This is a genomic window from Tepidimonas aquatica, from assembly GCF_007556585.1.
GTDB lineage: Bacteria > Pseudomonadota > Gammaproteobacteria > Burkholderiales > Burkholderiaceae_C > Tepidimonas > Tepidimonas aquatica.
In genome coordinates this window covers 1-53,488 of sequence record NZ_VJNA01000016.1, presented here as the reverse complement: position 1 = coordinate 53,488, position 53,488 = coordinate 1, and the positions used below count along the sequence as shown (strand labels likewise).

Below are 53,488 nucleotides of genomic sequence, written 5' to 3'. Positions count from 1 at the left end.
GACTTTGGGGCCTTTTACCGTGCGGTGGAGTGGATGGGGCTGCAGCGCCACCTCAAGGTCGCGGGCATCTTCGCGCGGCTGACGCTGCGCGACGGCAAGCCGCAGTACCTGGCGGACGCGCCGCGCTTCATCGGCTACATCCGTCACACCGCGGCGCGCTACCGCGAGCTGGCGCCGCTGCTCAAGCTCATCGACGCTGTCGAGGGCATCGAGACCACCACGGCCTACTCGTTCGGGCGCGCGCTCTGACGCGGTGGCCATGGACGCGCCCCGCATTCACCACCCACAGCCGCTGCAGGCCGGCCAAACCGTGGTGCTGCCGCCTGCGGCCAGCCGCCACGTGCAGGTGCTGCGCCTGCAGCCGGGCGACGCGTTGACGCTGTTTGGCGACCCGCTGCACGGCGGTCAGTGGCGCGCCACCATCACCGCCATCGGGCGGCGCGACGTCACCGTGCAGGTGCAGGCGCACGAAGCGGTGCAGCGCGAGCCCGCGCGTGCCGTGCACCTGGCCGTGGGCATGCCCGCCAACGAGCGCATGGATTGGCTGGTCGAAAAGGCCACCGAACTGGGCGTGGCCAGCGTCCAGCCGTTGCTGACCCAGCGCAGCGTGTTGCGCTTGAGCGGCGAGCGCGCCGACAAAAAGATCGCGCACTGGCAAGCGGTGGCGGTGGCCGCCTGCGAACAATGCGGTGGCAACCGGGTACCCCTGGTGCAGCCGGTGCGCGCCTTGGCCGACTGGCTGGCCGACCCGGTGCGCACCGGTCTCGGTAGGGGGTTGTGGCTGTCGCTGCAACCGGACGTTCCCACCCTGGCCCGGTGGGCGGCGATGTACCCCGGGCCGTGCCACGTCGTGCTCGGGCCGGAGGGCGGGCTTGCCCCGGACGAAGAAGCGACGCTGGCCCACGCCGGTCTGCAGCCGGTGAGCCTGGGCGCGCGGGTGTTGCGCACCGAGACGGCGGCGCTGGCGGCGTTGACCGTGCTTACGCTTGCCCCGTGAGCACGACGGGAGTTCGCACCGACACGTCGGTGTGCACGGCCTCCAGGGGCAAACGTCGCCCGGCGGCGTGGTCTTCAATGCAGCGCAGCACCAGCGCGCTGCGGTGGCGCGCGCGGCTGGCACGCACCTCGTCCAACGTCATCCACACGGTGCGCACGATGCCTTCGTCCAGCGCGCGCCCGGGCACCGCGTCGTCCACCGTGCCGACGAAGGCCAGGCGCACGTAGGTGATGTCCTCGCCCGTGGCGGGGCGGCACAGACGCGACAGGTACACGCCCAACAACGCCGTGGGCGTGAACGGATGGGCGGTTTCTTCCAGCACCTCGCGCACGCACGCCTGCACGGGGTCCTCGCCCTGCTCCAGATGCCCGGCGGGGTTGTTCAGGCGCAACCCCTCTGGCGTGTGCTCTTCGATCAGCAGGTAGCGCCCCTCGCGCTCGATGATCGCGGCCACGGTGACGTTGGCTTGGAAGCGTTGGTTCGGCATGAGGCGCATTATCGCGGTGGTGCCGTTGCGCGCCGGCGTCGCCTAACGGCACAATATCAAGAATCACTTATCGTGGCATCACCACGGGCGCAGCCGTTTGCGGGTAATCCCGAGGGTCATGTGTCGGGCGGGCGATGGCGTGTCGCGCGCTTTGCCGCTAACCTGTAGGGCTGCGCGACAACCACACCCAACCCCAAGCGAGGAGAACACCCATGCGCATAGGCGTGCCCGCCGAAACGGCGGCGCTGGAAACCCGGGTGGCCGTGACCCCCGAAACCGCCAAAAAGCTGGTGGCGCAAGGCCACTACGTGCTGGTGCAAACGGGCGCCGGCGTGGCCTCCAGTGCGCCCGACGAGGCCTACCGCGCCGTCGGGGCCGAGATCGTCGATGCGGCCACGGCGCTCGGCGCCGAGTTGGTGCTCAAGGTGCGTGCGCCGGCCGTGGACGAGCTGGCGCAGATGAAGGCTGGCGCGACGCTGATCGGCATGCTCAACCCTTTTGATGTCGAGGGGCTGCAGCGTCTGGCCGCGGCCGGGTTGACCGCGTTCGCGCTGGAGGCGGCGCCGCGCACCACGCGCGCGCAGAGCATGGACGTGCTGTCGAGCCAAGCCAACATCGCCGGCTACAAGGCGGTGATGCTGGCGGCCAACCATTACCAGCGCCTCTTTCCGATGCTGATGACGGCCGCGGGCACTATCAAAGCCGCGCGCGTCGTGGTGCTGGGTGTGGGCGTGGCGGGCTTGCAGGCCATTGCCACGGCCAAGCGGCTGGGCGCGGTCATCGAGGCCTCCGACGTGCGCCCTGCCGTCAAGGAACAGGTGGAGAGCCTGGGGGCCAAATTCATCGATGTGCCCTACGAAACCGACGAGGAGCGGGAATGCGCCCAAGGCGTGGGCGGCTACGCCCGCCCCATGCCCGAGAGCTGGCTGCAGCGCCAGCGCGCCGAGGTGGCCAAACGCGTGGCCCAGGCCGACGTCGTCATCACCACCGCGCTGATTCCCGGCCGCCCCGCGCCAACGCTGGTCACCGAGGAGATGGTGCGCAGCATGAAGCCCGGCTCGGTCATCGTGGACCTGGCCGCCGGGCGCGGGCCGCTGGGGCCGCATGGCCAGCCCGGTGGCAACTGCCCGCTGACCGTGCCCGACCAGGTGGTCAGCGCGCACGGGGTGACCATCATTGGCCACACCAACCTGCCCGCGATGGTGGCCGCCGACGCCTCGGCGCTGTACGCGCGCAACGTGCTGGACTTTCTCAAGCTCATCGTCACCAAGGAAGGGCAGCTGCAGCTCAACCTGGACGATGACATCGTGGCCGCCTGCTTGGTGACGCACGCGGGCGAGCTGCGCCGCCGCACCTGATGGCCCTGCCTGGAGAACGCCAATGGAAGCTGTATCCCCGATCCTGTACAACGTGATCATCTTTGTGTTGGCCATCTACGTGGGCTACCACGTCGTGTGGAACGTCACGCCGGCGCTGCACACGCCGCTGATGGCGGTGACCAACGCCATCTCGGCCATCGTCATCGTGGGCGCGATGTTGGCCGCGGCGCTGACCGAAACCGGCCTGGGCAAGGCCATGGGCGTGTTGGCGGTGGCGTTGGCCGCCGTCAACGTCTTTGGCGGCTTTTTGGTTACGCGCCGCATGCTCGAAATGTTCAAGAAGAAAGAGCGCAAACCCGCCGCGGCCGAGCAAGGAGAGCGCGCATGAGCATGAACCTGGTGGTCCTGTTGTACCTGGTGGCCAGCGTCTGTTTCATCCAGGCGCTCAAGGGCTTGAGCCACCCGACGACCTCGATCCGCGGCAACCTCTTTGGCATGGTCGGTATGGCCATCGCCATCCTCACCACGGCGGCGCTGATCGTGGAGCTGTCGGGCGGTGGTGCCCAAGGCATGGTGTGGGTGCTGCTGGGTTTGCTGGCTGGCGGCAGCGCCGGCGCCGTCATGGCCAAGCGCGTCGAAATGACCAAGATGCCCGAGCTCGTGGCCTTCATGCACAGCATGGTGGGCCTGGCGGCGGTGTTCATCGCCATCGCCGCCGCCACCGAGCCGTACGCCTTCGGCATCGTGCAGCGTGGTGCCGATGGCAGCGTGCCGCCCATCCCGCTGGGCAACAAGGTCGAGCTGTTTTTGGGCGCGGCCATCGGCGCCATCACCTTCAGCGGCTCGGTGATCGCGTTTGGCAAGCTGTCCGGCAAGTACAAGTTCCGGCTGTTTCAGGGCGCGCCGGTGGTGTTTGCCGGCCAGCACCTGCTCAACCTGGTGCTGGGGCTGGCCACCGTGGCGCTGGGCATTGCCTACGCCGTCACCGAAAGCGCGTCGGCGTTTTACCTGATGCTGGCGCTCAGCTTCGTGCTGGGGGTGCTGATCATCATTCCGATCGGCGGCGCCGACATGCCGGTGGTGGTGTCGATGCTCAACAGCTACTCAGGCTGGGCGGCGGCGGGCATCGGCTTTAGCCTCAACAACCCGATGCTGATCATCGCCGGCTCGCTGGTGGGCTCGTCGGGCGCGATCCTCAGCTACATCATGTGCAAGGCGATGAACCGCTCGTTCATCAACGTCATTCTCGGCGGCTTTGGGGCCGACCCGGCCGCGGCGCAGGGCACGCAGCAGCAGCGCACGGTGCGCACCGGCAGCCCGGACGACGTCGCCTTCATCCTGTCCAACGCCGAAAGCGTCATCATCGTGCCCGGCTACGGGCTGGCGGTGGCGCGCGCGCAGCACGCCGTCAAAGAGCTGGCGCAAAAGCTCACCGACAAAGGCATCGGCGTCAAGTACGCCATCCACCCGGTGGCCGGACGCATGCCGGGGCACATGAACGTGCTGCTGGCCGAGGCCGAGGTGCCGTACGACCAGGTGTTCGAGATGGAAGATATCAACCCCGAGTTCGGGCAAACCGACGTCGCCATCATCCTGGGCGCCAACGACGTCGTCAACCCGGCCGCGCTGCAAAAGGGTAGCCCCATCTACGGCATGCCGATCCTGGAGGCCTACAAGGCGCGCACCGTCATCGTCAACAAGCGCTCGATGGCCACCGGCTACGCCGGGCTGGACAACGAGCTGTTCTACATGGACAAGACGATGATGGTGTTTGGCGACGCCAAGAAAGTGGTCGAGGACATCGTCAAGGCCATCGAGTGACCTTGTCCCTGTTTCGTGGCGTTCTTAACCCCCGGCTCAGACGGCATTTTGCGCTGCGCCTCGTACCAGCGTTGCTCGAACTGCATCGGGCTGAGATAGCCCAGCGACGAATGCAGCCGGCGGTGATTGTAAAAAGCCACCCAGTCCAGTACCGCCAGCCGGGCCTGCTCACGGGTAGCAAACTTGTGCCCGTGAGGGTATTCCGGTTCATCGTGACCGATTTCGGCCCTGACCGGAATGACCGGTCACGATGGGCTGGAATACCCACCATGGCAACGGCACCTTCGGCTCGTGGCTGCTGCGGCTGACCAAAACCGATGTGCTGCTGCTCGACGCCTGGGGCATGACCGCGCAGGCGCCAAGGCCACCCTCATCACCAGTCAGCAGCCGATCGAGCACTGGCACGCCTGGCTCGGCGACGCCACCATTGCCGACGCCATCCTGGACCGCTTGATGCAACACCACCACCGCTCCACCCTCAGCGGCGAGTCGCTGCGTCAGAGCAAGAGAACCCCGAGAAAGGAGAAGAACGCCCCCTCATCGTGACCGCCCCTCCTGCAAATACATCAGGGGCGACAACCTAGAACCCCTTCCGAATGAATGGTACGGCTCGAGGGGGCAGGTCACCGGGACCGGGGGGCCTTGGAGCGTGATGGGTTCCCAGAACTCGCCTTGACCTCCTCCAGGCTACTTGAGCGAGAGCAGGGCCTGCCCAGAGGCAGGCTCAGGGTGAACAGGGCGCCGCCCTCCGGGGCGTTGGCAGCCTCCAGTCGGCCACCGTGTTTTTCCACTAAGCCGTAGCTGATGGTCAGCCCCAGGCCTGTGCCCTTGCCGACGGGCTTGGTGGTGAAGAAGGGTTCGAAGATGTGGGGTAGGTTTTCTGGCGGGATGCCCGGGCCGTTGTCCCGGAAGCGGATGACCACGCTGTCGCCGGCCCGCTCCGCTCTAATCTCCAGACGCGGCTTGGCCATCTCCGCGGTGGCGTCGCAGGCGTTCTGCACCAAGTTCATCACCACCTGCTGGATCTGGCCCGACGAACCCATTACGTTAATGTGCTTGGGCAGGTCCAGGTCCACCTGAAAGCGCTCAGGCGAGGCTTTGCGCACCCAGTTCACGGAACGCTCGATGACCTCTGTCAGGTTGAAGGGCCGGGCCGGGTCCCGGTCCAACACTGAGAAGCGCTTCAGGTTGTCGACGATGTCCCGGGTGCGCTCCGCGCCCTCAATGGTGCCGTCCATGAGGGATGGTAGGTCCTCCAGGATGTGGTCGATGCGCAGTTGGTTCCGCAGTCGGGCCAGTTCGTCCTTGTTGTGTTTGCCGTGCAGCAGGCGGATGTATTGACCCAGGCGCTCGACATAGCGCCGCAGTGCATGCACGTTACCCAGTACGAAACTGATGGGGTTGTTGAGCTCGTGGGCCACGCCCGCCACCAGCCGGCCCAGGGACGCCATCTTCTCCGAGTGCAGCAGTTGCTGCTGGGTGCGTTTCAGGTCCTCGTGGGCTTCGTGCAGGGCCTGGTAAGCCCGGCGCAGTTCTCCCAGGGGGCGGCCAGTTAACACCATGCCCAGCGGGGCACCCTGGTGGTTATGGCGCGGCATGCAGTTGAAGGACACGGCCACGGGCACGTTGTCCGCGCCCAGGAGCTCCAGTTCACAATCCGCCAGGCCCTGCAGGCCTCGGGTGGCGAAGGAAAGGCGCGCTGCCGAACGTGTGGCCGTGTCCGGGAATAGGTCGAACAGGAAAGTGCCTACCAGTTCCGCCTCGGATTTGCCGGTGAAGTCGATGAGGGCCTGGTTTACCACCTCGATGCGGCCTTCCCGGTCGCACACCAGCAGCAGGTCCGACATGGAGGACAGCACCGACAGCACGAAGCGCTGGGACTCCTCCAGGGCGGCGTTCTTTTCCTCCAGGGCCACTTCGTACTTCAGCAGGTCGCTGTAGACCTCGTCCATCTTATGGATGACCTCGATCCAGACCTCCTCGTCATAGGTGGGGGAGGGCAGGGTGTCCGGGTCCAGGGAAGGTTTGGCGACGCCCATGGTTTTAATCTAACAGGCCGTTGAAAAACTGCTGCGGTAGGCCATCTGCGGCGTTGCGCGGTGCTCGCTCCCTCGCCTATCTGTTTGATATGTCTCGGTCGCTGTGCTCCGTGCGCCTTGCATCTGGCCATCCTCGCGACGTTTTTCAACGGCCTGCTAATGGACTGTGCACACCATGCAGGGATCGAAGGACCGGACAACATGCTGCACTAGCAGGGGTGGATCCTCCGTCTCAGGGGCGGGGAGTCCGGCCAGGGCCTGCTCCAGGGCCCCGGGCGTGCCCTGATGGTCCCGGGGGGAGAAGTTCCAGGTGGTGGGGGCGATGATCTGGTAATTCGCGATGCGACCGTGCTTCACCACGAGCCAGTGACCCAGGGCGCCACGGGCCGCCTCCACTAGGCCCTTTGCCGTACCTTCGTCCGGCAGGCGGGCGTGGTGGCACCAGGGGGCCTTGGGTTCCAGTTGCCTGGCCCAGGCTTCCATGCGGGGCAGCACCAGGGCCAGTTCCAGCAACCGGGCCAGCACCCGGGCGGTGACGCTGCCTCCGTGGGTCCTTACCAGCTCGCGAATGACTGGATGACCCGCCACCATCTGCCGGGCCAGGGCGCCGGTTTCGGCCACGCAGCCGGAGTAGCGGGGCGCCTTGCACCAGGTATAGGCCCCGGGTTTGTCCGGCAAGGGCAGGGTCTGGCCCTGGGCTGGTGTGCGGGCGTCCCCCGCTAGCCAGGCATGGCTAAGGTCCTCCACGATGGCACCGGGTTCGAGGGGGTGGGCCTGGCCACCCTGCCACAGCCCGGAGGCGAACAGGTGGCCATCGTCCTCCTCGTAGGCACCGTAGCTGAGGAATACGTCCGTTGCCCGGCCGGCCTTTTCCAGGCCCAGGTCCTCGGCCACTTCCAGGAAGATGGCCAAGTCGCCATGCCTGTTCTTTCGCCACTCGGTTAGATCGGGAAGGCTGGCGAGGCCAGCTACGCTTTCCAGGCTGTCGTCGAACACGTGTAGCTCTAGGAAGCGGCGAAAGGCTCGTAGCAGGGTCGTGAGCTGCAGGCATTCCGCCTGTTCCAGGGGTTTGGCAGTGCCGCCGGGCTGCAGGCTCAGCGTATGGGGCCATTTGCCCGCCATGATGCCCATGAGGTGCATGAATGCCGCCCGGGCGGGCAGGACGTCCGCCGTGGCCGTGCCGCTGGTCGCCTTGAAGCGCTGTGCTACCCGCTCGAACCAGGGCCGGGTGGCATAGGCGTCCCGAGCGAAGTCCGGCATGAAGAATAGATAGAAGTGGCTCAGGTGGTCCGCCAGGTTCTCGCAGGCACTCACCAGGTTGAGGGCTAAGCGGCCGTTGTCCGACAAGGTCAGGCCGGAGAGTTCCCGCAGGGCTGCTGCCGCCGCCGTGCTCTGGGCCACGGAACATATACCGCAGATGCGGGGCACGATGACCAGGGCATCCGCCGGTGCCTTGCCTGCCAGCATGGGCTCAAAGCCCCGGTAGAGGGTGGAGTTTACGTAGGCGGCACTTATCCGACCGTCTTCCACCTCCAGGCGTACCTCCAGATCGCCTTCGACACGGTTGAAGGGACCGATCAGGCGGGTGGTCATGAAGGTCTCCGGTTGGGAATGGACGTGTCACTGGAATCCGCCCTAATCCGCCTTTTGCAAAGGAGGGTTAGGAGGATTTGAGTTTGCATGAAATCCGTCCAGGCATCTCCGCTTCCATCACTTCAGTCTAGTCTTTTTCACCGCCGGGGTCACAACCACATGTTCGGAGGTGGCGTTCTCCCGCACCCGCTTGGGGCTGGCGGACTTGGACAGGGTGGCCAGGGCTACGAACCAGGCCTTGGGCATGTCGCTGGGCAGGCCAATAGGAATGCCCGCCACCTTGGGGGTCTCGGTGAAAGGATGGCCTGGTTCCTCGAAACGTGGTTCTGTACAGGAGATGCACGGATAGCCGCCCCGCAGACAGGAGCCGCTGCCGTTCCACAGACGGGTGTTGCAGTCGGCGTGGGCCTGAGTGCCCTTGCAACCCATGTTTTCCATCATGCAGCCCAAGTCCCCGGCCTTCTCGGCGCTCGCCTTGAACTCGTAATACTCGTTGCGGGGGCAGCCGTGGTGTACCAGATGGTCGGCGAAGAAGCGGGGTCGGTGCAGGGCATCCAGATCGCTTTCCGTCAGCCGACCCAGGGAGATGGCCAGCAGGGTGTCCAGCACCCAGCCGGGGTGGGTGGGGCAGCCCGCCACATTCACCACCGGCAGGCCGGCGCCGGCACGGAAGCTAGAGGGCAACAGTCCCCCGGGGTGTTCGCCATGGAATTGCAGGCCGGTGGCGCCCACGCTGGGGCCGGTGATGCCGGCGCTGGTGATACCCCCGTAGGCGGCGCAGGTACCCACCGCCAGCACATGGGCGGCTCGGGTGGCCAGGGCCTCGACCCAGGCCATCATGGGCTTGCCCGTACCCGACAGCATGTGGAAACGGCCGGTGCCCGAGGGGCCCGTCATCACCGAGCCTTCCAGACAGAGGATGTCCAGGCGTTTCCGGCCTTCGGCGCAGGCGCGAATGATGTCCAGGGCTTCGCCGCCGCTGGCCTCGGACAGGCTGGGGTGCCAAAGCAGGTGGATGCCCGCGTCCGTCAGGCGGTCCATGAGGGCCGGTTGTTCAGCGTTGAGCAGGGACATGGTGCAGCCACCACAGCCGCCGGACTGGAGCCAGAGGAGGTTGAGTTCAGGCATCGGGGTCTCCATCCATTTCCCTGGGGCGCCCGCGCCGGCCCAGGGGCCGGGTCACCCCCAAGCGGTCCAGCTTGTTGCGCAGGCCCAGGCGGGTGAGGCCCAGTTCCGCCGCAGCCCGGGACAGGTTGCCCCTGTGGCGGGCCATGGCCTGGCGCAGGGCCTCGGCCTCCACCGCCTTCACCCGGCTGCGCAGGTCGTCCGACTGACCCTTGGGGGTCGGGCCGCTAAGGCCGTATGCCAAGGTCTCCATGCCCAGAAGGGGTCCGTCCGACATCACCAGCATGCGGCGGATCTCGTTTTGCAACTCCCGCACGTTGCCGGGCCAGGGGCGGGCTACCAGGTGATCCAACAACTCCGGGGTGAAACCCGTGGCCTTGCAGCCCAGTTCTTTCGCCGCTTGGGTGAGGATGGCCTGGGCCAGCAGGGGGATGTCCATGGGCCGTTCCCGCAAGGGTGGGACCCACATGGGTATCGTGGCCAGGCGGTAATACAGGTCTTCCCGAAAGCGCCCGGCCCGCACTTCTTCCGTCAGATCCCGATTGGTGGCGGCGATGACGCGAACGTCCACGGACTGGACCCGGTTACTGCCCAAGGGGCGGAATTCGCCTTCCTGCAGCACCCGCAGCAGCTTTACCTGGAAGGCCGGGGAGGTTTCGCCGATCTCGTCCAGGAACAGGGTGCCACCGTGGGCCAGCTGGAACAAGCCCACCCGGTTGTCGATGGCCCCGGTGTAGGCCCCCTTGCGATGGCCGAAGAGTTCGGATTCCAGCAGGGTGTCCGGCAGGGCGCCGCAGTTCTGCACCACGAAGGCCTGGTCGGCGCGGCCGCTGGCGTAGTGGATGGCCCGTGCCAGCAATTCCTTGCCGGTACCGGATTCGCCCATCAGCAGGACGGATACGTCGTGACGTGCCACCTTGGCGATCTGCTCGCACAGGGACTGCATGGGGCTGTCCGGGGCCCGCACGATGCGTTCCAGGCTGAAGGCCTCCTTCACCCGGGCCCGGTTGGCCTCCACGTGCCTGCGTAGCACCGGCTCGGCGGCCCTCAGTTCCGCCGCCAGCAGGCAGTTCTCCTGCTGCAGGCGATGCAACTCAGCGGCCCGCTTCAGGGTCAGCAGCAGCTGTTCCGGATGCCAAGGCTTGAGCAAGTACTGGTAGATACCCACCTCGTTGATGGCGGCGATGATATCCTCGCTGTCCGTGTAGCCGGAGATGATGATACGTACCGTGTCAGGCCACTCCTGGCGCACTTGGCGCAGGAACTCCACGCCGCTGACTTCTGGCATGCGCTGGTCCGTGAGCAGGATGTCGATGGCTTCCCGCTCCATGACGGCCCGGGCTTCGGCGGCGTTGGAGGCGGTGAAAACCCGGAAGTCTTCCTCCAGGGTCCGGCGCAGGGCTTCCTGGGAACGAACCTCGTCGTCGACGACCAGGACGGTGGCCAGGAGGGACGCGCTCATGGGTCAGGCCTCTCAACATCAACGGATGGCGTGTTCGCGGGAGGACTCCCTTCCGTCATCCCTTTTCCAAAGGGAGGGGCCCTTCGACCGAGGCCCGTGGCACCCTTCCCTTTGCAAAAGGGGGTTGCGGGATTTGAGAGGCGCGCCATCACCATTCGCCGTCTCCCGGTACCACCCACCCCAATTCCCGGTGCTTCGCCAGGTGCCGGGGGGTCCAAGAGTGGGGGGTCTTGTTCACGAAGTGATAGCGGGCCACGTGGTAGCTGGGGTCGAAGCCGTAGAAGTTGCGCTTCATGTGGGCCAGTTCCTCAGCCCGGTATTGAGCCAGGGGCTTGGTGGCTTCCTCCGTCGCCCGCTTGGCGCGTTTCTCTGCAAGATACGCTAGGAGCCCAGGCGTATCGGCCAGGGCCGCGGCGCGGCGCCGGACTTCCGCTTGGAAGCTCGCTACCGTGTCGCCGAAGCAGGCTTCGATAAAGCCTATATCCTCCGCCTCCAGGGCGCCTAGGGGCAGGCGCCGAGCCATGATGCGCCGAGCGGCCTCTTCCCCCACCCGCTTGGGCAGGAGGTAGGTCCAGTATTCCGAGCCGTAGAGGTTGCCCATGTTCTTGTAGTGGGGGTTGAGGATGACGCCTTTACGTGCCCAGACGCAGTCCGCAGCTAGGGCCAGAAAAGCACCTCCCGCCCCGGCGTTGCCCTGGAGGGCAGCCACCGTGTAGTGTGTGGTGGTCTCGATCACCGCCTGGCACAGGTCGTCCATGGCCTCAATGTTGTACCAGGATTCATCCGCCGGGCTGTACGCCGCTTCGATGCGGTTCAAGTCCAGGCCGTTGCTGAAGAAGTCCGGCCCCCCCATGAGCACGATAACCCGGGTGGGCCGCTGCCGCGCGACTTCGTAGGCAGCCAGCAGACGCCGACATGCGCCGGTGCCCATAGCGCCGTTGTAGAAGTCGAAGTGGAGATAGCCCACGCCGTTGACTTCCTCGTAGCGTATGTCGGGGTCGGCGTCGGCATCCAATTCCACCAACGCTTCCACCTCCTTAAACGCCGATGTCACCGGCAACTTGATGCCTCCCGCCCGCTTCACATGGCCGATGCGCACCGCGCCATCCACGGTGGCCCGCACCACGCCCTCACCGTTGCGGCCCAACACCTCCCCCGGCGTGCCTCGGGCGGGGAAGGGACGGGCGTTGAATAGGTGACAGGGGTGGCCGAATAGCTCGTCCTTTACCCCAGGAAAACCATCGGACGCGTTGAGCTTGGCCATCACCCGATCCGTGGTGTCCCGGGTCCAGTCGATGGCCCGGTCGGTCTGCTGCATGAGGGCATGCATGGGACGCGGGGGCAGGGCTTGAGGCCGCCACTTGCCGGCCCGGTAATCCGGCAGCCGCTCCAGGGCTGTATTGACCACCCGTACCGCCGCCTCGGTCACCTCGTTGCGGTAGAGGCTGGTTTTCTTCGCCGCACGCATGGGAAAGGTTTCGCTGGCCCAAACAGGGCCCGCGTCCATCTCCGCTTCTGCCTGGAGTAGGGTCACGCCCCATGTCTGCACGCTCTTCAGGATAGCCCAGTCGAGGGCCGAGGGGCCCCTATCCCCCACGATACCCGGATGCAGCACAAGGCACAGGTGGTTTCGCCAGATGGCCTCCGGGATGGCCCGGCGCAGGTAGGGTGCCAGGATCAGGTGGGGTCGGAACAGCCCCACCGCCTCGATGGTGACGCTGCGGTTGATGTCGAACTCGACGGAGACCTCATGGCCCAGACGGGTGAGTTCCACGAACAGGCGCTGGGTCAGGCTGTTGAAGGCGTGGGTGAGGAAGAGAATCCGCATGGTCAGGTTGTACCTTCGTCGCGTATGGAGACGTCGCTGAATCCCTCCTGTCATCCCTTTTCCAAAGGGAGGAGCCATTCGTTCGGCGCTGTCGTTACTCCCCCTTTTGCAATAGGAGGGCTGGGTGGGTTTCAGTGGCTATGGCTTGTTGTACGGCCCCGAGTATCATCTTCACCACTGCGGTCTCCACAAAGCCTGCCGGTCATCGAATCTCATGACGTGGATGCTCTGGGCGTTCAGCCAGGTATCCCGCTGCCTAACAGGCCGTTGAAAAACTGCTGCGGTAGGCCATCTGCGGCGCTGCGCGGTGCTCGCACCCTCGCCTATCTGTTTGATAGGCTTCGGTCGCTGTGCTCCGTGCGCCTTGCATCTGGCCATCCTCGCGACGTTTTTCAACGGCCTGCTAGGGGGGATTAGAGTTCTTTCACACACTCAGCAAATCCTCGGCAACTGCTCACCACTTAGCCAGTCCACCATCCGCCGTCCGCCGAATCGGGTCTTCATCTGCACGAAACAGTTGGGGTCTTCCACCACCTTGCCAATGAGGGCAGCGGCCTGACCCTGAGGGTGAGCGCGCATCGCGGCCAGAAGCCTGTCCGCGTCCTCGGCGGCGCAAATGGCGACGAGCTTGCCTTCGTTGGCGATGTTGAGGGGATCCAGGCCCAGCAGTTCGCAGGCGGCGTCCACCTCCGGCTTGATGGGAATGGCCGCCTCGTCAAGGTGGATGCCCACACCCGATTGGTGGGCGATTTCGTTGAGGGTGGCGGCCAGACCGCCCCGAGTGGGGTCGCGCATGACCCGGATGGCAGCCCCCGAGGCCAGCATGGCGGCGGTCAGGCCGTTCAGGGCCGCCGTGTCCGAGAGGATGGGCGCATCGAAGGAGAGGTTCTCCCGCTTGCTTAGGATGGCCACGCCATGATCCCCTAGGGTGCCGGACAACAGTACCGCATCCCCGGGCCGGGCCAGGTCACCGGACAGGTGCACACCCTCGGGAAGGAAGCCCACCCCGGTGGTGGTGATGAATACCCCGTCTCCCTTGCCTTGTTCCACCACCTTGGTGTCGCCGGCTACGAGCTTCACGCCCGCTGCTTTCGCCGCCCTGGCCATGGATTCCACGATGCGAGCCAGGCTCTCGAGGGGAAAACCTTCCTCGAGGATGAAGCCGGCGGTGAGGTACAGGGGCGTGGCCCCCATGACCGCCACGTCGTTCACCGTGCCATGGACCGAAAGGCAGCCGATGTCGCCGCCGGGGAAGAAGAGGGGCGAAACCACATGGCTGTCGGTGGACACCACCATGCGGCCGGTGCAGGGGGGCAGGCAGGTACCGTCGTTGCCCTGGGCCAGATATTCATTGCCTAGGTGGTTGGCGAATAGATCGGTGATGAGTTGCACCATGGCCCGGCCGCCGCCGCCGTGGCTCATGTCCACGCGGCCGTGCTTGATGTCCAGGGGGCGGACATAACCCTTTTTCACTTGGCCGATCATGGGGTCAGTCCTGAAGTGGCCATTGCCGGTCGGTGGAGTTCCTCCTGCCCTCCCTTTGGAAAAGGAAGGGCCGCTCCGGTAGAGGGCGGCACGTTTTCCACCCCCCGTTGCGAGGGGGCTGGGGGGATTTCAGTGACGAATCCATCATGCACACCGTCATGCCGTCGTCTCCATATCCTTGTATCGCCCATAGGTGTAGTGAGCCGAGCAGGCGCCCTCCGAGGACACCATGCAGCTACCCATGGGATTCTCGGGCGTGCACACGGTGCCGAAGATTTTGCAGTCCGTGGGCTTCTTCACCCCCCGGAGTATGGCGCCACACTCGCAGGCCTTGTTGTCGGGCACCGGCTGGTACTCCAGGTGGAAGCGCCGTTCGGCGTCGAAGTCAGCAAAGCCTTCCCGGATCTTCAGGGCGGAGTAGGGCACCTCCCCCAGGCCCCGCCATTCGAAGCTGCGGCGCAACTCGAACACCTCGGACACTAGGTTCTGGGCCTTGGTGTTGCCTTCCGGGGTCACCGCCCGGGTGAATTCGTTCTCCACCTCGGCGCGGCCCTCGTTCACCTGGCGCACCAGCATGAGGATAGCCTGCATGACGTCCAGGGGCTCGAAGCCCGCAATGACTACGGGTTTGCGGTATTCCTCGGCAAAAAACGCGTAAGGTCGGCTGCCAATCACCGTGGAGACGTGGGCTGGGCCGATGAAGCCGTCGATGGGTACGGTTCCCAGCTCCCGCGCCTGCTGCGATTCCAGGATGTTCATGATGGCCGACGGCGTGAGCACGTGACAGCACAGCACGCTGAAGTTCTTCAGACCCTCCGCCTGGGCTTGCTTGATAGCCACCGCCGTGGGCGGGGTGGTGGTCTCGAAGCCAATGGCAAAGAACACCACCTCCTTGTCCGGATGGTCTCGGGCGATCTTCAGGGCATCGGTTACCGCGTAGACCATGCGTATGTCACCCCCCTGTGCTTTCGCCTTCATCAGGGAGAGACCGCCAGAGGCTGGGATGCGCAGGGTGTCTGCGTAGGTGCAGAGGATGACGTCGTGCTCCAGGGCCAGCTTGATGGCCAGGTCGATGCGGCCGATGGGCAGCACGCACACAGGGCAGCCGGGACCGTGAATCATGCGCACGTTGGGGGGTAGCAGGTCCGGCACCCCATATCGGGAGATGGCATGGGTGTGGCCACCGCAGAACTCCATGAAGTTATAACGGCGGTCGTCGCGGACCTCGGCGGCGATGGCAGCTGCCAAGCCTTTGGCGACTTTCCCATCACGAAACTCGTCGACGTATTTCATGGTAGTATTACTGTTTCTTCGCGGGCAGGGCCCAGATGATCAATGCATGGATTCCCGTCCGTGCGGGAATGGCGGAGTGGTTATTGATATCGCCTCCGGTGTCAGCCCCGCCTCAGCCATCAAGGCCAGGGTTTTCTCCGCCTCTTCCGGGTCCAAGCGTGTGAGAGCATAGCCCACGTGGACGATGACGTAGTCGCCTACCTGTACGTCCTCCACCAGGGCCAGGGAGACGTCCTTGCGCACGCCGCCCAGGTCCACGATGGCCTGGTCTTTTTCTGCGATTTCCACCACGCGGGCGGGGATGGCGAGACACATGAAGAATTTCCTTTCGCTGCCGGTTAAGGATCGCTCCGCGTCCCCTTCAGCTGACGATTGTTGAGTGAACTAATTGCAACCCAGGCCTGGCCCAGGCTCAACCCTCCGTCGTTCGGGGGTATCTGTCGGGCCTCCAGAACCCGCAGGCCTTGGCTTGTCAGATGGTTGGCCAAGTGGCGGGACAGGATGTGGTTGAGGAAGCAGCCTCCCCCCAGGGTCACGGTGTCCAGACTCTGTTGTTCCGCGGCCTGTAGCGTCCAGTCCGCCAGGGCGCGGGCCAGGGTGGCGTGGAACAGGGCAGCACCGCGTCGCGCATCGGTTTCGTCGGCCAGGCGGGCCAGTAGGGGCAGCAGATCTAGCTTGCCATCGGCATGGAGCACGTAGGCGTCGGTCAACGGAGACACGTCTCCAGCTTCCTCAGCCAGGCCTTCCAGCAGCATGGCCGCCTGGCCTTCGAAGGTCATTACGTTACGCACTCCCAACAATCCGGCCGCCGCGTCGAACCAGCGGCCCAGGCTGGTGGTGGGGGGGCAGTGGAGGTTGTGCTCAAGCATCACGCGGAGCTGCCGGGCCACGGGCTGGGCGGTGAAACGGCGGGGAATGTCGTCGGCACGGCCCAGCAGGAACAGGGCCGCGGCCGCCATGCGCCACGGTTCCTTGGCCGCCTTGTCGCCGCCGGGCATGGGCAGGGGGGTGAGGTGGCCCAGGCGGGTGAATGCAGCGCCGTCCACGCGTAACAACTCACCGCCCCAGGACGTGTGGTCGGAACCCAGGCCCACGCCGTCCAGGGCCAGGCCCAACAAAGGCCGTTCCACGCCGTGCTCCGCCGCCACGGCGGCGATGTGGGCGTGGTGGTGCTGCACGGCGATGGTGGGCAAACCCCAGGCATCCGCCAGTTCCAAGGCATAGTGGCTGCTGAAGAAGTCCGGGTGCAGGTCGTGGGCCACGGCCTCCGGTCTCACCTGCAGGATGTGGAGGAGGTGTTCCGTGACTTCCTGGAGCATGTTGCAGGTGGCGGGGTTGTCCAGGCCGCCGATATGCTGGGAGACGAAGGCATCGTTCCCCCGGGTCACGCAAAGAGTGTTCTTGAGGTGGCTTCCGAGGGCCAGCACCGACGGACCGCAGCGGGAAAGTCGAATGGCCCGAGGTGTGTAGCCCCGGGCGCGGCGTATGAACTGGGGCCCGTTGTTGGCGCTCATACGCACCACGCTGTCATCGCAACGTACGACGATGTCCCGATCGTGGAGCAGCACGGCATCAGCGATGTTGCCCAGGCGGTCGATGGCCTCGTCGTTGTGGCTCACCAGGGGTTCGCCCCCCGGGTTGGCACTGGTCATCACCAACATCAGGCCCTGGGGATGGTGTATCCATTCCGTACCAGCGGGCCGACCCGCCGCCTCGTGGAAGATCAGCCACTGCAAGGGCGCGTAGGGCAGCATCACCCCCAACCAGGCCAGGCCCGGGGCGATGCCGGGCAAGGCGGCGTCGGCTCCGCATTTCTTGCGCAGCAGAACGATGGGCCGCTCACGGCAAGTGAGCAGGGCCTGTTCGGCCTCGCTCATCTCCACCCACTCGGCCAGGGAAGCCGGATTGGCCGCCATGACGGCGAAGGGCTTCTCATCCCGCTGCTTGCGTGCCCGCAGTCGCTGTACGGCCTCGGCATTGCGAGCATCGCAGGCTAGGTGAAAGCCCCCTAGGCCCTTGATGGCGACGATTTGGCCTGCCTGTAAAAGTTGAATGGTTGCGGTGATGGGGTCGTCACACGGAATGGCGTTTCCCCGGACATCCACCAGAGCCAAACGAGGGCCGCACACCGGACAGGCCGTGGGTTCTGCGTGAAAGCGCCGGTCGGCGGGGTTACGGTATTCCTTCTCGCAGTCCGGACACAGCGGAAAGGGTGCCATGCTGGTCTGGGCCCGGTCGTAGGGCAGGCACCGGGTGAGGGTGTAGCGGGGGCCGCAGTTGGTGCAGTTGATGAAGGCGTAGCGCCAGCGTCGGTCGGCAGGGTCGAACATCTCTGTCAGACAGTCGAGGCACACCGCCGTGTCGTGGCCGATCATGGTGCTGGCCCGGCCGGCGCCGCTTTCGGTGATGACAAACCCTGTGTGTTCCCCGCTGTGGGGCGCGTCGTCCCAACTCAGTTCCCGCACCCGCGCCAGGGGCGGGATTTCCACGGGCAGGCGGCGGGTAAAGGCCTCAATGCGGTGGCGCTCGCCCTCCACCAGGATCTCCACCCCGGCAGCGTCGTTGCGAACCCATCCGGACAGGTTTAGTTCCATGGCCAGGCGCCAGACGTAGGGACGGAAACCTACGCCCTGGACGATGCCGGTGACGCGCAGGCGGCGTCGGAGAAACAAGCTGGAAGATTGCCTAGTGACCTCGGCGTTATGGTTCATCTGGAAGTGGTTAACCCTGACCCGCCAACCGCATTTCCAACTCAGCAATTCGCTGCTTTAGCCATTCCACGTTTTGCAAGCGCGCCGTCTTGGCCTTATTCAATCCGGCCATGAGCCAGTTCAGCCACTCCTCCATGCCCTGGCCGCTGGTAGCAGATACCTGCATGACCTGGAGCCTGGGATTCACACGGCGGGCGTAGTCCACACACGTGGCCACGTCGAAGGTGAGGTAGGGCAACAGGTCCACCTTGTTCAGCAACATCAAATCGGCGGCGCGGAACATGTCCGGGTATTTCAGCGGCTTGTCCACGCCTTCCGTCACCGACAGGATGACCACCTTGTGGGCCTCCCCCAGGTCGAAGGCGGCGGGGCACACCAGGTTACCCACGTTCTCGATCATGAGCAGGCTGTCGTCGGGCAGGTTCAAGCGTTCCAGGGCGCGGCCCACCATGTGGGCGTCCAGGTGACAGCCCTTGCCGGTGTTGACCTGGATGGCGGGGGCTCCCGTGGCGCGGATGCGGTCGGCGTCATGGCTGGTCTGCTGATCGCCTTCCACCACGGCCACCTTTGCTTTATCGGCAAGCATCTTGATGCTTTGCACCAGCAGGGTCGTTTTGCCGGAGCCGGGGCTGGATACCAGGTTGACGGCGAAGATGCCATGCTCGGCGAAATACTTGCGGTTGTCGGCCGCGTAGGCGTTGTTCTTGGCCAGGATGTCCTGCTCGATGCGGACCATGCGCTCCTGGGTCAGGCCCGGGGCGTGGGCATGGGCGGGGCCCCGACCGTAGTGGAGGTCGCCATGATGTGCGTGGTAATGGGTTTTGCCGCTGGCATGCAGGTGCTCATGGACGTGTCCATGGTCGGTGTGGTCGTGGCTATGGGTGTGCGTGTGTCCGTGGCTATGCACGGTGCCGTCAGCGTGTACATGTTCATGGGTGTGATCGTGTGGATGATCATGGCTGTGGCCATGATCATGGTGGGGGTAATGACCCTCGATCCGGGTTTCGCCTTCGCCGCAGCCGCATACCGTGCACATGTTCGTCTCTCCGAAAACTATTCAACCAGCATGTCCTTGACCCGCATTTCCGTTCCCCCCGTGGCTTGGACCTGGTAGCTGCCGCACTTGGGACAGGGGTCATACAGGGCCTGGATTTCGACGGATTCGCCGCAGCCCAGGCACCAGCCCTGGCCGGGGAGGCGTTCCAGTTCCACCCGGGCGCCATCGGCCACGCTGCCCTTGAACACCACATCCATGCAGAAGCACAGGGCTTCCACTTCCACGCCGGAGAGGGCGCCGATCTCCAGGCGCACTTCCGTCACTCGCTTGAAACCCTGCTGGGCGGCGGTGTCTTCCACAATCTGAAGGACACTCTCCGCTAGGGACATTTCATGCATGGCGGGAAGTGGGTAGTGCAAAGTTGATAGTCGGGGCCATTCCGGAACCGAAACGCTTCATCGTCCACTCATCCTCTAATAATGGACACTCCTTGAGAACCATGCCCACTTCCTGCTCCACATGAACCTCCACATCAAAGCCCACGCAGGGATCCAGGGAATGGGCCACCAGCTTGGCCAGTTCTTTTTCGGCCCTCAAGCCGATCAGTGCCTGAGCCAGGGGGCCGGCGGGGTGGAAGTTCCACTCCGTAGGGGCCAGGATGCGGTAGTCCGCCACCTTGCCGTCCCTTAGGGTGGCCACATGGAACAAGAGACCCCGGGAGGTTTCCACGCCGGCGAGGCCTACCTGTTCCGCATCTTTTGATATGGACCATGCATGGATGACTGGCAGGCTACCCTTGCGGAACCGTTCAGGCAGGGTTGCCAGTTCCACTAGTCGGGCCAGCAGGCGGGCACCCATGCCCCGTCCCCGTCGGGCTATCCATCCGGCCACCAGGGGATGGCCATGGGTACGGGCGATGGCCCCGGTTTCCGCCGGTGCGCCTCGCCAGTCCGGCAGGGTGCAGAAGGCCTGCTCGTCCAGTGCACGATGGGCCAGGTCCGTGGCTGTTTCCAGGCTCCACGCCGACAGTTCCGGTAGAAATCCGGTATGGCTGATGCCGGTGTCAGGGCCGTCGCCCAGGCTGGCGAAAAGGCGAGCGGGGAGGGTGCCGCCTTGTCGTATCCAGGCATCCAAGCCGGCCAAATCGCGGGTCAACCAGTCAGATGGGGCTTCCCCCAGCAGGCGTTCGCGCACAAGGGCGGCCAGGGTATCGGCAAACGTTTCTTCATTCGCCTGACGCAAGGCCATCAGGCTGGTCATGTCTGGTGCCTGCCCGGCTTCCTGGGGCCAGTCCAGCAACAGGCGCCAGGCGTGTTCCCGGGCCAGTTCCATGAGCACGGAGGGGGTGCCGGCCGTCTCATCCGTGATCCCCAAGGCCGCCCGGCATGCAGCCTTGGCTGCGGCCCGCTGGGCCTGACCGCACAGACTAAAGATCAAACCCGCCAGGTCGGCCGCTTCCTCGGGGGTGCGACCGGTCATGAGTTTGCGGGCCAGCTGGGGTCGGGTAGAGCGGATGGCAACGTCGGCGATCCTGTCCTCATGTTGGGTCAGGCGTACGTGGATGCGGCCTTCGAGTCGATTGGTCATGACGGGCTTCCCTGGCCCAGGAGGGCCCCTAGGAAACCTCGGCGGCTCGCCGATCGTTCCAGCTTGGTGCTCAAACTGGGGGCAGGTGTTGCCGGTATATCTGCCGCCTGGGGCGCAAAGACCTCAGCCAGCACGGCCACCGCCACCGCCCTGGCCTGATCCATGTCTGCAAAATCAAACATGGGGGAGAACAGGGAGCTGGTGAGATAGGGGCCCAGGACGGCTTCGTGGGCGGTGAGGAATTCGTAGGTGCCGGAAGGAAATTCCACCTCCCGTTTGGTGCCGCTTGGCAGGGCTTCCCATTCGGCGTCGGTAGCGGGCAGGCAGATAAGGCTCATGGACCAGGGGGTGATGAGCACGCCTACCCAGACCTGCCCCAACTGGCGGAAGCCCACAGCCTCCACCGCTAGGGCTGGATTCACCAAGGCCATACCCGCCATGCGGGTGTCGGCGATGTGGCGAAAGGCAGCCTCTAGTCGACCGGAGGGATTGGAGTGGTCAACGTCAGTCATGCAGCACCATGAACTGTTCCCGGGCGCCGTCGCAGTTGGGGCAGCGCCAATGGGGCGGGAGGTTAGCGAAGGGGGTGCCGGGGGAAATCTGCCACACCGGGTCACCCTCGGCAGGGTCATAGACATACCAGCAGATCTTGCACTCCAGCCGGGCGTCTGGAGGCAGGCGGCTGGCGTCGCCCAGGTAGGAGCCTTCGAAGGTGGTCATGGGTGTATTGTGGCCATACGGCCCCCGCTTTGTCTGCCCCTTGCCGGATTCGTAATTGCAGCCTTCATGTTTAGCCGATCCAGGCCAGGACTTCCGCCAGGCGATCTGCACTGTCTTCCAGGTCCTCAGCCGAGGCCCGGGCTACTTCCGGCACGTCGCTGACCTCCAGGGTGTTGAGGATCAGGGCATCCTGGGAATTGAAGTATTGCACCCACCAGACCCGGGCAATGCCCGTGGCGGTGATGCGGCAGTTGCCGTAGCCCCGGGATAGCAGGGTGACCGGGCCCCGGCCCAAGCGTTCGTCCAGCCAGGCGGCGTCCTCAGGCGAGAAGGGCAGCAGGGACAGATTGATGACGTGGGTGCCGCCGTCGGGACGGGCGGTGTGCTCCGCGATCTCCGCCAGCAGGGCCGGGGCGTTGATGACGCCGGGACTGACCGGGGCTTGGGCGGGCTTGGCCAGGCCGGTCATGGCGGCGCAAAGGATGGCGGCGGGCACGTCGCCCACTTCCACCCGGTCCATATAGAGGTGGCCATCCTTGTCCCGTCCCAGCAGGCGCCACACGCCAGCGAACACGCTTTCCTGGATGGAGAGGACACCATCCTCGCCAGTGACCTGGGCGCTGACCTCCCCTTCGCCCAGCAGCTGGTTGATGAGCTGCCGGTCCTTTTCGGCCAAGTGATGCATGTCCAGACAGTAGGAGCCCCCGCCGGGGCGCCATTTCTGGGTGGCTTCCAACAACTGCTCTAGCCAGGCCCGGACAGCGGTGTGGTCACGAATGTCTTGCGGCTCCGGTAGGATGGGGGGCTGGAAGGTGCGCATGTCGTGGGGCATGGGCAGGTAATCCAGGGGCTCCTCTTCCTGGTGGGAGCCAGGGCCTAGGGCGACGACGGGAATGGGGAAGGCATGCATGGCGGATTCCTCAGTGGCAGACGGCGGGGCCCAAGGCGTTGACGGCGATGCCGATGGATGGTGGCCGGCTGGGGGGCGCGGCCAAAAGTTCCTGGATGCGGTCAAGATAGACGGCCCAGTCCTGGATGCCGGACAGGGCGCCGATATAGGCGCCGCCCCGCAGAAACACCAGGGTGGGTTTGCGGTTGAAGCCGTAGCGGGCCTGTATCTCGGATTCCAGGGCAGTGGAGACTACGGCGGCCCGGAAGCGACCGGGGAACGCCCGCAGCAGTTCCGGCAGCACCACGGCCACGTCCAGGCATTCCGGGTGCTGCACCGGGTCACCGCCGCAGAACAGCACGGCGTCACCTGGCGCATCGCAGAAGGTGTTGAGGTTGCCGGGATCCAGCAGGGGAAGGCCGTATTCAGCAGTGAGACGCTGAATGAGGGGATGAAGTTGGGTCATTGGGCAGATCCTCTCAGATGGGGCGGCAGTTCTGGCGTGCGGTCGAACAGGTCGGTGAAATAGGCGGAGATGTCGGTCTCCCCGGCCATCGCCGCTTCCAGGCCGTCCAAGGCCGCATCGATACGGGCCGCCGTTTCCGCGTTAATCACTTCCCGGGCGGCATCGATAAAACTCAGCACCCAGGTGCCGGGGGACTGCTCGCCCACCAGTGCCATGTCCAGCCGGCGCACGCCGTGACGGCCCCGGCACAGGGCGACGAAGCCATGACATTCGATGACCTGCATGGGGATGCCGACACACATCAGAAAGCCCCCGCCGTTTCCAGGAATCGCCCCAGGAATCGTCCGTCGCCAATGCGGCAGGCTTGGTCGGGACTGGGGCGCTGGCTTTCATAGGGCGTGATGTCCAGGCAGTCCAGGGTGATACGCTCCTCTGGGCCGGGGGGCATGGCACGCCGTTCGGGCGCCGCACCCCAGGTGCGCAGGACGTCAACCGCTACTTCGACGGCCACGGGCAGCGTGGTCTTCACCGTGTTCGTGAGGCTGCCACCGTAGTCTTCCAGCGTTTCCGGCTGTACACCGATGAGGACGATGTGCTCCGGCTGCCATCCCTTCAGAGCGGCCACCGCCAGGACCTCCTGAAAGCCGGTCTGGTGCAGGCTCATCTTCTTGGCCCCCATGAAGGCGGGCACCTCGCCGTCCCGAGCGATCTTCACCGTACCCGGGCGCAGGCCGTAGTCCACGGCGTCCAGTATCAGCAGCTTGCGGCAGTGTTCCACGAAGGGCAGCAAGTACAAACCCTGTGTTCCGCCGTCCAGCAGGCGGGTGCCGGGACCGAAGCGCCAGTGCTGGTGCAGGTGTTCCAGGGCCCGAATGCCGAAGCCCTCATCGGCCCACAGCAGGTTACCGATGCCCAGCACCAGGATGTCGCTGGCGTAATCCAGGGTGCTATCCATGGTGAGCAGCCTCAGTTTAGGGCCAACCAGGCACCGGCGAGGGCTACGCCTGCGCCACCCACCCGCAGGATGACCTCCGCCCGGCGGTGGGTGTACCAGCCTAGGGCCACGCCCAAGCCATGAAGGGAGGCTGTGGCCAGGACGAAACCGGTGGCGAAGGCCGCCAGGCTGTCCCGGGGCGCCTCGGCTCCGTGGGCGTAGCCGTGGAACAGGGCAAAGGCCGCAACCAGTGCCATGCCTACACCAGTGTGCAGGCGCAGGGAGAAAGCTACCAGCAGGCCTAGGAACACCACCGAGGCAACGATGCCGTTTTCCACCTGAGGCAGGGGCAGGCCAGTCATGCCCATGAATGCACCCACCGCCATGACGGAGACGAAGGCGAGGGGGATCTTCCACAGGGCGTCCTTCGCCGGCTGCTGGGCGGACCATAGGCCCACGGCCACCATGGCCAGCAGGTGGTCCAGGCCGGTGTAAGGGTGGGTCAGGCCTGCTACCAGGCCCCCGTCGTGGCCGGGATGGGCCAAAGCCGTGCCGGAGGCCAGCAACAGGAACAGGGCAGTGGGGAGGGTAAAGCGTTTCATAAGGTCTCCTTGGATGTTTTGGAAGTCGAAGGCAGGGCTTGGCTCAGGGTCACGGCTTGTCATCCTTGAACATGCGCCAACCGGACAGCATGGTGGAGACCAAGCTCTGGCGGGACATGATGTCTTCCCGGATGGCCGCGTAGACATGGACCATCACGAACAAGACCATCACCCACATGCCCGCATGGTGCCAAGTGTGCACGTCCTGGCTCTGGCCGAACAGGGGGATAACCCAAGAGGTGAACAGGGTGTGAGACCAGCTGCCTTCCTGGGCCCCTTCGCCGTAGAGGGCGAAGCCGGTAACGATCATGAACACCACCGTGGTGAGGAACAGGCCGAACATGGCCAGTTGAGCCAGGGGGTTGTGGCCCACGTACTTCTTCGGGGCCCGCTCCAGGAACAGGTACCAGCGCAGTTCGAACAGCACCTCCTTCCACCAGTTGGCATTGAAGATGGGCAACACGAACAGCTGCCGGGCATGGGCGTTGCCCACGAAGGCCCAGTAGATCCGGCCAAGGAATCCGGCCAGCAGCACGTAGCCGGCGACGAAATGGATGAAACGGATGTAGCCCATGAGGAAATGGGCGCTGGCCTCGCCCGGCAGACTGGGCAGAGGGCTGGCGATGAACCAGCCGCTGACGGCCAGCACCGTGATGGCCAAGGCGTTGACCCAATGCCAGAGGCGCACAGGGGCTTCGTAGACGTATACCGCGCGGACGTTACGGCCGTGGTCCACCGCTTCCCGCATGTCTTGTGCTGAGAGCATGTCTTTCTCCTAGGGGGTGGGTAGTGGGTGGTTGGGAGGGTGGAGCCAACTCCACACTCCCATTCCCCACTGCCGGGTTTACCTGACCTTCACGCTGCTTATTTCCTGTCCGTTCGGCGACATCACGTGGGTGGAGCAGGCCAGACAGGGGTCAAAGCTGTGGATGGTGCGCAGGATCTCCACGGGCTGGTCTGCCTTGGCTACTGGGGTGTTCAAGAGGCTGGCCTCGAAGGCTCCGATCTGACCCTTGGCATCCCGGGGGCTGCCGTTCCAGGTGGTGGGCACCACGCACTGGTAGTTGTCGATTTTGGTGTCCTTGATGCGAATCCAGTGGCCCAGGGCGCCCCGGGGGGCCTCGCTGAAGCCCACGCCCTTGGCTTCCTTGGGCCAAGTGGAGGGCTCCCACTTGTCGATGTTGGCCGTGGCTTGGTCGCCGGCTTTCAGATTGGCCACGAGCTTGTCCTGGAAATAGCGCATCTTGTGGGCGGCCCAGGATGCCTCCAGGCCCCGGGCGACGGTGCGGCCCAAGGTGGAGAACAGGGCGGTGAGCGGCAGGTCCAGCTTCTTCAGAACCATGTCCACCGGCTCCTTGAACTCGGGCTTCTTCTGCACGTAGCCGATGATGTAGCGGGCCAGAGGGCCCACTTCCATGGCATGGCCGCGCCAGCGGGGGGCCTTGATCCAGGAGTACTTGCCACCCTCGTCGATCTGCTCGATGTTGGTGGAAGTCCCCTTGGTGTTCTTGCCCAGCTCGTAATGAGGTATGGTCTCGCCGTCCCAGGGGTGTAGGCCCTTGCCTGGGGTGCCTCCGTGGTACTCGAACCAAGAATGGTCCACGAACTCCTGGATCTGGTCGGGGTCCCGCAGATCCACCTCGTGCACCTTGGACAGGTCGCCGTTGATGATGGCGCCTCGGGGCATCATCAGGTTGGAGGCTGTATAGTCGTTGGCCTTGTCCGGGATGTCGCCGTAGGCCAGAACCGAGCGGGAAGAGAGACCGCCGCCGTAGGTCCAGTCCTTGTAGAAAGAGCCGATGGCCAGTAGGTCTGGAACGTAGACTTGGTCGATGAACTCGATGGTACGGTCGATGATGTAGGAGACGAGGTTCAGGCGCTCCATGTTGATGGCACCGACCGCACCCGTGTCGTGGACATTGATGGCGCAAGGCACCCCCCCCACCAGCCAGTTGGGGTGGGGGTTCTTGCCGCCGTAGATGGTGTGGACCTTAACGACCTCCTTTTGGAAATCCAGGGCCTCCAGGTAGTGGGTCACCGCCATGAGGTTGGCCTCGGGGGGCAGCTTGTAAGCCGGGTTGCCCCAGTAGCCGTTCATGAAGGGACCCAGCTGGCCGGATTCCACGAATTTCTTCAGCCGGTTTTGCACGTCTCTGAAGTAACCGGGGGATGAAAGTGGCCAGGGGGAGATGCTCTGGGCCAGTTCCGAGGTTTTCTTGGGGTCGGCATTCAAGGCGGAAACCACATCCACCCAGTCCAGGGCGTGGAGATGATAGAAGTGCACTACGTGGTCATGCACCTGCAGCGCCAACTGCATGATGTTGCGGATGCTGTTAGCGTTTTCTGGGATCTTGATGTCCAGGGCATCCTCCACGGCCCGCACGCTGGTGAGGGCATGGGTGCCGGTGCACACGCCGCAGATGCGTTCGGTAAAGGCCCACGCATCCCGGGGGTCGCGGCCCTTGAGAATGACCTCCAGGCCGCGCCACATGGTGCCGGTGGAGACCGCGTTGCGAATCACGTTGTTGGAGTCTAGGTTCACCTCCACGCGCATGTGGCCCTCGATGCGAGTCACCGGATCCACCACCACGCGCTTGCCGGTGTTGTCTAGCTTGAATCCTTGGGTTTCGTAAACGCCCATGTTCGTCGTCCTCAGTTACATGTTGCCGTGGGACTGCTTGGCCCGGCTTTGCTTGATGGCGCTCACCGCCGCGTGAGCCGCCACTGCGGCACCCACCACGCCCACCGCCGTGATACCCACCTTGTCGGCGTTGGATTCCACCCCGAACTGCTTGATGTCCGTAACCCGGTCGTAGAAGGAGCCCTTGTCCCAGAATCCGTCCTCGGAACAGCCGATGCAGCCGTGGCCCGACTGGATGGGGAAAGACACACCGCCGTTCCAGCGGATGGTGGAGCAGGCGTTGTAGGTGGTGGGCCCCTTGCAGCCCATCTTGTAGAGGCAGTAGCCCTTGCGGGAACCCTCGTCGTCCCAGGCCTCGGCGAACTGGCCGGCGTCGAAGTGGGGGCGGCGATAACATTTGTCGTGGATGCGCTGGCCGTAGAACATCTTGGGTCGGCCCTGGCGGTCCAACTCGGGGATGCGGTCGAAGGTCAGCATGTAGGTGATGACACCGGTCATCACCTCGGCGATGGGGGGGCAGCCCGGTACCTTGATGATGGGTTTGTCAGTGATGACCTTGTGCACCGGCGTGGCCTGGGTGGGGTTGGGCTTGGCGGCTTGGACGCAGCCCCAGGAAGCGCAGGAGCCCCAGGAGATGATGGCCTTGCAGTCGCGGGCTACGTGCTTCAGCTGCTCCACGAAGGGTCGGCCGCCGATGATGCAACTCATACCTTCCTGGTTCAGGGGCGGGTTGCCTTCCACCGCCAGGATGTAGTTGCCTTTGTACTTGGTCATAACCTCCTCGAGGATGGCCTCGGCATCGTGGCCGGCGGCGGTCATGAGGGTGTCGTCGTAGTCCAGGGAGATCATGGACAGCACCACGTCCTTGGCCAGCGGGTGGCCGGAACGGATAAAGGACTCTGAGCAGCAGGTGCACTCTAGGCCGTGAAGCCAGAGCACCGGTGTGCGTGGCTTCGTCTCCATGGCGTGGGCGATGCGGGGCACGAAGCTGGGCCCAAGCCCTAGGGAGGCGGCGGTGAGGTTGCAGAATTTGAGGAAGCTGCGGCGAGTGATGCCCTGCCTCCGCATCACCTCGTAAAAGGTTTCCACCATGGGAACGGTCTCCTCTTGGGATCAGATGGGTGTCAAGTCGGACCTGCTGTCTTGCCAGGTCAGACGGGACAGTATCAAGAACCGTGCCAGTATGTTTTTCTTGCGGACCCCTTAATAATCAATAGGTTGAGTTGTAGTGAGCTTGGGGCAAGGGACAAAATATAAAATTAAAAAACAAAAATGGTTACGCGGTAATCAAAATCCGCTTGGCTGAGCAACTGACCTGCCCCGGCGTTTGCGCACCGCCAGGTCAGCCAACCGATACAGCCGGTACACGCGCTTGTCGTTGATCGCCGTACCGCCGGCTCGCAGCAGGTCGCCGATGCGCCGGTAGCCGAAGCGCCTGCGCTCGTGCGCCAGCTGTCACGCGACAGGCCCACCAAGGTGCACGCCCGTCGTTCGCTGATCGAGGTCTCTTGCAGCATCTTGCCCACCGCTTGTCCCTTGGCCGGTGGGCTCAGCGCCTTACCCCGAAGGCCACCTTCAGCGCTTCGTTGTCCAGGGCCGCCTCAGCCAGCAGCTTTTTCAGCCTGGTGAACCGCCCACACCATCGACTCGGCCAGCAACCACCCCAAACACCCCTCCTCCAACACCACCCCGAGTGCCAAAGGTACTGGACGCATACAACGTGTTGACACGCCCTGCCCGGCGTGCCATAATGCAGAGCTTCGCCCCGGATGGGGTGAGGTATTCTTTTTCTGCCCAACCAGGCGGGGCAACCTGCCGCGACGGGCCCAAGACTGATCGCCTGCGCCGCGGTGGCACAGGGATTCAAGTTGGGACGACACAATCATGATCCAAACGCAAACTCGACTCGATGTTGCGGACAACACGGGCGCCAAGTCCGTGATGTGCATCAAGGTGCTGGGCGGCTCCAAGCGCCGCTACGCCAGCGTGGGCGACATCATCAAGGTCAGCATCAAGGAAGCCGCGCCGCGTGGCCGCGTCAAAAAAGGCGAGGTCTACAACGCCGTGGTGGTGCGCACTGCCAAGGGGATCCGCCGTCCCGACGGCGCGCTCATCAAGTTCGATGGCAACGCCGCCGTGCTGCTCAACAACAAGCTGGAGCCGATCGGCACCCGCATCTTCGGCCCGGTGACGCGTGAGCTGCGTACCGAGCGCTTCATGAAGATCGTGTCCCTGGCGCCCGAAGTCCTGTAAAGGAGTCGTCATGAACAAGATTCGCAAGGGCGACGAGGTCATCGTCATCGCCGGCCGCGACAAGGGCAAGCGCGGCCGCGTGCTGCGTCGCGCCGACGAGCAGCGCGTCGTCGTCGAAGGCGTCAACGTGGTCAAAAAGCACGTGCGCCCCAACCCGCTCAAAGGCGTGGCCGGTGGCATCGTCGAAAAAACCATGCCGATCCACCAGTCCAACGTGGCCATCTACAACCCGGCCACCGGCAAGGCCGACCGGGTGGGCATCAAGGTGCTGGCCGACGGCAAGAAAGTGCGCGTCTACAAGTCCAGCGGCGAAGAAATCAAGGTGGCTTGACCATGGCACGTTTCCAACAGCTCTACCGCGAAAAGATCGCGCCGGCGCTGCAAAAGCAGTTCGGCTACAAGTCCGTCATGGAGGTGCCGCGCATCACCAAGATCACGCTCAACATGGGCGTGGGTGAGGCGGTGGCCGACAAAAAGGTGCTCGAAAACGCCGTGGCCGACCTGACCAAGATCGCCGGTCAAAAGCCCGTCGTAACCCGTGCCCGCAAGGCCATCGCCGGGTTCAAGATCCGCGAAGGGCAGCCGATTGGCTGCATGGTCACGCTGCGCGGCGCGCGCATGTACGAATTCCTGGACCGCCTAGTGACGATCGCGCTGCCGCGTGTGCGCGACTTCCGTGGCGTGTCGGCGCGTGCCTTCGACGGCCGCGGCAACTACAACATCGGGGTCAAAGAGCAAATCATCTTCCCCGAAATCGAATACGACAAGGTCGATGCGGTGCGTGGTCTGAACATCAGCATCACCACCACGGCCAAGACCGACGAGGAGTGCAAGGCGCTGCTCGCGGGGTTCCGTTTCCCGTTCAAGAACTGAGGTGTGCCGTGGCCAAGCAAGCTTTGCTTCAGCGTGAACTCAAGCGCGACCGCCTGGTTGCCAAGTTCGCCAACAAGTACAACGAGTTGAAAGCCATCGCCAAGGACGCCAAGCGCACCCCCGAGGAGCGTGACGCGGCCCGCGCGGCGCTGCAAAAGCTGCCGCGCAACGCCAACCCGACGCGTCAGCGCAACCGTTGCGGCATCACCGGCCGTCCGCGCGGCACGTTCCGCCAGTTCGGTCTGGCCCGTACCAAGATTCGCGAACTGGCCTTTGCCGGCGAGATCCCCGGCGTGATCAAGGCCAGCTGGTAAGGCGCGAAGGAGAACCCCAAATGAGCATGAGTGATCCGATCGCCGACATGCTGACCCGCATCCGCAACGCCCAGATGGTCGAAAAGGCCTCGGTGACGATGCCGGCGTCCAAGCTGAAGACCGCCATTGCGCAGGTGCTGAAGGACGAGGGTTACATCGACGGCTTCCAGATCAAGGAGCAAGGCGGCAAGAAAGAGCTCGAAATCGCGCTCAAGTACTACGCCGGCCGTCCCGTCATCGAACGCATCGAGCGCGTCAGCCGTCCGGGCCTGCGCGTTTACCGCGGCGCCAAGGATATCCCGCAGGTCATGAACGGCCTGGGTGTGGCCATCGTCACCACCCCGAAGGGCGTGATGACCGACCGCAAGGCGCGCGCTGCCGGTGTCGGCGGCGAAGTGCTGTGCTACGTGGCCTGATGCGCGGCAGGAAGGAGCAAGACAGATGTCTCGTGTAGCAAAAGCCGCCGTCACCATCCCCCAAGGGGTCGAGGTGGCCATCGGTGCCGACAGCATCCAGGTCAAGGGCGCGCTGGGCGCGCTGAGCCTGCCGTTGAACCCGCGCGTCAAGGTGGCGCAAGACGGCGGCAAGCTCACCTTCGCCCCGGTGGACGCCACGCGCGAGGCCGATGCCCTCAGCGGCACGGTGCGCCAGCTGGTCAACAACATGGTCGTCGGCGTCAGCAAGGGCTTCGAGCGCAAGCTGACGCTGGTGGGCGTGGGCTACAAGGCCGCGGCCCAGGGCAACAAGCTCAACATCAGCGTCGGGTATTCCCACCCGGTCGAGATGGTGATGCCCGACGGCATCAAGGTCGAGACGCCGACGCCGACCGAAATCCTCATCAAGGGCGCCGACCGCCAGCGTGTCGGTCAGGTGGCCGCCGAGGTCCGTGCGGTGCGTCCGCCCGAGCCCTACAAGGGCAAGGGGATCCGCTATGCGGATGAAACGGTCGTCATCAAAGAGACCAAGAAGAAATAAGGAGCGCGCACATGTTGAACAAGAAGGAACAGCGTCTGCGTCGCGCCCGCCAAACCCGCGTGCGCATCGCGCTGCAGGGCGCCGTGCGCCTGCAGGTGCACCGCACCAACCTGCACATCTACGCCAACATCATTTCGCCGGACGGCAGCCGTGTGCTGGCGTCGGCCTCGACGCTGGAGCCCGAAGTGCGTGCCCAGCTGGGTGGCCACGGCAAGGGTGGCAATGTGGCGGCGGCGGCCATCATCGGCAAGCGCATCGCCGAAAAGGCGCGTGCGGCCGGCATCGAAAAGGTCGCGTTCGACCGCTCGGGCTTCAAGTACCACGGTCGCGTCAAGGCCTTGGCCGAAGCGGCGCGTGAAGGCGGCCTGCAGTTCTGACGGATCGGGTGACGCAAATGGCAAAAATGCAAGCAAACGTCAAAACCGAAGGCAACGACGACGGCCTGCGGGAAAAGATGATCGCGGTCAACCGCGTGACCAAGGTGGTCAAGGGCGGCCGCATCATGGCCTTTGCGGCGCTCACCGTGGTGGGCGACGGCGATGGCCGCATCGGCATGGGCAAGGGCAAGGCGCGTGAAGTGCCCTCGGCGGTGCAAAAGGCGATGGACGAAGCCCGCCGCTCGATGTTCAAGGTGTCGCTCAAAAACGGCACCCTGCACCACGAGGTGGTCGGCGAGCACGGCGCGTCGCGCGTGATCATGATGCCGGCGCCCAAGGGGACCGGCATCATCGCCGGCGGCCCGATGCGTGCGGTGTTCGAGGCCATGGGCATCACCGACATCGTGGCCAAGAGCCACGGCTCGACCAACCCGTACAACCTGGTGCGCGCGACGCTGGACGCGCTGCGCAAGTCCACGACGCCGGCCGAAGTCGCTGCCAAGCGCGGCAAGACGGTCGAAGAGCTCGTGGGCGCCTGACCACAGGGGACATGCGATGACGACGACCACCAACACCGTCAAGGTCAAGCTGGTGCGCAGCCCCATCGGCTGCAAGGAAAGCCACCGCGCCACGGTGCGCGGGCTGGGTCTGCGCAAGCTGGGCAGCGTGCGCGAACTGCAGGACACCCCTGCGGTGCGCGGCATGATCAACAAGGTGAGCTACCTGGTGCAGGTGCTCTGAGAACCGGAGTGTCGTGATGGAACTCAACACCCTCAAGCCCGCAGCGGGTGCCAAAAAGCCGCGCCGCCGCGTGGGGCGCGGTATCGGCTCCGGGCTGGGCAAGACCGCCGGGCGCGGTCACAAAGGCCAAAAGTCGCGTTCGGGCGGCTACCACAAGGTCGGCTTCGAAGGCGGCCAAATGCCGCTGCAGCGCCGGCTGCCCAAGCGCGGCTTCAAGTCGCCGACGCTGAAGTTCAACGCCGAGGTCACGCTGGCCGACTTGCAGGCGCTGGGCAAGTCCGAAGTGGACATGCTCACGCTCAAGCAAGCGGGGCTGGTGCCGCTGTTGGCGCGCAAGGTCAAGGTCATCAAGACCGGCGAGCTCAGCATCGCGGTCAAGTTGAACGGTGTGGCGGCCACCGCCGGCGCCAAGGCGGCCATCGAAGCCGCCGGCGGCAGCGTGGCCTGAGCCACGACACACGGTAAGCGGGGACGCGCGTGGCGACCAACGCAACCACTCTGGCCAAGACCGGCAAGTACGGTGACCTGGCGCGCCGGGTGTGGTTCCTGATCGGGGCCTTGGTGGTCTACCGTATCGGGGCCCACATTCCGGTGCCGGGCATCGACCCGGTGCAGCTCGAGCAGCTCTTCAAAGGGCAGCAGGGCGGCATCCTGAGCCTGTTCAATATGTTCTCGGGCGGGGCGCTGTCGCGCTTCACGGTGTTCGCGCTCGGGATCATGCCGTACATCTCGGCGTCGATCATCATGCAGTTGATGACCTACGTCGTGCCGGCGTTCGAGCAGCTCAAGAAGGAAGGCGAGGCCGGGCGGCGCAAGATCACCCAGTACACGCGCTACGGCACCGTGGCGCTGGCGCTGTTTCAGGCGCTGGGCATCGCGCTGGCGCTGGAGGGCTCGCCCGGTCTGGTGATCAACCCGGGTTTCGGTTTCCGCTTCACGGCGGTGGTCAGCCTGGTGGCGGGGACGATGTTCCTGATGTGGCTGGGCGAGCAGATCACCGAGCGCGGTCTGGGCAACGGGATTTCGATCCTGATCTTCGCCGGTATCGCGGCGGGGTTGCCCAGCGCCATCGGCGGTTTACTGGAGCTGGTGCGCACCGGCGCCATGAGCATCCTGGTGGCCATCTTCATCGTCGCGCTGGTGGTGCTGGTGACCTACGGTGTGGTGTTCGTCGAGCGCGGGCAGCGCAAGATTCTGGTCAACTACGCGCGCCGCCAAGTCGGCAACCGCGTCTACGGGGGCCAGTCCTCGCACCTGCCGCTCAAGCTCAACATGGCTGGGGTGATTCCGCCGATCTTTGCGTCGTCGATCATCCTGTTGCCCTCCACGCTGGTGAGCTGGGTGTCCACCGGTGACAGCATGCGTTGGCTGCGCGACATCGCCGCCGCGCTGTCGCCGGGGCAGCCGATCTACGTAGCGTTGTACGCCGCCGCGATCGTGTTCTTCTGCTTCTTTTACACGGCGCTGGTGTTCAACAGCCGCGAGACGGCCGACAACCTGAAAAAGAGCGGCGCGTTCGTGCCGGGCATTCGTCCGGGCGAACAGACGGCACGCTACATCGACCGCATCCTGCTGCGGCTGACCTTCGTCGGTGCGATCTACATCACGTTGGTGTGCCTGTTGCCGGAGTTTCTGATCCTCAAGTACAACGTGCCGTTTTACTTCGGCGGCACGTCGCTGTTGATCATCGTGGTGGTCACCATGGACTTCATGGCCCAGGTGCAAAACTACATGATGTCGCAGCAGTACGAATCGTTGTTGAAGAAGGCCTCGTTCAAGGCCACGGGTGCATAAGACATGGCGAAGGACGATGTCATCGAAATGCAGGGCGAGGTGATCGAGAACCTGCCCAACGCGACGTTTCGCGTGCGGCTGGAAAACGGTCACGTCGTGCTCGGCCACATCTCGGGCAAGATGCGTATGCACTACATCCGCATCCTGCCGGGCGACAAGGTCAAGGTGGAGCTGACCCCGTACGACCTGTCGCGCGCCCGCATCGTCTTCCGCGCCAAGTAAGGCGGCGCCCACCCCGTTACAAGGAGAAACCACCATGCGCGTTTCGGCTTCCGTCAAGAAAATGTGCCGCAACTGCAAGATCATCCGCCGCCACGGCGTGGTGCGCGTGATCTGCAGCGACCCGCGTCACAAGCAGCGTCAAGGCTGAGTTTTGCGAGGACCATCATGGCACGTATCGCCGGTATCAACATTCCGCCACACAAGCACACCGAGATCGGCCTGACCGCCATCTACGGCATCGGGCGCACCCGCGCGCGTCAGATTTGCGACGCCTGTGGCATTCCGTACTCCAAGAAGGTCAAGGACCTCACCGACGCCGAGCTGGAAAAAATCCGCGAACAGGTCGGCCAGTTCACCATCGAGGGTGACCTGCGCCGCGAGGTGACGATGAACATCAAGCGTTTGATGGACATCGGCTGCTACCGCGGCTTCCGTCACCGCCGTGGTCTGCCGGTGCGCGGCCAGCGCACCAAGACCAACGCGCGCACGCGCAAGGGCCCGCGCCGTGCCGCCCAGCCGCTGAAGAAGTAATCCCATTCAAGGACAGTCATGGCCAAAGCTCCTACCGCCAACGCCGCGGCGCGCGTGCGCAAAAAAGTTCGCAAGAACATCGCGGACGGTGTCGCGCACGTGCACGCCTCGTTCAACAACACCATCATCACCATCACCGACCGCCAGGGCAACGCGATCGCATGGTCGTCGGCCGGTGGCCAGGGTTTCAAGGGCTCGCGCAAGTCCACGCCGTTTGCCGCCCAGGTGGCTGCCGAAGCCGCCGGCCGCGCGGCGATGGAGCAGGGCATCAAGAACCTGGACGTCGAAATCAAGGGCCCCGGCCCGGGGCGTGAGTCGTCGGTGCGCGCGCTGGGTGCGCTGGGCATCCGCATCACGTCGATTTCCGACGTGACGCCGATCCCGCACAACGGTTGCCGCCCGCCGAAGCGTCGCCGTATCTGAGGCCGCTGCGGGCTCCACCAAGCACGTTTTCGGGCTATAATTTACGGTTCGATTCGCTCGGGCGAGGGCGCAGCCATGCCTTCGCTCGCTGCGCAGTTGAGGACCACCGCCAGCGCAGGCGTCCCGCCCAGGGGTAGCCCACCGGCGCTGGCTCCCGCGGCAGGCATTGGCCGCGGCAGTTAGGAAAGGATAACCAGTGGCACGTTACCTCGGCCCCAAGGCCAAACTCGCTCGCCGTGAAGGCACCGACCTGTTCCTGAAGAGCGCGCGCCGCTCGATCAGCGACAAGGCCAAGTTCGACACCAAGCCCGGTCAGCACGGGCGCACGTCGGGTGCGCGCACGTCCGACTTCGGGCGGCAGCTGCGTGAAAAGCAAAAGGTCAAGCGCATGTACGGCGTGCTGGAGCGTCAGTTCCGCCGTTACTTCGCCGAAGCCGACCGCCGCCGCGGCAACACGGGTACCAACCTGCTGGCCATTTTGGAGTCGCGGCTGGACAACGTGGTGTACCGCATGGGGTTTGCCTCGACGCGCGCCGAAGCGCGTCAGCTGGTGTCGCACAAGGCCATTGCGGTCAACGGTCAGGCGGTCAACATCCCGTCGTACCTGGTCAAGCCGGGCGACGTGGTGGCGGTGCGCGAAAAGGCGCGCAACCAAGCCCGTGTGAAGGAAGCGCTGGAGTTGGCCAAGCAAATAGGGTTCCCGGCGTGGGTCGAGGTTGCGGCCGACAAGTTCGAAGGTGTGTTCAAGAAGGTGCCGGACCGCGATGAGTTCGGTGCCGACATCAACGAATCGCTGATCGTCGAGCTGTACTCGCGTTGATCGGGCGTGCGCCATTGAAATGACCCGGGTCCTGCCGCTGGCGGGGCCCGGGATTTTGTGCTCCATCGGCCTCGTTCGGCCCATGGGCCGGGGTATGGAAGGAAGTCCGAATGCTGAATAACCTGCTCAAACCCAAGACCATCCACGTCGAGCGCACCGGCGCCAACCGCGCCGAGGTGACGCTGGAGCCCTTCGAGCGGGGCTACGGGCACACGCTGGGCAATGCCCTGCGCCGTGTGCTGCTGTCGTCGATGGTCGGGCACGCGCCGACCGAGGTCACGATCGCCGGTGTGTTGCACGAGTTTTCGACCATCGACGGTGTGCAGGAGGACGTGGTGCACATCCTGCTCAACCTCAAAGGGGTCGTGTTCAAGCTGCACAACCGTGACGAGGTGACGTTGAGCCTGCGCAAGGAAGGCGAGGGCGTGGTGCGCGCCAGCGACATCCAGACGCCGCACGACGTCGAGATCCTCAACCCCGACCACGTCATCGCAACGCTGGCGCCCGGCGCCAAGCTGGACATGCAGATCAAGGTCGAAAAAGGCCGTGGTTACGTGCCGGGCAACGTGCGCAAGGGGGACGAGCACCGCAACAGCATCGGGCGCATCGTGCTGGATGCGTCGTTTTCGCCGATCAAGCGCGTCAGCTACGCGGTGGAAAACGCGCGCGTCGAGCAGCGCACCGACCTGGACAAGCTGGTGCTGGACATCGAGACCAATGGCACCATCGGGCCGGAGGAGGCGGTGCGCGCAGCGGCCAAGATCCTGGTGGAGCAGTTGTCGGTGTTTGCGCAGCTCGAAGGCGGCACGGCCTTTGACAGTGCTGCGCCTGCCAAACCCGGCGCGCCGGCGTTCGACCCGATCCTGCTGCGTCCGGTCGATGAGCTCGAGCTTACCGTGCGCTCGGCCAACTGCCTCAAGGCCGAAAATATCTACTACATCGGTGACCTGATCCAGCGCACCGAAAACGAGCTGCTCAAGACCCCCAACCTGGGACGCAAGTCGCTCAACGAGATCAAGGAAGTGCTGGCGTCGCGTGGGCTGACGCTGGGCATGAAGCTGGAAAACTGGCCCCCCGCCGGGCTGGAAAAGCACTGAGCCATTTTTCTCTCAACCTGTGACCCCCGGCGGTACCTGATCCGGCCGCCGGCGACGACAACGAAAGGAGCCTTCCCATGCGTCACGGACACGGACTGCGCAAACTCAACCGCACCAGCGCCCACCGTCAGGCGATGCTGCGCAACATGGCCAACTCGCTGCTGAAGCACGAGGCCATCAAGACCACGTTGCCGAAGGCCAAGGAGCTGCGCCGCGTGGTCGAGCCGCTGATCACGCTGGCCAAGAACCCCACGGTGGCCAACCGTCGCCTGGCGTTCAGCCGCTTGCGCGACCGCGACACGGTGGTCAAGCTGTTCAACGAGCTGGGGCCGCGCTACCAGACCCGCCCGGGGGGCTACACCCGCATCCTGAAGATGGGGTTTCGCGTAGGCGACAACGCGCCGATGGCCTACATGGAGCTGGTGGACCGTCCCGAGCCGACCGAGGCCGCCCCGGCGGCCGAGGGCAGCGACAAAGCCGAATGATCGTGCTATAATTTCTTTCTCTGACGCGCGGTGGAGCAGTCTGGTAGCTCGTTGGGCTCATAACCCAAAGGTCGGTGGTTCAAATCCATCCCGCGCAACCAAACACAAAACCCGCTGGCCCACAAAGCCAGCGGGTTTTTTCTTGCCCGCCTGCGGTCGCGTCAGTGCGCGGTTGGCATCACGAACGACGCCCCTTTGGGCGTGCTTTGCGGCCAGCGCTGCATGACGCTTTTTTGCCGCGTGTAAAAACGCACCCCTTCTTCGCCGTAGACGTGCAGGTCGCCAAACAGGCTGGCCTTCCAGCCACCGAAGCCGTGCCAGGCCATCGGCACCGGGATCGGCACGTTGATGCCGACCATGCCGACTTGGATGCGGCGGGCGAACTCGCGCGCGGTGTGGCCGTCGCGCGTAAAGCAGGCCACGCCGTTGGCGTAGCTGTGGCGGTGGATCAGCTCGACAGCGTCGGCCAGCGTCGGTACGCGCACGCACGCCAGCACCGGGCCAAAGATCTCTTCCTGCCAGATGCGCATGTGCGGCTGGACGTGGTCGAACAGCGTGCCACCCAGCCAAAAACCCGCTTCGCAGCCGGGGCCGGCCTGGCGCGCGTCGAACGTGCGGCCGTCGACCAGCAGCTGCGCACCTTCGGCCACACCGGCTTCGATCAGGTCGGCGATGCGCTGGCGCGCCGCCGCGGTGACGATCGGACCCATCTCGGCCTCGGGGTCCAGCCCTTGGCGCACCTTGAGCGCACGCGTGCGCTCCACCAGCGCCGGCACGATGCGATCGCCCACGTCGCCCACCAACACGGCCACCGAGATCGCCATGCAGCGCTCGCCCGCCGAGCCAAACGCCGCGCCGATCAGGGCGTCCACCGCCTGGTCGAGGTCGGCGTCGGGCATCACCACCATGTGGTTTTTGGCGCCGCCCAGCGCCTGCACCCGCTTGCCATGCGCGGCGCCAGTGGCATGGATGTGCCGTGCCACCGCGGTGGAGCCGACGAAGCTCAGCGCCGCCACCTGGGGGTGCTCCAGCAGCGCCTGCACCGTGACGTGGTCACCCTGCACGACGTTGAACACCCCGTCGGGCAAGCCGGCCTCGCGCAGCAGTTCGGCCAGCAGCAGCGGTGGGCTGGGGTCCAACGGGCTGGGCTTGAGCACGAAGGTGTTGCCGCACGCCAGCGCCAGCGGAAACATCCACATCGGCACCATGGCCGGAAAGTTGAACGGCGTGATGCCGACCACGACGCCCAGCGGCTGGCGCAGCGTCCAATTGTCGATGCCGCTGGAGACCTGCTCGGTGTAGTCGCCTTTGAGCAGTTGCGGGATGCCACAGACGAACTCGACGATTTCGATGCCACGCGTCACTTCGCCGTGCGCATCGGCCAGCACCTTGCCGTGCTCGGCGGTGATGGCGCGCGCCAGCTCGTCGTGGTGGCGATGCAGCAGCTCCAAAAAGCGAAACAGCACACGCGCGCGCCGCAGCGGCGGCGTGTCGGCCCAGGCCGGCCAAGCGGCTGCGGCGGCCTGCACGGCGGCGTCGACCTCGGCGCGGTCGGCCAACACCACGTGCGCACTGACAGCGCCGGTGGCGGGGTTGGTGACGGGTTGGCGGCGTTCGCCTAGGCCGCCATGGCGGCGGCCGTCGATCCAGTGGGCAATGGTGGGTGGTGTCATGGTGGGGCCAGTCTAGGCCGCGCGGGACGCGGCCACAAGCCCACGGACGTGAAAGCATTGTTCGTTTTAGTGAACAATGGTGTCATGGCCAAGACCCACAACCCCGAATGGTGGGGGCATCTGCACTGGCTTACCGTGCTGGCCACGCAGGGCAGCTTCACGGCGGCGGCGCGTCGCTTGGGCGTCAGCAAAGCGGCGGTGAGCCAGCGCATCGCCGAGCTGGAGCGCGCCGCCGGTGTGCCCCTGGTGCGCCGCACCACCCGCAGCGTACGCCTGACCGACGCTGGCCAGCGTCTGGTGGACGAAGTGGCTGGGGCGTACGCCGAGATCGAGCAGGGCTGGGCGTGCGTGCGCGACCTGGCCGGCCAACCCAGCGGGCTGGTGCGCATGACGGCCCCGGTGGCGCTGGCGCGCCAGGTGCTGGTGCCGCTGCTGGTGACGTTTGCGCAGGCGCAGCCGCGCGTACGCGTCGAGCTCGACTTGTCCGACCGCCTGGTGTCGCTGGCGGCGGAGGGCTTCGACCTGGCGGTGCGCCACACCCACGCCCCGCCCGACACCCACGTCGCGTGGCGGCTGTGCGCCACCCGCTCGGTGCTGGTGGCGTCCCCCGCGTTCGTGCAGCGTCAGGGCGCGTTGCAACACCCGGCGCAGCTCAGCCAGTGTCCGTGCCTGCACTACCCGCGGCCGGGGGCGCGGCCGCTGTGGACGTTCGAGCCGGTGCACGGCGGCGAGCGCGTCACGGTGCCGGTGCAGGGGCCGCTGGCGGCCACCAACAGCGAAGCGCTGCGCGACGCGGCGCTGGCCGGGCTGGGGGTGGCGCTGGTGCCGGACTTCAGCGCCCGTGCAGCACTGGTCGCCGGCACGCTGCACGAGGTGCTGCCGGCGTGGCGCCCGGTGGACGCCTTCGCGCCGTCGATCTGGGCCATCCGGCCGTGGACGCCGCACGTGCCAGCGGCGGTGGCGGCGTTGGTGGCGCACCTGCGTGCCGCGCTGGCCGACGCCGCCGATCAGGCGTAGGCGGCGCGGTTGCGTCCGCCACGCTTGGCCTCGTACAAGGCCTGGTCGGCGCGGGCGAAGATCGTCTCCGGGGTGTCGTCGGGGTGTGACAGGGTGGCCCCGACCGACACCGTGACCCAACCGATGGCGGCGTCTGGGTGCGGCCAGCCTTGGGCATGCACGGCGCTGCGCACTCGCTCGGCCAGCGCCTGCAGGCCGTCGGGGTCGGTGTCGGGGGCCAGCACCAGAAATTCCTCGCCGCCGACGCGGTGCACGCGGTCGGTGGTGCGCAGCAGCGGTGGGTGCAGCAACGCCCCGAGCTGGCGCAACACATGATCGCCGTAAGCGTGCCCGCCGCGGTCGTTGAGGGGTTTGAAGTGGTCCAGGTCCAGCATCAGCAACCCCAGCGGTTGAGGGTGTCGGCGCGCCCGCGCAAGTTCCTCGGTCAGGCGTTCGAGTAACGTGTGGCGGTTGTACAGGCCGGTGAGCGGGTCGTGGGCGGCGAGTTCGGCCAACGCCTGGTTGGCTTGGGTCAATTGCTCGGTACGCTGCGCCACTTCGCGCTCTAGGCGCTGGTTCATCTGCTGCAAGGTGTCCATCAACCGACCTTGGGCGTCGTCGCGCTGCGCCTTGAGCTGGTTGATGCGGTAGGCCAGCGCCAGCGCCAGCAGCAAAAACTCGCCCACCGAGCCAAGGTTGAGCGCCTGCAGCGCCAGCGGTCCCGGCGCCAGCCACTCCAGCTTGATGGCGTAGTACACCCCGGCCCCGGCCAGCAGGCAGCCCTGGGCCGCCAGGTAGATCCAAGCGACCCGGGTTCCCTGCCACGCCACGCGCAGCGCGGCCAGCAGCAGCACGGCAAACATCGCCAGCCCGACCCGATCCAGCGTGGCGAAGGTCGCCGCCAGCGGGTCGGCCACGATCCACACCGCGTGCGCCAGCGCGGCCAGCGCCAGCACGGCCTGGAGGCGGTACAGCCACGGCGTGCGCCGCGGCAGGTCGAGCAAGCGCCAGGCGAACAGCGCCATCGTGGCGTAGATGAGCGCGGAAAACCCCACCAGCGCGATTTGGTTCCACGTCACCGCGTCAGGCCACAGGTACTGCATGGCGTAGCCGCGGTAGGTCAGGTTCCACAGCAGGAAGCTGCCGAGATAGAGCGCGTACAGGCCAAAGTGGCCCTCGCGCGTGCCGGCCCACAGCAGCAGGTTGTACAGCAGCAGCACGCCCAGGGCGCCGTAGTAGGCGCCATACATCCATGCTTCCAGCTGGGCGTGGCTGAAAAATGCAGACGCGCTCCATAGGCGCAGCGGCAGCGGGTCGTGTTCGCCGTCGAACGCGAACACCCGCACCAGCACATCCACCTGCTGGCCGGGTTGCAGCGTCAACGGCAAGGCCAAGTGGCGGTGCTGCAGCGGCCGCACGGCGCCGACGACGCGGTCGCCCTGGTGCGCCTGCGTCACCAGCGTGCCGTGGGCGCGGTCGAACACCCACACGCGGATATCGTCGATCAGCGGCTCGGCCGCTTCCAGCACCAACGCCGCCGGGGCGGGGCCAGCGTGCTGCAGCGCCACGTGCACCCACCATGCTTGCCGGTCGAAGCCGAACCCAAACACCGGCTCGAGGTCGCGCACGGGCTGCCACGGCAGGTCAGCGCGCAGCCGCTGCAGCGGGTCAATCGGCTGGGGTGGCGCAGCGTCTTCGCGCAGCGTGCGCGCCAGCGGCCGCAGCCACAGGGCCTGGCCTTGCAGCATGGCCACGTCAACCGCCGGGGTGCGCAGCGCCACCTCGGCGTGCGCGGGCTGGGCCAGCCACGGCAGGCCGAGCCACACCACCACGCCGACGGTGAGGAGGGCGCGGACCCAAGTCCGGCTCGCGCCGGCCAAGCCAACCGCCCATGCGGCCACGGTGTCCATCGGCCATGATCGTACACGCCCGCCCGGGGCGCCGCGCACGTCAGGCGGGAGGGGCTGTTGCCTGCAGGGCTTGGTCGACCACCTCCACCCAGTGGCGCACCGGCAACGCCGTGCCCGCCTGCAGGTGCGTGATGCAACCGATGTTGGCCGACACAATCGCCTGGGGCGTCCCAGCGGCGTGCAGGTGTTGCAGCTTGCGCGCGCGCAAGGTGTCGGCCAACTGGGGCTGCAGCACGCTGTAGGTGCCGGCCGAGCCGCAGCACAGGTGGCTTTCGGCAGGCAGTTGCACCTCGAAGCCCAGCGTGCGCAGGGCCTGCTCCACGCCACCGCGCAGCCGCATGCCGTGTTGCAGCGTACATGGGGGGTGGTAGGCGAGTTGGCGCGGCACGCCCGCTGGCAGCCCCTGCGTGCCCAAGCGCTGCTGCCAGGCGGGCAGCAGTTCGGGCAGCAGCTCGCTGACGTCGCGGGCCAGCGCGCTGACGCGCTCGGCCTTGGCGGCGTAGGCGGGGTCGTGGCGCAGTTGGTGCGCATAGTCTTTGACCGTGACGCCGCAGCCGGAGGCGTTGATGACGATGGCCTGCACGGGCGGGCTGCCATCGGTGGGTTCGATGTGGGGCCACCAAGCGTCGATGTTGGCGCGCATCTCGGCCAGCGCGCCGAGCTGGTCGTTGAGGTGGAACCGCAGCGCGCCGCAGCAGCCGGCCTTGGGGGCCACGATGGCTTGCATGCCGGCGGCGTCCAGCACGCGCGCGGTGGCGGCGTTGATGTTGGGCGCCATGGCCGGCTGCACGCAGCCCGCCAGCAACAGCACGCGGCGCGTGTGTGCCGTGCGGGGCCAGGCCCCGGGCTGCTGGCGTGCCGGCACTTTGGCGCGCAGCGGCGCCGGCAACCAGGGGCGCAGCCATTGCCCCACGCGCAACGCCGGCGCAAACAGCGGTGAGGTCAAGCCTTCGCGCAGCAGCCAGCGCAGCGCGCGCTCGGGCCAGGGCCGGGGCACGCGCTGCTCGGCCACCTTGCGCCCGATGTCGAGCAAATGCCCGTAGGCCACGCCGCTGGGGCAGGTGGTTTCGCAGTTGCGGCAGGTCAGGCAGCGGTCCAGGTGCTGCTGGGTGGCGCGCGTCACCGGCGCGCCTTCGAGCATCTGCTTGATTAGGTAGATGCGCCCACGCGGGCCATCGAGCTCGTCACCCAGCACCTGGTAGGTGGGGCAGGTGGCGGTGCAAAAACCGCAATGCACACAGCGGCGCAAAATCGCGTCGGCCAGCGCACCGTCGGGTGTGCCGGCGAATTCGGGAGCCAGGCGGGTTTGCATCGGTACCCTCAAACCAAGCGCAAACGGTGCGCAAAAACCTGTTGGGGGTCGAACGCGGCGCGCACGCGCTGCTGCAGCGCAGCCAGCGTCGGCTCGGGCGCGCTGAAGCGCGGCGCGGCGTCGGGTGTGGCGGCAGGCGGGCGAAACAGCGTGGCGTGGCCGCCGGCTTGCTGCGCCAGCGTGCGCAGGCCATCGCCCTCGGCCAGCGGCGCCCACACCCAGCGCTGCGCCCCCATCCACTCGACCAACGTCGCCGGCCACGTCGGCCACGCGGGGGTGGTGGGGGGCACGGCCAGCCGCCACAGCCCGTGCGCCGGGCTGGGGGCCGTGGCCAGCCAGGGGTGGGTGTGCTCGCGCAGGCCGTGCCACAGCGCTTGCGCGTCGTCGGGCTCGACGACGGCGCCGTCGGGCAACTCGCCCAACAAGCGCTGGCACGCGGCGTCGACGGCTGCCCGGGCGCCGCGCAGCCGCAGCCACAGCGCACCGTCACCGTCGGGCAGCCAGGCGCTGGCGTTGAGCGGCAGCGGCTGCGCGCGCCACTGGGCCAGCCGCTGCAGCGCATCGGCCAGCGGCAGCGGCAGACGCAGCGTGCATTCGCCCGCAGCGCGCGGCAGCACCTTGAGGGCGACCTCCACCACCACCCCGAGTGCCCCCAGGCTGCCGGCCAGCGCACGGCTGATGTCGTAGCCGGCGACGTTTTTCATCACCTCGCCGCCGAAGTACAGGTCCTCGCCGCGGCCATTGAGCAGGCGCACGCCCAGCACGCAGTCGCGCACGCCGCCGGCGGCCATGCGTGCCGGCCCGGCCAGGCCCGCTGCCACCATGCCGCCCACGGTGGCGTCGGGGCCGAAGTGGGGTGGCTCGAACGGCAGGCATTGGCCGTGGGCGTGCAGCAGGTCCTCCAGCGCGGCCAGCGGCGTGCCGCCAAAGGCCCGCACGACGAGCTCGGTCGGCTCGTACAGCACCACACCGCTGAGCGCGCGCGTGTCCAGCACGGCCACGTCAGCCGCCCAGGGTTCGCCGTAAAAGGCCTTGCTGCCACCGCCGCGGATGGCCAGCCGGCCACCCTGGGCGGCGGTTGTGCGTATCGTGTGCGCCCAATCGGCCACCACGTCGGCGGCCACCTGCGGGCTGGGGGGTGCGGGTTCGACCATGCGCGCTATCGTAGCCGGCGTGCGTTGCGCCCGGCGTGAAGATTTTGACGCTCTGCTGTGAACCGGGTTGCTGCCGAGCCGTGCATCAGTCCCAGTACGTCGCCGGCGGCAGACCGGGGATCGTCACCGGGTGGGCCAGCACCGCCCCGCTGGCGGGGTGGCTGGCGAGCTCCTCCGCCGAGCGGTGCTGCCGGGAGGTGGTGACGAACAGCGTACGCAGGTCCCGCCCCCCAAAGCACAGACCGGTCGGGCAGCACGCCGGCAGCGGCAGCTCCGCCACCAACTGCCCGCTGGGGCTCAGGCAAACGACGCGCGCGCCCTCGTGCAGCGCCACCCAGCAGCGCCCGGTGCTGTCGACCGCCACCGCGCTGGGGCGGCCCGGCATCGGCTGACCGGCGCCAGGGCGCCAAAAAGGCAGCGGCATGCCGAGTTGCACCGGCCAGTGGCCAGCGCTGGTCAGCGGCAGGGCATGCAGCGCCGCTGCCGCCATGTCGCAGCGGTACAGCATGCGCCCATCGGTGCCGAAGGCCAGCCCGTCGGTGGTACCGACACCCGCGCGGGCCAGCGCCAGCTCCGGGTGCACGCGGTCGCGTGGGCGCAGGCAGTACAGGGCGCCGCCGGTGCCCAGCACCGTGCTTTCGCCCTGGGTGCCGATCCACAGCCGCCCCCAGGGGTCACACTGGGCGGCGGCAAAGCGCTGCAGCCGGGTGTCGAACGGTGCCTGTACCAGCCGCTGCGTCGGCATGCGCCACTGCGTGGCGTGGTGGATGCCGTCGCGCAGCACCAACACCCATCCACCCTGGCGGGTGGGGATGAGGGCGCTGGCTGGCTGCGGCAAGTCCCATGATTCGGTGCGCCCGCTGGGCACGTGCAGCCGCCACACCCGACCGATGCTGGTGTCGAGCCAGTACAAACGGTCTTCGATGCCACGCCAAACCGGCGCCGTGCCCCAAGCCGTCAGCGGCTCGGTCAGCACCGTCCAGCCGTCGGTGGCATGGGGTGTGGGCGCAGTGCTCATGAGGCTATCTTAGGCCGAATGACCGCCCACGGTCAGCCCCTGCCCTACACTTGCACGCCATGCTGTGGGTCAAAACCTTTCATATCGTCTTTATTGCCAGTTGGTTTGCGGGGTTGTTTTACCTGCCGCGCATTTTTGTCAACCTGGCGCTGGTGCCGCCCGACAGCGCCGCCGAGCGCGAACGGCTGTTGCTGATGGCACGCAAGCTGCTGCGCTTCATGACGCTGCTGGCCGTGCCGGCTCTTGGGCTTGGTCTGTGGTTGTGGCTGGGTTACGGCATCGGGCAAGGCCCTGGCAACGGCTGGCTGCACGCCAAGATGGCGGTGGTGCTGTTGCTGCTGGGCTACCACCACGCATGCGCACGGTTGCTGCGGGCCTTCGAGCAGGGGCGCAACCGCCGCAGCCACGTGTGGTACCGCTGGTTCAACGAGTTGCCGGTGCTGCTGATGGTGCTGGCGGTGGCGTTGGTGGTGGTCAAGCCGTTCTGACGCGCGGCATCGGAAAGGTCCGGCGGTGATGCGCCCACGCCCGGCCATGCCGTCGCCCGAGGCCGTGCCGCACCGTTCGCTGGCGTGGCCGCTGCTGCTTGGCTACGCGTTGCTGGTGCTGTACGCGAGCCTGTACCCGTTCGAAGGCTGGCGCGACCAGGGCGTGGCCTCATGGGCGTTTTTGGTGGCCCCGTGGCCGCGCTACTGGACGGCGTTCGACGTCGTCAGCAACCTGGTTGGCTACCTTCCGCTGGGGTGGCTGACGACGGTGGCGCTGGCGCGCAGCGGCGCGCCGCGGCTGGCGTGGTGGGGCGGGGTGTTGATCCCGACGCTGCTGGCGCTGGGTTTGGAGGCAGCGCAAACCTACCTGCCCCGACGGGTGCCGTCGCAGGCCGACGCGGCGCTCAACGCGGCCGGCGCGCTGCTGGGGGCCACAGTGGCCGCCTGGCTGTTGCGGGAGCGCTGGCTGGTGCCGTGGGCGCAGTTTCGCCGCGACTGGCAGCGTCCGGGCGCGCAGGCGGCCTGGGCGCTGCTGTTGCTGTGGCCCGCGGCCGTGCTGGCGCCGACCCCGGTGCCGTTTGGCATCGGCCACTTCGGGCCGGCGGTGCAGGCCGCCCTGCGCGACCTGCTGCAGGACACCCCGTGGCAGGGTTGGCTGCCGCCGCCGGTGGACGCCGCCGCCAGCCCGCTGGGCGAAGCCCTGCTGGTGGCGCTGGCGCTGGGCGTGCCGTTGCTGCTGGGCTACGCCAGCGTGCGCCGGCGCTGGCAGCGGGCGGTGTGGGCGTTGGCGTTGGGCGTGATGGCGCTGGCGCTGGGTACGTTGATGGCGGTGCTGGCGCTGGGGGCGGCGCACGCCAGCGCCTGGCTGACCGCCCCCGTGCGACTGGGGTTGGCGTTGGCCGCGGGACTGGCCGTGCTGACGCTGCCGCTGGGTGGGCGGGTGGCGGCGTTGGGCTGTGTTCTGATGGCCACGGCGTTGCTGGTGCAGCTCAACCGGGTGGCCGAGCCAGCGTACCTGGCCGAGTGGTTACGCCCGTGGCGTGATGCGCGCTACGTGCACCTGCACGGGCTGTTGCGATGGTGGGGCTGGGCGTGGCCCGTGCTGGCGGTGTGGGTGGCGGCGCGGCTGGCGCTGCTGCCAGCGCCGTCCACCTACAATCGTCAGCCATGAGCGCTGCAACCCCGCCGGGCTACTACCGGCACCATATCTTTTTTTGCCTCAACGAGCGCGACGGCGGGCAGGCCTGCTGCGCCCAACACGGTGCCCAGCAGGCGTTCGAGCACTGCAAGGCGCGTGTCAAGGCGCTCGGATTGGCCGGCCCCGGGCAGGTGCGGGTCAACAAGGCCGGCTGCCTGGACCGCTGCGCCGGCGGGCCGGTGGCGGTGGTCTACCCCGAAGGCGTGTGGTACACCTACGTGGACGCCAGCGATATCGACGAGATCGTCACGTCGCACCTGCGCGACGGGGTGGTGGTCGAGCGGCTGCGTCTGCCGCCCGACGTCGGGCGCTGAGTCAGCCGACGATGAATGCCCACACCGAAGCCCGGCAGGTGGCCGGCCCCGCCGGCCCGCTGGAACTTGCCATCGACCACCCGCCCGGGGCGGCGCGTGGGGTGGCGGTGGTCGCCCACCCGCACCCGCTGTTCGGCGGCACGATGCACAACAAGGTCGTGCAAACGCTGGCGCGCGCCTGCGTGGCCGAAGGCTGGCAGGCGGTGCGGTTCAACTTTCGTGGCGTGGGGGCCAGCGGCGGGCAGCACGACCACGGCGTGGGCGAGCAAGACGACTTGCGCGCGGTGGTGCAGGCTTGCGCGGCGTCGGGACCGTTGGTGCTGGCGGGGTTTTCGTTTGGCGGCGCGATGGCGGCGCGGGTCGCGGCCGCGCTGGCGACCGAGCGGCCGCTGCAGGCGCTTGTGCTGGTCGGGCCAGCCGCCAGCCGCTACCCCATGCCCGCGCTGGGCGAGGAACTTGCTGCGCGCACGCTGATCGTTCATGGCGAGCTCGACGACACCGTGCCGCTGGCGGCCGTGCTCGACTGGGCGCGGCCCCAGGGGATGCCGGTGACGGTGGTCAGCGGCGGCGAGCACTTTTTCCACGGGCGCCTGCCGTTGCTGAAGCGGCTGGTCATGCAGCACCTGCGGGCGCTGGCCTGAAGAGGGTTGGATTGCCATGTCATTGTTATCGTGGTGGTTGGGGTGGCGCGCGTCGTGGCAGGCGTGCCGTGTGAGGACACGCGTGTTGGGGGTGGCGCTGTTGCTGGGGGCGGCGCTGCTGGCGGTGGGCTTGCCGCGCGCGGTGTGGGCGCAGGCGCCGCAGCCGCCCGACATCGCCGCGCGGGCGTGGCTGCTGTACGACGTCACGGCCGACCAGGTGTTGGCGGCCAAAGACCCGGACGAACCGGTGGAGCCGGCTTCGCTGACCAAGCTGATGACCGCCTACTTGGTGTTCGACGCGCTCAAGGCTGGCCGTTTGACGCTGCAGCAAACGCTGCCGGTGAGCGAGCGGGCGTGGAAGATGCCTGGCTCGCGCATGTTCATCGAGCCGCGCATGCAGGTGCCGGTGGAAGACCTGCTCAAAGGCATGATCGTGCAATCCGGCAACGACGCCACGGTGGCGCTGGCCGAGGGGGTGGCTGGCTCGGTGGAGCGCTTCGTCGAGCTGATGAACCAGCAAGCTAGGCGGCTGGGCATGACGCGCACCACCTACCACAACCCCGAAGGCCTGCCGGCACCGGGGCACCTGACCACGGCGCGCGACCTGGCCACCCTGGCCACACGGCTGCTGCGTGACTTTCCCGAATACGTGGGGTACTACGCGATCCAGCGCTACCGCTACCCTGGCACCCCGGCGGCCAACGACACCAACCGCAACCTGCTGCTGTTTCGCGACCCGACGGTCGACGGCCTCAAGACTGGCCACACCTCGACCGCCGGCTACTGCCTGGTGGCCACCGCGCGCCGCCCGGTGCCGGGGTGGGGTGAAGGGCCGGCGGGGCAGCGGCGCCTGCTCAGCGTGGTGCTGGGCGCGGCCAGCGAGAACGCCCGCGCGGTGGAAAGCCAAAAGCTGCTCAATTGGGGCTACACCGCGTTCGAGGCGGTGCGCCTCAGCGCCCCAGGCCAGCCGGTGGCCACCCCGCCGGTGTGGAAGGGCAAGCAAAGCAGCGTCGCGCTCGGGCGCCCCGGCGGGGTCGTGGTGGCCGTGCCGGCGGGCCAGGCCAAGGGCTTGCGCACCGAGCTGCTGCGCCCGGATCCGCTGGTGGCGCCGCTGCAAGCGGGCCAACCGCTAGGCACGCTGCGCGTGCTGTCGGCCGCCGGCGAGCCGCTGGCCGACGTGCCGTTGCAGGTGCTGACCACGGTGGAGGAAGCCGGCTGGTTTGGCCGGCTGTGGGGTGCGCTGCGGCTGTGGATTCGCTGACGACCGGCCCACTGGCACGCGCGGCCCTTGCCTGCGGCGGCTTGCCGTGCTACCATTGAGGGCTTTTCGGAGTTGTCCGAAAGGTTCATCTATTGCTTTCGCGTTTAGGGACGATATGCCAACCATCAACCAACTCGTGCGCCACGGGCGGACGGCTGAGAAGGCCAAGTCCAAGAGCCCGGCGATGCAAAACTGCCCCCAGCGCCGGGGCGTGTGCACCCGTGTCTACACCACCACGCCGAAAAAGCCCAACTCGGCGCTGCGAAAGGTGGCCAAGGTGCGCCTGACCAACGGGTTCGAGGTCATCTCGTACATCGGCGGTGAAGGCCACAACCTGCAAGAGCACAGCGTCGTGCTGGTGCGCGGCGGCCGGGTCAAGGACTTGCCCGGCGTGCGCTACCACATCGTGCGCGGCTCGCTGGACCTGCAAGGCGTCAAAGACCGCAAGCAGGGCCGCTCCAAGTACGGCGCCAAGCGGCCCAAGAAGGCCTGACGTTGGCGCGGTGGCTGTTGCGCCCCAGCGCGCGGCGATCCAACCTCGGTGTCGAAATGCCCGTCGTTGGCCGGCGTTTCGGCAGTGTGGCCCCGCAAGCTGCATCGGCAGTTTGAGGAGGTCGAGTAAGTGAGGCCCCAAGGGTGGGTTCTCGCGGCTGGCCGTACTAGGCCGCCAACTGAAGCAAGAAAGGAATCACAGTCATGCCACGTCGTCGCGAAGTCCCTAAACGCGAAATCCTGCCAGACCCCAAGTACGGCAACGTCGAGCTTTCCAAGTTCATGAACGTCATCATGGAGAGCGGCAAAAAGGCGGTGGCCGAGCGCATCGTGTACGGTGCGTTGGAGCACATCGAGAAGAAGACCGGCAAAGACCCGCTGGAAATCTTCGCCACCGCCATCAACAACGTCAAGCCCATCGTCGAGGTTAAAAGCCGCCGCGTCGGTGGCGCCAACTACCAGGTGCCGGTGGAAGTGCGTCCGGTGCGTCGGCAGGCCTTGGCGATGCGCTGGATCAAGCAAGCCGCGCGCAAGCGCAGCGAAAAATCGATGGCGCTGCGTCTGGCCAACGAGCTGATCGAGGCCACCGAAGGCCGTGGCGGTGCGATGAAGAAGCGCGACGAAGTGCACCGCATGGCCGAGGCCAACAAGGCCTTCAGTCACTTCCGCTTCTGACGCGCGCCGCGCCCGCACCGCGCAGCCGCGGCCCCAGCGAAGCCCGCCGCCACCCCTGTCATCCCGGTGGGCGGGCTTTGTCCGTCCTAATTTGGAGCATTCTCATGGCACGTACAACGCCCATCGAGCGTTACCGCAACATCGGCATTTCGGCGCACATCGACGCCGGCAAGACCACCACGACCGAGCGCATCCTGTTCTACACCGGCGTGAACCACAAGCTCGGTGAGGTGCACGATGGCGCCGCCACCATGGACTGGATGGAGCAGGAGCAAGAGCGCGGCATCACCATCACGTCCGCCGCCACCACCTGCTACTGGCGCGGCATGGACCTCAACTACCCCGAGCACCGCTTCAACATCATCGACACCCCGGGCCACGTGGACTTCACCATCGAGGTGGAGCGCTCCATGCGCGTGCTCGACGGCGCCTGCATGGTGTACTGCGCGGTCGGTGGCGTGCAGCCGCAGTCCGAAACCGTGTGGCGCCAGGCCAACAAGTACCGCGTGCCGCGGCTGGCGTTCGTCAACAAGATGGACCGCGTCGGCGCCAACTTCTTCAAGGTCTACGAGCAGATCAAGACCCGCCTCAAGGGCAACCCCGTGCCGGTGGTGATCCCCATAGGCGCCGAGGACAACTTCCAGGGCGTGGTGGACCTCATCAAGATGAAGGCCATCATCTGGGACGAGGCCTCTCAGGGCATGAAGTTCGAGTACCGCGACATCCCGGCCGACCTCGTTGACCAGGCCAACGAATGGCGCGAAAAGATGGTCGAAGCCGCCGCCGAGGCCAGCGAAGAGCTGATGAACAAATACCTCGAAACCGGTGAGCTGACCGAAGAGGAAATCATCGCCGGTCTGCGCCAGCGCACCATCGCGGTGGAAATCCAGCCGATGCTGTGCGGCACGGCGTTCCGCAACAAGGGCGTGCAGCGCATGCTGGACGCCGTCATCCAGTTCCTGCCGTCGCCGGTGGACATCCCGCCGGTCAAGGGCACCGACGAAAACGGCAACGAAGCCACGCGCCGCGCCGACGACGACGAAAAGCTGGCCGCGCTGGCGTTCAAGCTGATGAGCGACCCGTACGTGGGCCAGTTGACCTTCGTGCGCGTGTACTCGGGCGTGCTCAAAAAGGGCGACACCGTCTACAACTCGGTCAAGGGCAAAAAGGAGCGCATCGGCCGTATCGTACAGATGCACGCCAACCACCGCCAGGAAATCGAAGAGATCCGCGCTGGCGACATCGCGGCGTGCGTGGGCCTGAAGGAAGTCACCACCGGTGAAACCCTGTGCGACCCGGCCGCGCCGATCGTGCTGGAAAAGATGGTCTTCCCCGAGCCGGTGATCGCCCAGGCGGTGGAGCCCAAGGCCAAGGCCGACCAGGAAAAGATGGGCATCGCGCTGAGCCGTCTGGCCGCCGAAGACCCGTCGCTGCGTGTGTACACCGACGAAGAGTCCGGCCAGACCATCATCGCCGGCATGGGCGAGCTGCACCTGGAAATCATCGTCGACCGCATGAAGCGCGAGTTTGGCGTCGAGGCCAACGTCGGCAAGCCGCAGGTGGCCTACCGCGAAACCATCCGCTCCACCGTCGAAGAGGCCGAAGGCAAGTTCGTGCGCCAGTCCGGCGGTAAGGGGCAGTACGGCCACGTGGTGTTCAAGATCGAGCCCAACGAGCCCGGCAAGGGCTTCGAATTCATCGACGCCATCAAGGGTGGCGTGGTACCGCGCGAGTACATCCCGGCCGTGCAAAAAGGCGTCGAAGAAGCCATGCAGACTGGCGTGCTGGCCGGCTACCCGGTGGTCGACGTCAAGGTCACGCTGCACTTCGGTTCGTACCACGAGGTGGACTCGTCGGAGCAGGCCTTCAAGATGGCCGCCATCTTCGGCTTCAAGGAAGGCTGCCGCAAGGCCAACCCGGTGATCCTGGAGCCGATGATGGCCGTCGAGGTCGAAACGCCCGAGGAATACGCCGGCAACGTGATGGGCGACCTCTCGTCCCGCCGCGGCATGGTGCAGGGTATGGACGACCTGCCCGGCGGCGGCAAGGTCATCCGCGCCGAGGTGCCGCTGTCCGAGATGTTTGGCTACTCGACGACGCTGCGCTCGATGTCGCAGGGCCGCGCGACCTACACGATGGAGTTCAAGCACTACGCCGAAGCGCCGCGCAACATCCAAGAGCAGATCATCGCCGCGCGCGCCAAGTAACGCGTTGTTCTCCGTCTGCCGCGCCGCGTCGGCGCGGGGGCCGGCTGCCCGTGGCCGGCCCGTGCGGCAGACGTTAACCAAGGCACGGGCGAACGTTCTTTGATTGCACGAGGATTGCAGCCATGGCAAAGGAAAAATTCGAGCGGACCAAGCCGCACGTCAACGTGGGCACGATTGGTCACGTGGACCACGGCAAGACGACGCTGACGGCGGCCATCACGACGGTGCTGGCGTCCAAGTTTGGTGGT

The 53,488-nt window shown here is 66.3% G+C and carries 61 protein-coding genes, 1 tRNA gene and 3 pseudogenes (1 of these 65 cut by a window edge); 35 read left to right on the top strand and 30 right to left on the bottom strand.

Features of this window, described 5'->3' with window-relative positions:
* Positions 1-249 carry the final stretch of an aminoglycoside phosphotransferase family protein gene (locus tag Taqua_RS07640; RefSeq protein WP_246094654.1) on the top strand. 882 nt of this gene lie to the left of the window's left edge, so only the last 249 of its 1,131 coding nucleotides appear in the window; the start codon falls outside the window, past its left edge; it ends in the stop codon at positions 247-249.
* 10 nt (positions 250-259) lie between these two features.
* The gene (locus tag Taqua_RS07635) at positions 260-997 is read left to right on the top strand and encodes a 16S rRNA (uracil(1498)-N(3))-methyltransferase (RefSeq protein ID WP_144326121.1); all 738 of its coding nucleotides are present in this window, start codon (positions 260-262) and stop codon (positions 995-997) included.
* Here Taqua_RS07635 and Taqua_RS07630 read toward each other — a convergent pair.
* Entirely contained in the window at positions 981-1,484 is a 504-nt protein-coding gene (locus Taqua_RS07630; protein WP_144326120.1) for an NUDIX hydrolase, read from the bottom strand. The two genes, Taqua_RS07635 and Taqua_RS07630, sit on opposite strands and share 17 nt — an antisense overlap.
* 212 nt (positions 1,485-1,696) lie before the next feature.
* On the opposite strand from Taqua_RS07630, the gene Taqua_RS07625 reads away from it, so the two are divergent.
* From Taqua_RS07625 to Taqua_RS07615, 3 genes are read left to right on the top strand one after another with little or no spacing between them, the layout of a single operon-like run.
* Entirely contained in the window at positions 1,697-2,842 is a 1,146-nt protein-coding gene (locus Taqua_RS07625; protein ID WP_144326119.1) for a Re/Si-specific NAD(P)(+) transhydrogenase subunit alpha, read from the top strand.
* Positions 2,843-2,864: 22 nt separating this feature from the next.
* Positions 2,865-3,191, top strand: a complete 327-nt coding sequence (locus tag Taqua_RS07620; protein ID WP_132963199.1) for an NAD(P) transhydrogenase subunit alpha part 2 — start codon at positions 2,865-2,867, stop codon at positions 3,189-3,191.
* Entirely contained in the window at positions 3,188-4,624 is a 1,437-nt protein-coding gene (locus Taqua_RS07615; RefSeq protein WP_144326118.1) for an NAD(P)(+) transhydrogenase (Re/Si-specific) subunit beta, read from the top strand. Before Taqua_RS07620 ends, Taqua_RS07615 begins: the two co-directional genes overlap by 4 nt.
* A 47-nt stretch (positions 4,625-4,671) precedes the next feature.
* On the opposite strand, the pseudogene Taqua_RS07610 reads toward Taqua_RS07615, so the two are convergent.
* Positions 4,672-4,818, bottom strand: a pseudogene (locus Taqua_RS07610) (IS3 family transposase); the annotation flags it as partial.
* A 74-nt stretch (positions 4,819-4,892) separates the two neighbouring features.
* Between Taqua_RS07610 and Taqua_RS07605 the strand changes: the two are divergent.
* Positions 4,893-5,170: pseudogene (locus Taqua_RS07605) on the top strand (ATP-binding protein); the annotation flags it as partial.
* A gap of 77 nt (positions 5,171-5,247) precedes the next feature.
* Here the strand turns inward: Taqua_RS07605 and Taqua_RS07600 are convergent.
* From Taqua_RS07600 to Taqua_RS13490, 23 genes and pseudogenes are all read right to left on the bottom strand, one after another.
* Positions 5,248-6,663, bottom strand: a complete 1,416-nt coding sequence (locus tag Taqua_RS07600; protein ID WP_144326117.1) for a sensor histidine kinase — start codon at positions 6,661-6,663, stop codon at positions 5,248-5,250.
* Positions 6,664-6,819: 156 nt separating this feature from the next.
* Entirely contained in the window at positions 6,820-8,256 is a 1,437-nt protein-coding gene (locus tag Taqua_RS07595) for a nickel-dependent hydrogenase large subunit (RefSeq protein ID WP_144326116.1), read from the bottom strand.
* Between the two features lie 117 nt (positions 8,257-8,373).
* Positions 8,374-9,384: an NADH-quinone oxidoreductase subunit B family protein gene (locus Taqua_RS07590; RefSeq protein ID WP_246094652.1), complete on the bottom strand. Its 1,011-nt coding sequence runs from the start codon at positions 9,382-9,384 to the stop codon at positions 8,374-8,376.
* On the bottom strand, positions 9,377-10,843 hold the full coding sequence (locus Taqua_RS07585; RefSeq protein WP_144326114.1) for a sigma-54-dependent transcriptional regulator: 1,467 nt from the start codon (positions 10,841-10,843) through the stop codon (positions 9,377-9,379). The genes Taqua_RS07590 and Taqua_RS07585 overlap by 8 nt, the downstream gene beginning before the upstream one ends.
* A gap of 148 nt (positions 10,844-10,991) precedes the next feature.
* On the bottom strand, positions 10,992-12,671 hold the full coding sequence (locus tag Taqua_RS07580) for an enoyl-CoA hydratase-related protein (protein ID WP_144326113.1): 1,680 nt from the start codon (positions 12,669-12,671) through the stop codon (positions 10,992-10,994).
* Between the two features lie 432 nt (positions 12,672-13,103).
* Entirely contained in the window at positions 13,104-14,156 is a 1,053-nt protein-coding gene (gene hypE, locus Taqua_RS07575) for a hydrogenase expression/formation protein HypE (RefSeq protein WP_144326112.1), read from the bottom strand.
* Positions 14,157-14,312: 156 nt separating this feature from the next.
* On the bottom strand, positions 14,313-15,449 hold the full coding sequence (gene hypD, locus Taqua_RS07570; RefSeq protein WP_144326111.1) for a hydrogenase formation protein HypD: 1,137 nt from the start codon (positions 15,447-15,449) through the stop codon (positions 14,313-14,315).
* A 39-nt stretch (positions 15,450-15,488) separates the two neighbouring features.
* Entirely contained in the window at positions 15,489-15,764 is a 276-nt protein-coding gene (locus Taqua_RS07565; RefSeq protein ID WP_144326110.1) for a HypC/HybG/HupF family hydrogenase formation chaperone, read from the bottom strand.
* Between the two features lie 23 nt (positions 15,765-15,787).
* Positions 15,788-18,160: a carbamoyltransferase HypF gene (hypF, locus tag Taqua_RS07560; RefSeq protein ID WP_144326109.1), complete on the bottom strand. Its 2,373-nt coding sequence runs from the start codon at positions 18,158-18,160 to the stop codon at positions 15,788-15,790.
* Positions 18,161-18,170: 10 nt separating this feature from the next.
* Positions 18,171-19,196, bottom strand: coding sequence for a hydrogenase nickel incorporation protein HypB (gene hypB / locus Taqua_RS07555; RefSeq protein WP_144326108.1), 1,026 nt, complete (start codon positions 19,194-19,196; stop codon positions 18,171-18,173).
* Positions 19,197-19,213: 17 nt separating this feature from the next.
* Positions 19,214-19,516: a hydrogenase maturation nickel metallochaperone HypA/HybF gene (locus Taqua_RS07550; RefSeq protein WP_342780912.1), complete on the bottom strand. Its 303-nt coding sequence runs from the start codon at positions 19,514-19,516 to the stop codon at positions 19,214-19,216.
* Positions 19,517-19,547: 31 nt separating this feature from the next.
* On the bottom strand, positions 19,548-20,744 hold the full coding sequence (locus tag Taqua_RS07545) for a nickel-dependent hydrogenase large subunit (RefSeq protein ID WP_144326106.1): 1,197 nt from the start codon (positions 20,742-20,744) through the stop codon (positions 19,548-19,550).
* Positions 20,741-21,256 carry a [NiFe]-hydrogenase assembly chaperone HybE gene (gene hybE / locus Taqua_RS07540; protein WP_144326105.1) on the bottom strand — a complete coding sequence of 172 codons (516 nt, stop codon included), beginning with the start codon at positions 21,254-21,256 and terminating at the stop codon, positions 20,741-20,743. Before hybE ends, Taqua_RS07545 begins: the two co-directional genes overlap by 4 nt.
* Positions 21,249-21,464 carry a rubredoxin gene (locus Taqua_RS07535; protein ID WP_144326104.1) on the bottom strand — a complete coding sequence of 72 codons (216 nt, stop codon included), beginning with the start codon at positions 21,462-21,464 and terminating at the stop codon, positions 21,249-21,251. Before Taqua_RS07535 ends, hybE begins: the two co-directional genes overlap by 8 nt.
* A 70-nt stretch (positions 21,465-21,534) precedes the next feature.
* Entirely contained in the window at positions 21,535-22,374 is an 840-nt protein-coding gene (locus tag Taqua_RS07530) for a hydrogenase expression/formation protein (protein WP_144326103.1), read from the bottom strand.
* Between the two features lie 10 nt (positions 22,375-22,384).
* Entirely contained in the window at positions 22,385-22,819 is a 435-nt protein-coding gene (locus Taqua_RS07525; protein ID WP_144326102.1) for a thioredoxin domain-containing protein, read from the bottom strand.
* Complete coding sequence (locus tag Taqua_RS07520; protein ID WP_144326101.1) at positions 22,816-23,121, bottom strand: HypC/HybG/HupF family hydrogenase formation chaperone; 306 nt, start codon at positions 23,119-23,121, stop codon at positions 22,816-22,818. Before Taqua_RS07520 ends, Taqua_RS07525 begins: the two co-directional genes overlap by 4 nt.
* Positions 23,121-23,774 (bottom strand): HyaD/HybD family hydrogenase maturation endopeptidase, encoded by a 654-nt coding sequence (gene hybD / locus Taqua_RS07515; RefSeq protein ID WP_144326100.1) that lies wholly within the window; start codon positions 23,772-23,774, stop codon positions 23,121-23,123. The genes Taqua_RS07520 and hybD overlap by 1 nt, the downstream gene beginning before the upstream one ends.
* An 11-nt stretch (positions 23,775-23,785) precedes the next feature.
* Complete coding sequence (locus tag Taqua_RS07510; RefSeq protein WP_144326099.1) at positions 23,786-24,355, bottom strand: HupE/UreJ family protein; 570 nt, start codon at positions 24,353-24,355, stop codon at positions 23,786-23,788.
* 49 nt (positions 24,356-24,404) lie between these two features.
* Positions 24,405-25,121, bottom strand: coding sequence for a Ni/Fe-hydrogenase, b-type cytochrome subunit (cybH, locus tag Taqua_RS07505; RefSeq protein WP_144326098.1), 717 nt, complete (start codon positions 25,119-25,121; stop codon positions 24,405-24,407).
* A 78-nt stretch (positions 25,122-25,199) separates the two neighbouring features.
* Positions 25,200-26,996 (bottom strand): nickel-dependent hydrogenase large subunit, encoded by a 1,797-nt coding sequence (locus tag Taqua_RS07500; RefSeq protein WP_144326097.1) that lies wholly within the window; start codon positions 26,994-26,996, stop codon positions 25,200-25,202.
* 15 nt (positions 26,997-27,011) lie between these two features.
* On the bottom strand, positions 27,012-28,088 hold the full coding sequence (locus Taqua_RS07495; RefSeq protein ID WP_185969582.1) for a hydrogenase small subunit: 1,077 nt from the start codon (positions 28,086-28,088) through the stop codon (positions 27,012-27,014).
* 222 nt (positions 28,089-28,310) lie between these two features.
* Positions 28,311-28,620: pseudogene (locus Taqua_RS13490) on the bottom strand (IS3 family transposase); the annotation flags it as partial.
* A 260-nt stretch (positions 28,621-28,880) separates the two neighbouring features.
* Between Taqua_RS13490 and rplN the strand changes: the two are divergent.
* The 19 genes from rplN to Taqua_RS07390 all read left to right on the top strand — a co-directional run bounded on the left by rplN (position 28,881) and on the right by Taqua_RS07390 (position 38,002).
* Complete coding sequence (gene rplN, locus Taqua_RS07480) at positions 28,881-29,249, top strand: 50S ribosomal protein L14 (RefSeq protein ID WP_043700216.1); 369 nt, start codon at positions 28,881-28,883, stop codon at positions 29,247-29,249.
* 10 nt (positions 29,250-29,259) lie between these two features.
* Positions 29,260-29,580, top strand: coding sequence for a 50S ribosomal protein L24 (gene rplX / locus Taqua_RS07475; RefSeq protein WP_132963202.1), 321 nt, complete (start codon positions 29,260-29,262; stop codon positions 29,578-29,580).
* 2 nt (positions 29,581-29,582) lie between these two features.
* Positions 29,583-30,122: a 50S ribosomal protein L5 gene (gene rplE, locus Taqua_RS07470; protein WP_132963203.1), complete on the top strand. Its 540-nt coding sequence runs from the start codon at positions 29,583-29,585 to the stop codon at positions 30,120-30,122.
* An 8-nt stretch (positions 30,123-30,130) separates the two neighbouring features.
* A complete protein-coding gene (gene rpsN / locus Taqua_RS07465) occupies positions 30,131-30,436 on the top strand; it encodes a 30S ribosomal protein S14 (RefSeq protein ID WP_132963204.1) in 306 nt (101 codons plus the stop codon).
* A gap of 20 nt (positions 30,437-30,456) precedes the next feature.
* On the top strand, positions 30,457-30,852 hold the full coding sequence (gene rpsH / locus Taqua_RS07460) for a 30S ribosomal protein S8 (RefSeq protein WP_132963205.1): 396 nt from the start codon (positions 30,457-30,459) through the stop codon (positions 30,850-30,852).
* A 25-nt stretch (positions 30,853-30,877) separates the two neighbouring features.
* Positions 30,878-31,411, top strand: coding sequence for a 50S ribosomal protein L6 (rplF, locus tag Taqua_RS07455; protein ID WP_144326096.1), 534 nt, complete (start codon positions 30,878-30,880; stop codon positions 31,409-31,411).
* 11 nt (positions 31,412-31,422) lie between these two features.
* The gene (rplR, locus tag Taqua_RS07450) at positions 31,423-31,788 is read left to right on the top strand and encodes a 50S ribosomal protein L18 (RefSeq protein WP_132963207.1); all 366 of its coding nucleotides are present in this window, start codon (positions 31,423-31,425) and stop codon (positions 31,786-31,788) included.
* Between the two features lie 17 nt (positions 31,789-31,805).
* The gene (gene rpsE / locus Taqua_RS07445; RefSeq protein ID WP_144326095.1) at positions 31,806-32,327 is read left to right on the top strand and encodes a 30S ribosomal protein S5; all 522 of its coding nucleotides are present in this window, start codon (positions 31,806-31,808) and stop codon (positions 32,325-32,327) included.
* A 16-nt stretch (positions 32,328-32,343) separates the two neighbouring features.
* Complete coding sequence (rpmD, locus tag Taqua_RS07440; RefSeq protein WP_132963209.1) at positions 32,344-32,529, top strand: 50S ribosomal protein L30; 186 nt, start codon at positions 32,344-32,346, stop codon at positions 32,527-32,529.
* 16 nt (positions 32,530-32,545) lie between these two features.
* Complete coding sequence (rplO, locus tag Taqua_RS07435; RefSeq protein ID WP_132963210.1) at positions 32,546-32,977, top strand: 50S ribosomal protein L15; 432 nt, start codon at positions 32,546-32,548, stop codon at positions 32,975-32,977.
* Positions 32,978-33,006: 29 nt separating this feature from the next.
* On the top strand, positions 33,007-34,323 hold the full coding sequence (gene secY / locus Taqua_RS07430) for a preprotein translocase subunit SecY (RefSeq protein ID WP_144326094.1): 1,317 nt from the start codon (positions 33,007-33,009) through the stop codon (positions 34,321-34,323).
* Positions 34,324-34,326: 3 nt separating this feature from the next.
* On the top strand, positions 34,327-34,545 hold the full coding sequence (gene infA, locus Taqua_RS07425) for a translation initiation factor IF-1 (protein ID WP_132963212.1): 219 nt from the start codon (positions 34,327-34,329) through the stop codon (positions 34,543-34,545).
* Positions 34,546-34,579: 34 nt separating this feature from the next.
* A complete protein-coding gene (rpmJ, locus tag Taqua_RS07420) occupies positions 34,580-34,693 on the top strand; it encodes a 50S ribosomal protein L36 (RefSeq protein ID WP_132963213.1) in 114 nt (37 codons plus the stop codon).
* Between the two features lie 17 nt (positions 34,694-34,710).
* Positions 34,711-35,076, top strand: coding sequence for a 30S ribosomal protein S13 (rpsM, locus tag Taqua_RS07415; RefSeq protein WP_132963214.1), 366 nt, complete (start codon positions 34,711-34,713; stop codon positions 35,074-35,076).
* Positions 35,077-35,094: 18 nt separating this feature from the next.
* On the top strand, positions 35,095-35,499 hold the full coding sequence (rpsK, locus tag Taqua_RS07410; protein WP_132963215.1) for a 30S ribosomal protein S11: 405 nt from the start codon (positions 35,095-35,097) through the stop codon (positions 35,497-35,499).
* Positions 35,500-35,695: 196 nt separating this feature from the next.
* Positions 35,696-36,319, top strand: coding sequence for a 30S ribosomal protein S4 (gene rpsD / locus Taqua_RS07405; RefSeq protein WP_144326093.1), 624 nt, complete (start codon positions 35,696-35,698; stop codon positions 36,317-36,319).
* Between the two features lie 110 nt (positions 36,320-36,429).
* Complete coding sequence (locus Taqua_RS07400; protein WP_144326092.1) at positions 36,430-37,416, top strand: DNA-directed RNA polymerase subunit alpha; 987 nt, start codon at positions 36,430-36,432, stop codon at positions 37,414-37,416.
* Between the two features lie 77 nt (positions 37,417-37,493).
* Positions 37,494-37,901, top strand: a complete 408-nt coding sequence (gene rplQ / locus Taqua_RS07395) for a 50S ribosomal protein L17 (protein WP_144326091.1) — start codon at positions 37,494-37,496, stop codon at positions 37,899-37,901.
* A gap of 24 nt (positions 37,902-37,925) precedes the next feature.
* Positions 37,926-38,002, top strand: a tRNA-Met gene (locus tag Taqua_RS07390).
* Positions 38,003-38,062: 60 nt separating this feature from the next.
* On the opposite strand, the gene Taqua_RS07385 is transcribed toward Taqua_RS07390, so the two are convergent.
* On the bottom strand, positions 38,063-39,574 hold the full coding sequence (locus tag Taqua_RS07385; RefSeq protein WP_144326090.1) for a CoA-acylating methylmalonate-semialdehyde dehydrogenase: 1,512 nt from the start codon (positions 39,572-39,574) through the stop codon (positions 38,063-38,065).
* An 84-nt stretch (positions 39,575-39,658) separates the two neighbouring features.
* Between Taqua_RS07385 and Taqua_RS07380 the strand changes: the two genes are divergently transcribed.
* The gene (locus tag Taqua_RS07380) at positions 39,659-40,591 is read left to right on the top strand and encodes a LysR family transcriptional regulator (RefSeq protein WP_144326089.1); all 933 of its coding nucleotides are present in this window, start codon (positions 39,659-39,661) and stop codon (positions 40,589-40,591) included.
* On the opposite strand, the gene Taqua_RS07375 is transcribed toward Taqua_RS07380, so the two are convergent.
* The 4 genes from Taqua_RS07375 to Taqua_RS07360 all read right to left on the bottom strand — a co-directional run bounded on the left by Taqua_RS07375 (position 40,582) and on the right by Taqua_RS07360 (position 45,964).
* Positions 40,582-42,480 (bottom strand): diguanylate cyclase, encoded by a 1,899-nt coding sequence (locus Taqua_RS07375; protein ID WP_144326088.1) that lies wholly within the window; start codon positions 42,478-42,480, stop codon positions 40,582-40,584. The two genes, Taqua_RS07380 and Taqua_RS07375, sit on opposite strands and share 10 nt — an antisense overlap.
* A gap of 40 nt (positions 42,481-42,520) precedes the next feature.
* Positions 42,521-43,792 carry a glycolate oxidase subunit GlcF gene (gene glcF, locus Taqua_RS07370; protein ID WP_144326087.1) on the bottom strand — a complete coding sequence of 424 codons (1,272 nt, stop codon included), beginning with the start codon at positions 43,790-43,792 and terminating at the stop codon, positions 42,521-42,523.
* 8 nt (positions 43,793-43,800) lie between these two features.
* On the bottom strand, positions 43,801-44,946 hold the full coding sequence (glcE, locus tag Taqua_RS07365) for a glycolate oxidase subunit GlcE (protein WP_144326086.1): 1,146 nt from the start codon (positions 44,944-44,946) through the stop codon (positions 43,801-43,803).
* 85 nt (positions 44,947-45,031) lie between these two features.
* Positions 45,032-45,964, bottom strand: coding sequence for an SMP-30/gluconolactonase/LRE family protein (locus Taqua_RS07360; RefSeq protein WP_144326085.1), 933 nt, complete (start codon positions 45,962-45,964; stop codon positions 45,032-45,034).
* Between the two features lie 59 nt (positions 45,965-46,023).
* Between Taqua_RS07360 and Taqua_RS07355 the strand changes: the two genes are divergently transcribed.
* From Taqua_RS07355 to Taqua_RS07315, 9 genes are all read left to right on the top strand, one after another.
* Positions 46,024-46,452, top strand: a complete 429-nt coding sequence (locus tag Taqua_RS07355) for a CopD family protein (RefSeq protein ID WP_144326084.1) — start codon at positions 46,024-46,026, stop codon at positions 46,450-46,452.
* Between the two features lie 28 nt (positions 46,453-46,480).
* Complete coding sequence (locus Taqua_RS07350) at positions 46,481-47,623, top strand: VanZ family protein (RefSeq protein WP_246094656.1); 1,143 nt, start codon at positions 46,481-46,483, stop codon at positions 47,621-47,623.
* Entirely contained in the window at positions 47,620-47,964 is a 345-nt protein-coding gene (locus tag Taqua_RS07345; protein WP_132963227.1) for a (2Fe-2S) ferredoxin domain-containing protein, read from the top strand. The genes Taqua_RS07350 and Taqua_RS07345 overlap by 4 nt, the downstream gene beginning before the upstream one ends.
* An 11-nt stretch (positions 47,965-47,975) precedes the next feature.
* Complete coding sequence (locus tag Taqua_RS07340) at positions 47,976-48,605, top strand: alpha/beta hydrolase (protein ID WP_144326082.1); 630 nt, start codon at positions 47,976-47,978, stop codon at positions 48,603-48,605.
* A gap of 70 nt (positions 48,606-48,675) precedes the next feature.
* Positions 48,676-49,866 (top strand): D-alanyl-D-alanine carboxypeptidase family protein, encoded by a 1,191-nt coding sequence (locus Taqua_RS07335; RefSeq protein WP_425472588.1) that lies wholly within the window; start codon positions 48,676-48,678, stop codon positions 49,864-49,866.
* 115 nt (positions 49,867-49,981) lie between these two features.
* Positions 49,982-50,359 carry a 30S ribosomal protein S12 gene (rpsL, locus tag Taqua_RS07330; RefSeq protein ID WP_132963230.1) on the top strand — a complete coding sequence of 126 codons (378 nt, stop codon included), beginning with the start codon at positions 49,982-49,984 and terminating at the stop codon, positions 50,357-50,359.
* A 203-nt stretch (positions 50,360-50,562) separates the two neighbouring features.
* Entirely contained in the window at positions 50,563-51,033 is a 471-nt protein-coding gene (rpsG, locus tag Taqua_RS07325; protein WP_132963231.1) for a 30S ribosomal protein S7, read from the top strand.
* Between the two features lie 104 nt (positions 51,034-51,137).
* On the top strand, positions 51,138-53,240 hold the full coding sequence (gene fusA / locus Taqua_RS07320; protein WP_144326080.1) for an elongation factor G: 2,103 nt from the start codon (positions 51,138-51,140) through the stop codon (positions 53,238-53,240).
* Between the two features lie 122 nt (positions 53,241-53,362).
* On the top strand, positions 53,363-53,488 hold a 126-nt coding region (locus Taqua_RS07315; RefSeq protein ID WP_236640437.1), incomplete at its 3' end, for a GTP-binding protein.

Excerpts from the sequence above, each read along its gene's own strand:
- Taqua_RS07375 (WP_144326088.1), bottom strand. The coding sequence starts at position 42,480 with ATGGACACCGTGGCCGCATGGGCGGTTGGCTTGGCCGGCGCGAGCCGG.
- Taqua_RS07565 (WP_144326110.1), bottom strand. The coding sequence starts at position 15,764 with ATGTGTCTCGCCATCCCCGCCCGCGTGGTGGAAATCGCAGAAAAAGAC.
- rplN (WP_043700216.1), top strand. The coding sequence starts at position 28,881 with ATGATCCAAACGCAAACTCGACTCGATGTTGCGGACAACACGGGCGCC.
- rplX (WP_132963202.1), top strand. The coding sequence starts at position 29,260 with ATGAACAAGATTCGCAAGGGCGACGAGGTCATCGTCATCGCCGGCCGC.
- Taqua_RS07350 (WP_246094656.1), top strand. The coding sequence starts at position 46,481 with ATGCGCCCACGCCCGGCCATGCCGTCGCCCGAGGCCGTGCCGCACCGT.
- Taqua_RS07595 (WP_144326116.1), bottom strand. The coding sequence starts at position 8,256 with ATGACCACCCGCCTGATCGGTCCCTTCAACCGTGTCGAAGGCGATCTG.
- Taqua_RS07340 (WP_144326082.1), top strand. The coding sequence starts at position 47,976 with ATGAATGCCCACACCGAAGCCCGGCAGGTGGCCGGCCCCGCCGGCCCG.
- rpsL (WP_132963230.1), top strand. The coding sequence starts at position 49,982 with ATGCCAACCATCAACCAACTCGTGCGCCACGGGCGGACGGCTGAGAAG.
- Taqua_RS07500 (WP_144326097.1), bottom strand. The coding sequence starts at position 26,996 with ATGGGCGTTTACGAAACCCAAGGATTCAAGCTAGACAACACCGGCAAG.
- Taqua_RS07345 (WP_132963227.1), top strand. The coding sequence starts at position 47,620 with ATGAGCGCTGCAACCCCGCCGGGCTACTACCGGCACCATATCTTTTTT.
- rpmD (WP_132963209.1), top strand. The coding sequence starts at position 32,344 with ATGACGACGACCACCAACACCGTCAAGGTCAAGCTGGTGCGCAGCCCC.
- Taqua_RS07530 (WP_144326103.1), bottom strand. The coding sequence starts at position 22,374 with ATGCATGCCTTCCCCATTCCCGTCGTCGCCCTAGGCCCTGGCTCCCAC.
- Taqua_RS07525 (WP_144326102.1), bottom strand. The coding sequence starts at position 22,819 with ATGACCCAACTTCATCCCCTCATTCAGCGTCTCACTGCTGAATACGGC.
- Taqua_RS07385 (WP_144326090.1), bottom strand. The coding sequence starts at position 39,574 with ATGACACCACCCACCATTGCCCACTGGATCGACGGCCGCCGCCATGGC.
- rpsK (WP_132963215.1), top strand. The coding sequence starts at position 35,095 with ATGGCCAAAGCTCCTACCGCCAACGCCGCGGCGCGCGTGCGCAAAAAA.
- hypD (WP_144326111.1), bottom strand. The coding sequence starts at position 15,449 with ATGAAATACGTCGACGAGTTTCGTGATGGGAAAGTCGCCAAAGGCTTG.
- rplE (WP_132963203.1), top strand. The coding sequence starts at position 29,583 with ATGGCACGTTTCCAACAGCTCTACCGCGAAAAGATCGCGCCGGCGCTG.
- Taqua_RS07615 (WP_144326118.1), top strand. The coding sequence starts at position 3,188 with ATGAGCATGAACCTGGTGGTCCTGTTGTACCTGGTGGCCAGCGTCTGT.
- rpmJ (WP_132963213.1), top strand. The coding sequence starts at position 34,580 with ATGCGCGTTTCGGCTTCCGTCAAGAAAATGTGCCGCAACTGCAAGATC.
- hypB (WP_144326108.1), bottom strand. The coding sequence starts at position 19,196 with ATGTGCACGGTATGCGGCTGCGGCGAAGGCGAAACCCGGATCGAGGGT.
- rplR (WP_132963207.1), top strand. The coding sequence starts at position 31,423 with ATGTTGAACAAGAAGGAACAGCGTCTGCGTCGCGCCCGCCAAACCCGC.
- rpsH (WP_132963205.1), top strand. The coding sequence starts at position 30,457 with ATGAGCATGAGTGATCCGATCGCCGACATGCTGACCCGCATCCGCAAC.
- hybD (WP_144326100.1), bottom strand. The coding sequence starts at position 23,774 with ATGGATAGCACCCTGGATTACGCCAGCGACATCCTGGTGCTGGGCATC.
- hybE (WP_144326105.1), bottom strand. The coding sequence starts at position 21,256 with ATGACTGACGTTGACCACTCCAATCCCTCCGGTCGACTAGAGGCTGCC.
- Taqua_RS07380 (WP_144326089.1), top strand. The coding sequence starts at position 39,659 with ATGGCCAAGACCCACAACCCCGAATGGTGGGGGCATCTGCACTGGCTT.
- rpsE (WP_144326095.1), top strand. The coding sequence starts at position 31,806 with ATGGCAAAAATGCAAGCAAACGTCAAAACCGAAGGCAACGACGACGGC.
- Taqua_RS07625 (WP_144326119.1), top strand. The coding sequence starts at position 1,697 with ATGCGCATAGGCGTGCCCGCCGAAACGGCGGCGCTGGAAACCCGGGTG.
- Taqua_RS07545 (WP_144326106.1), bottom strand. The coding sequence starts at position 20,744 with ATGACCAATCGACTCGAAGGCCGCATCCACGTACGCCTGACCCAACAT.
- Taqua_RS07520 (WP_144326101.1), bottom strand. The coding sequence starts at position 23,121 with ATGTGTGTCGGCATCCCCATGCAGGTCATCGAATGTCATGGCTTCGTC.
- hypE (WP_144326112.1), bottom strand. The coding sequence starts at position 14,156 with ATGATCGGCCAAGTGAAAAAGGGTTATGTCCGCCCCCTGGACATCAAG.
- Taqua_RS07580 (WP_144326113.1), bottom strand. The coding sequence starts at position 12,671 with ATGCGGATTCTCTTCCTCACCCACGCCTTCAACAGCCTGACCCAGCGC.
- infA (WP_132963212.1), top strand. The coding sequence starts at position 34,327 with ATGGCGAAGGACGATGTCATCGAAATGCAGGGCGAGGTGATCGAGAAC.
- Taqua_RS07585 (WP_144326114.1), bottom strand. The coding sequence starts at position 10,843 with ATGAGCGCGTCCCTCCTGGCCACCGTCCTGGTCGTCGACGACGAGGTT.
- Taqua_RS07620 (WP_132963199.1), top strand. The coding sequence starts at position 2,865 with ATGGAAGCTGTATCCCCGATCCTGTACAACGTGATCATCTTTGTGTTG.
- glcE (WP_144326086.1), bottom strand. The coding sequence starts at position 44,946 with ATGGTCGAACCCGCACCCCCCAGCCCGCAGGTGGCCGCCGACGTGGTG.
- rplF (WP_144326096.1), top strand. The coding sequence starts at position 30,878 with ATGTCTCGTGTAGCAAAAGCCGCCGTCACCATCCCCCAAGGGGTCGAG.
- Taqua_RS07355 (WP_144326084.1), top strand. The coding sequence starts at position 46,024 with ATGCTGTGGGTCAAAACCTTTCATATCGTCTTTATTGCCAGTTGGTTT.
- Taqua_RS07630 (WP_144326120.1), bottom strand. The coding sequence starts at position 1,484 with ATGCCGAACCAACGCTTCCAAGCCAACGTCACCGTGGCCGCGATCATC.
- cybH (WP_144326098.1), bottom strand. The coding sequence starts at position 25,121 with ATGCTCTCAGCACAAGACATGCGGGAAGCGGTGGACCACGGCCGTAAC.
- Taqua_RS07590 (WP_246094652.1), bottom strand. The coding sequence starts at position 9,384 with ATGCCTGAACTCAACCTCCTCTGGCTCCAGTCCGGCGGCTGTGGTGGC.
- hypF (WP_144326109.1), bottom strand. The coding sequence starts at position 18,160 with ATGAACCATAACGCCGAGGTCACTAGGCAATCTTCCAGCTTGTTTCTC.
- rplO (WP_132963210.1), top strand. The coding sequence starts at position 32,546 with ATGGAACTCAACACCCTCAAGCCCGCAGCGGGTGCCAAAAAGCCGCGC.
- fusA (WP_144326080.1), top strand. The coding sequence starts at position 51,138 with ATGGCACGTACAACGCCCATCGAGCGTTACCGCAACATCGGCATTTCG.
- Taqua_RS07400 (WP_144326092.1), top strand. The coding sequence starts at position 36,430 with ATGCTGAATAACCTGCTCAAACCCAAGACCATCCACGTCGAGCGCACC.
- Taqua_RS07360 (WP_144326085.1), bottom strand. The coding sequence starts at position 45,964 with ATGAGCACTGCGCCCACACCCCATGCCACCGACGGCTGGACGGTGCTG.
- rpsM (WP_132963214.1), top strand. The coding sequence starts at position 34,711 with ATGGCACGTATCGCCGGTATCAACATTCCGCCACACAAGCACACCGAG.
- Taqua_RS07635 (WP_144326121.1), top strand. The coding sequence starts at position 260 with ATGGACGCGCCCCGCATTCACCACCCACAGCCGCTGCAGGCCGGCCAA.
- rplQ (WP_144326091.1), top strand. The coding sequence starts at position 37,494 with ATGCGTCACGGACACGGACTGCGCAAACTCAACCGCACCAGCGCCCAC.
- Taqua_RS07495 (WP_185969582.1), bottom strand. The coding sequence starts at position 28,088 with ATGGTGGAAACCTTTTACGAGGTGATGCGGAGGCAGGGCATCACTCGC.
- Taqua_RS07535 (WP_144326104.1), bottom strand. The coding sequence starts at position 21,464 with ATGACCACCTTCGAAGGCTCCTACCTGGGCGACGCCAGCCGCCTGCCT.
- rpsG (WP_132963231.1), top strand. The coding sequence starts at position 50,563 with ATGCCACGTCGTCGCGAAGTCCCTAAACGCGAAATCCTGCCAGACCCC.
- Taqua_RS07600 (WP_144326117.1), bottom strand. The coding sequence starts at position 6,663 with ATGGGCGTCGCCAAACCTTCCCTGGACCCGGACACCCTGCCCTCCCCC.
- Taqua_RS07510 (WP_144326099.1), bottom strand. The coding sequence starts at position 24,355 with ATGAAACGCTTTACCCTCCCCACTGCCCTGTTCCTGTTGCTGGCCTCC.
- glcF (WP_144326087.1), bottom strand. The coding sequence starts at position 43,792 with ATGCAAACCCGCCTGGCTCCCGAATTCGCCGGCACACCCGACGGTGCG.